At 62.9% G+C, this 56,718-nt stretch carries 53 protein-coding genes (1 of these 53 only partly in view); 18 read left to right on the top strand and 35 right to left on the bottom strand.

Annotation, left to right across the window (positions count from 1 at the left end):
• Positions 1-387, bottom strand: partial view of an MFS transporter gene (locus tag A0O30_RS25355; RefSeq protein ID WP_105948508.1) — the 5' end (the start) only. The gene continues 945 nt to the left of window position 1, outside the view; 387 of the gene's 1,332 nt are visible here — the first part of the coding sequence; its start codon is at positions 385-387; the stop codon falls past the left edge of the window.
• Between the two features lie 563 nt (positions 388-950).
• On the opposite strand from A0O30_RS25355, the gene mrdA reads away from it, so the two are divergent.
• Positions 951-2,846, top strand: coding sequence for a penicillin-binding protein 2 (gene mrdA, locus A0O30_RS25350; RefSeq protein WP_105948507.1), 1,896 nt, complete (start codon positions 951-953; stop codon positions 2,844-2,846).
• 143 nt (positions 2,847-2,989) lie between these two features.
• Here the strand turns inward: mrdA and A0O30_RS25345 are convergent, their stop codons facing one another.
• From A0O30_RS25345 to A0O30_RS25325, 5 genes are all read right to left on the bottom strand, one after another.
• Entirely contained in the window at positions 2,990-3,706 is a 717-nt protein-coding gene (locus A0O30_RS25345; protein WP_060497150.1) for an ABC transporter ATP-binding protein, read from the bottom strand.
• Positions 3,703-4,476, bottom strand: a complete 774-nt coding sequence (locus A0O30_RS25340; protein WP_105948506.1) for an ABC transporter ATP-binding protein — start codon at positions 4,474-4,476, stop codon at positions 3,703-3,705. Before A0O30_RS25340 ends, A0O30_RS25345 begins: the two co-directional genes overlap by 4 nt.
• The gene (locus tag A0O30_RS25335; protein ID WP_105948505.1) at positions 4,473-5,702 is read right to left on the bottom strand and encodes an ABC transporter ATP-binding protein; all 1,230 of its coding nucleotides are present in this window, start codon (positions 5,700-5,702) and stop codon (positions 4,473-4,475) included. The genes A0O30_RS25340 and A0O30_RS25335 overlap by 4 nt, the downstream gene beginning before the upstream one ends.
• A 10-nt stretch (positions 5,703-5,712) precedes the next feature.
• Positions 5,713-6,651 (bottom strand): branched-chain amino acid ABC transporter permease, encoded by a 939-nt coding sequence (locus tag A0O30_RS25330; protein ID WP_105948504.1) that lies wholly within the window; start codon positions 6,649-6,651, stop codon positions 5,713-5,715.
• A 130-nt stretch (positions 6,652-6,781) separates the two neighbouring features.
• Positions 6,782-7,930, bottom strand: coding sequence for a branched-chain amino acid ABC transporter substrate-binding protein (locus A0O30_RS25325; RefSeq protein ID WP_256589809.1), 1,149 nt, complete (start codon positions 7,928-7,930; stop codon positions 6,782-6,784).
• A gap of 331 nt (positions 7,931-8,261) precedes the next feature.
• Between A0O30_RS25325 and A0O30_RS25320 the strand changes: the two genes are divergently transcribed.
• Entirely contained in the window at positions 8,262-8,987 is a 726-nt protein-coding gene (locus A0O30_RS25320) for a FadR/GntR family transcriptional regulator (protein ID WP_016714594.1), read from the top strand.
• Between the two features lie 69 nt (positions 8,988-9,056).
• On the opposite strand, the gene A0O30_RS25315 is transcribed toward A0O30_RS25320, so the two are convergent.
• The 3 genes from A0O30_RS25315 to A0O30_RS25305 form a co-directional block, all read right to left on the bottom strand.
• Positions 9,057-10,550: an aldehyde dehydrogenase gene (locus A0O30_RS25315; RefSeq protein ID WP_105948502.1), complete on the bottom strand. Its 1,494-nt coding sequence runs from the start codon at positions 10,548-10,550 to the stop codon at positions 9,057-9,059.
• Positions 10,551-10,715: 165 nt separating this feature from the next.
• On the bottom strand, positions 10,716-12,098 hold the full coding sequence (locus A0O30_RS25310; protein WP_105948501.1) for an aspartate aminotransferase family protein: 1,383 nt from the start codon (positions 12,096-12,098) through the stop codon (positions 10,716-10,718).
• 42 nt (positions 12,099-12,140) lie between these two features.
• Positions 12,141-12,983 carry a helix-turn-helix transcriptional regulator gene (locus tag A0O30_RS25305; protein ID WP_105948500.1) on the bottom strand — a complete coding sequence of 281 codons (843 nt, stop codon included), beginning with the start codon at positions 12,981-12,983 and terminating at the stop codon, positions 12,141-12,143.
• Between the two features lie 281 nt (positions 12,984-13,264).
• Between A0O30_RS25305 and A0O30_RS25300 the strand changes: the two genes are divergently transcribed.
• The 3 genes from A0O30_RS25300 (at position 13,265) to A0O30_RS25285 (ending at position 17,944) form a co-directional block, all read left to right on the top strand.
• Positions 13,265-14,647 (top strand): APC family permease, encoded by a 1,383-nt coding sequence (locus tag A0O30_RS25300; protein ID WP_105948499.1) that lies wholly within the window; start codon positions 13,265-13,267, stop codon positions 14,645-14,647.
• Between the two features lie 118 nt (positions 14,648-14,765).
• Positions 14,766-16,346, top strand: coding sequence for an aldehyde dehydrogenase (NADP(+)) (locus tag A0O30_RS25295; protein WP_105948498.1), 1,581 nt, complete (start codon positions 14,766-14,768; stop codon positions 16,344-16,346).
• A gap of 224 nt (positions 16,347-16,570) precedes the next feature.
• On the top strand, positions 16,571-17,944 hold the full coding sequence (locus tag A0O30_RS25285; protein ID WP_105948497.1) for an 8-oxoguanine deaminase: 1,374 nt from the start codon (positions 16,571-16,573) through the stop codon (positions 17,942-17,944).
• Between the two features lie 18 nt (positions 17,945-17,962).
• Here the strand turns inward: A0O30_RS25285 and A0O30_RS25280 are convergent, their stop codons facing one another.
• Positions 17,963-18,694, bottom strand: coding sequence for an SDR family oxidoreductase (locus A0O30_RS25280; protein ID WP_105948496.1), 732 nt, complete (start codon positions 18,692-18,694; stop codon positions 17,963-17,965).
• Positions 18,695-18,816: 122 nt separating this feature from the next.
• On the opposite strand from A0O30_RS25280, the gene A0O30_RS25275 reads away from it, so the two are divergent.
• Positions 18,817-19,584 (top strand): LysR family transcriptional regulator, encoded by a 768-nt coding sequence (locus tag A0O30_RS25275; protein WP_105948495.1) that lies wholly within the window; start codon positions 18,817-18,819, stop codon positions 19,582-19,584.
• A gap of 16 nt (positions 19,585-19,600) precedes the next feature.
• Here A0O30_RS25275 and A0O30_RS25270 read toward each other — a convergent pair whose 3' ends face one another.
• The 7 genes from A0O30_RS25270 to A0O30_RS25240 form a co-directional block, all read right to left on the bottom strand.
• Entirely contained in the window at positions 19,601-21,013 is a 1,413-nt protein-coding gene (locus tag A0O30_RS25270) for a DHA2 family efflux MFS transporter permease subunit (RefSeq protein ID WP_105948494.1), read from the bottom strand.
• A 94-nt stretch (positions 21,014-21,107) separates the two neighbouring features.
• Positions 21,108-21,545, bottom strand: a complete 438-nt coding sequence (aroQ, locus tag A0O30_RS25265; protein ID WP_105948493.1) for a type II 3-dehydroquinate dehydratase — start codon at positions 21,543-21,545, stop codon at positions 21,108-21,110.
• Between the two features lie 3 nt (positions 21,546-21,548).
• On the bottom strand, positions 21,549-22,367 hold the full coding sequence (gene aroE, locus A0O30_RS25260; protein ID WP_105948492.1) for a shikimate dehydrogenase: 819 nt from the start codon (positions 22,365-22,367) through the stop codon (positions 21,549-21,551).
• Entirely contained in the window at positions 22,364-23,596 is a 1,233-nt protein-coding gene (locus tag A0O30_RS25255; protein ID WP_105948491.1) for a CaiB/BaiF CoA-transferase family protein, read from the bottom strand. The genes aroE and A0O30_RS25255 overlap by 4 nt, the downstream gene beginning before the upstream one ends.
• Positions 23,593-24,048 (bottom strand): MaoC family dehydratase, encoded by a 456-nt coding sequence (locus A0O30_RS25250; protein WP_060497170.1) that lies wholly within the window; start codon positions 24,046-24,048, stop codon positions 23,593-23,595. Before A0O30_RS25250 ends, A0O30_RS25255 begins: the two co-directional genes overlap by 4 nt.
• A complete protein-coding gene (locus A0O30_RS25245) occupies positions 24,045-24,443 on the bottom strand; it encodes a VOC family protein (RefSeq protein ID WP_016714609.1) in 399 nt (132 codons plus the stop codon). Before A0O30_RS25245 ends, A0O30_RS25250 begins: the two co-directional genes overlap by 4 nt.
• Entirely contained in the window at positions 24,440-25,387 is a 948-nt protein-coding gene (locus A0O30_RS25240) for a ketopantoate reductase family protein (RefSeq protein WP_105948490.1), read from the bottom strand. Before A0O30_RS25240 ends, A0O30_RS25245 begins: the two co-directional genes overlap by 4 nt.
• 93 nt (positions 25,388-25,480) lie before the next feature.
• On the opposite strand from A0O30_RS25240, the gene A0O30_RS25235 reads away from it, so the two are divergent.
• Complete coding sequence (locus A0O30_RS25235) at positions 25,481-26,389, top strand: LysR family transcriptional regulator (RefSeq protein ID WP_105948489.1); 909 nt, start codon at positions 25,481-25,483, stop codon at positions 26,387-26,389.
• Between the two features lie 13 nt (positions 26,390-26,402).
• Here A0O30_RS25235 and A0O30_RS25230 read toward each other — a convergent pair whose 3' ends face one another.
• The 3 genes from A0O30_RS25230 to A0O30_RS25220 form a co-directional block, all read right to left on the bottom strand.
• Positions 26,403-26,894, bottom strand: coding sequence for a GNAT family N-acetyltransferase (locus A0O30_RS25230; RefSeq protein WP_105948488.1), 492 nt, complete (start codon positions 26,892-26,894; stop codon positions 26,403-26,405).
• Between the two features lie 121 nt (positions 26,895-27,015).
• On the bottom strand, positions 27,016-28,251 hold the full coding sequence (locus tag A0O30_RS25225) for an SRPBCC family protein (protein WP_105948487.1): 1,236 nt from the start codon (positions 28,249-28,251) through the stop codon (positions 27,016-27,018).
• Between the two features lie 173 nt (positions 28,252-28,424).
• The gene (locus A0O30_RS25220) at positions 28,425-29,390 is read right to left on the bottom strand and encodes a LysR substrate-binding domain-containing protein (RefSeq protein WP_105948486.1); all 966 of its coding nucleotides are present in this window, start codon (positions 29,388-29,390) and stop codon (positions 28,425-28,427) included.
• A gap of 288 nt (positions 29,391-29,678) precedes the next feature.
• Between A0O30_RS25220 and A0O30_RS25215 the strand changes: the two genes are divergently transcribed.
• The 3 genes from A0O30_RS25215 to A0O30_RS25205 all read left to right on the top strand — a co-directional run bounded on the left by A0O30_RS25215 (position 29,679) and on the right by A0O30_RS25205 (position 32,797).
• Positions 29,679-30,635: a GlxA family transcriptional regulator gene (locus A0O30_RS25215; RefSeq protein ID WP_256589808.1), complete on the top strand. Its 957-nt coding sequence runs from the start codon at positions 29,679-29,681 to the stop codon at positions 30,633-30,635.
• A 164-nt stretch (positions 30,636-30,799) separates the two neighbouring features.
• Entirely contained in the window at positions 30,800-32,128 is a 1,329-nt protein-coding gene (locus A0O30_RS25210) for an MFS transporter (protein ID WP_105948484.1), read from the top strand.
• Positions 32,129-32,206: 78 nt separating this feature from the next.
• Positions 32,207-32,797 (top strand): biliverdin-producing heme oxygenase, encoded by a 591-nt coding sequence (locus tag A0O30_RS25205; RefSeq protein ID WP_105948483.1) that lies wholly within the window; start codon positions 32,207-32,209, stop codon positions 32,795-32,797.
• Positions 32,798-32,806: 9 nt separating this feature from the next.
• Here A0O30_RS25205 and cydB read toward each other — a convergent pair whose 3' ends face one another.
• Genes cydB through A0O30_RS25185 form a run of 4 tightly spaced genes read right to left on the bottom strand, consistent with a single transcriptional unit; the run spans position 32,807 to position 37,728 of the window.
• Positions 32,807-33,814 (bottom strand): cytochrome d ubiquinol oxidase subunit II, encoded by a 1,008-nt coding sequence (gene cydB, locus A0O30_RS25200; RefSeq protein ID WP_105948482.1) that lies wholly within the window; start codon positions 33,812-33,814, stop codon positions 32,807-32,809.
• A gap of 14 nt (positions 33,815-33,828) precedes the next feature.
• A complete protein-coding gene (locus tag A0O30_RS25195) occupies positions 33,829-35,250 on the bottom strand; it encodes a cytochrome ubiquinol oxidase subunit I (RefSeq protein WP_105948481.1) in 1,422 nt (473 codons plus the stop codon).
• Positions 35,251-35,252: 2 nt separating this feature from the next.
• The gene (locus A0O30_RS25190; RefSeq protein WP_105948480.1) at positions 35,253-35,729 is read right to left on the bottom strand and encodes a DUF934 domain-containing protein; all 477 of its coding nucleotides are present in this window, start codon (positions 35,727-35,729) and stop codon (positions 35,253-35,255) included.
• Positions 35,719-37,728 carry a DUF2849 domain-containing protein gene (locus A0O30_RS25185; RefSeq protein WP_105948479.1) on the bottom strand — a complete coding sequence of 670 codons (2,010 nt, stop codon included), beginning with the start codon at positions 37,726-37,728 and terminating at the stop codon, positions 35,719-35,721. Before A0O30_RS25185 ends, A0O30_RS25190 begins: the two co-directional genes overlap by 11 nt.
• A 266-nt stretch (positions 37,729-37,994) precedes the next feature.
• Here A0O30_RS25185 and A0O30_RS25180 point away from each other — a divergent pair, with 266 nt between their 5' ends.
• Together A0O30_RS25180 and A0O30_RS25175 are read left to right on the top strand one after the other, a co-directional pair.
• Entirely contained in the window at positions 37,995-39,305 is a 1,311-nt protein-coding gene (locus A0O30_RS25180) for a PLP-dependent aminotransferase family protein (RefSeq protein ID WP_256589807.1), read from the top strand.
• 226 nt (positions 39,306-39,531) lie between these two features.
• Positions 39,532-39,882 (top strand): hypothetical protein, encoded by a 351-nt coding sequence (locus A0O30_RS25175; protein ID WP_105948477.1) that lies wholly within the window; start codon positions 39,532-39,534, stop codon positions 39,880-39,882.
• A 38-nt stretch (positions 39,883-39,920) separates the two neighbouring features.
• Here the strand turns inward: A0O30_RS25175 and A0O30_RS25170 are convergent, their stop codons facing one another.
• The 4 genes from A0O30_RS25170 to A0O30_RS25155 form a co-directional block, all read right to left on the bottom strand.
• Positions 39,921-40,067, bottom strand: coding sequence for a DUF2986 domain-containing protein (locus A0O30_RS25170; protein WP_016714615.1), 147 nt, complete (start codon positions 40,065-40,067; stop codon positions 39,921-39,923).
• Positions 40,068-40,153: 86 nt separating this feature from the next.
• A complete protein-coding gene (locus A0O30_RS25165; RefSeq protein ID WP_105948476.1) occupies positions 40,154-42,562 on the bottom strand; it encodes a TonB-dependent receptor in 2,409 nt (802 codons plus the stop codon).
• A gap of 103 nt (positions 42,563-42,665) precedes the next feature.
• The gene (locus A0O30_RS25160; protein ID WP_105948475.1) at positions 42,666-43,589 is read right to left on the bottom strand and encodes a FecR domain-containing protein; all 924 of its coding nucleotides are present in this window, start codon (positions 43,587-43,589) and stop codon (positions 42,666-42,668) included.
• A complete protein-coding gene (locus A0O30_RS25155; protein WP_105948474.1) occupies positions 43,586-44,101 on the bottom strand; it encodes a sigma-70 family RNA polymerase sigma factor in 516 nt (171 codons plus the stop codon). The genes A0O30_RS25160 and A0O30_RS25155 overlap by 4 nt, the downstream gene beginning before the upstream one ends.
• 192 nt (positions 44,102-44,293) lie before the next feature.
• Here A0O30_RS25155 and A0O30_RS25150 point away from each other — a divergent pair, with 192 nt between their 5' ends.
• From A0O30_RS25150 to A0O30_RS25140, 3 genes are all read left to right on the top strand, one after another.
• Entirely contained in the window at positions 44,294-46,048 is a 1,755-nt protein-coding gene (locus A0O30_RS25150) for a phosphoethanolamine transferase CptA (protein WP_105948473.1), read from the top strand.
• Between the two features lie 141 nt (positions 46,049-46,189).
• Complete coding sequence (locus A0O30_RS25145) at positions 46,190-46,858, top strand: TetR/AcrR family transcriptional regulator (protein ID WP_105948472.1); 669 nt, start codon at positions 46,190-46,192, stop codon at positions 46,856-46,858.
• A 10-nt stretch (positions 46,859-46,868) separates the two neighbouring features.
• Positions 46,869-48,383, top strand: a complete 1,515-nt coding sequence (locus A0O30_RS25140; RefSeq protein ID WP_105948471.1) for an MDR family MFS transporter — start codon at positions 46,869-46,871, stop codon at positions 48,381-48,383.
• A 33-nt stretch (positions 48,384-48,416) separates the two neighbouring features.
• Here the strand turns inward: A0O30_RS25140 and A0O30_RS25135 are convergent, their stop codons facing one another.
• The 5 genes from A0O30_RS25135 to A0O30_RS25115 form a co-directional block, all read right to left on the bottom strand.
• Positions 48,417-48,953 carry a membrane integrity-associated transporter subunit PqiC gene (locus tag A0O30_RS25135; RefSeq protein ID WP_105948470.1) on the bottom strand — a complete coding sequence of 179 codons (537 nt, stop codon included), beginning with the start codon at positions 48,951-48,953 and terminating at the stop codon, positions 48,417-48,419.
• Between the two features lie 11 nt (positions 48,954-48,964).
• A complete protein-coding gene (locus A0O30_RS25130) occupies positions 48,965-50,605 on the bottom strand; it encodes an intermembrane transport protein PqiB (protein ID WP_105948469.1) in 1,641 nt (546 codons plus the stop codon).
• Entirely contained in the window at positions 50,605-51,234 is a 630-nt protein-coding gene (locus tag A0O30_RS25125; RefSeq protein ID WP_016714620.1) for a paraquat-inducible protein A, read from the bottom strand. The genes A0O30_RS25130 and A0O30_RS25125 overlap by 1 nt, the downstream gene beginning before the upstream one ends.
• Positions 51,231-51,827 carry a paraquat-inducible protein A gene (locus A0O30_RS25120; protein WP_105948468.1) on the bottom strand — a complete coding sequence of 199 codons (597 nt, stop codon included), beginning with the start codon at positions 51,825-51,827 and terminating at the stop codon, positions 51,231-51,233. The genes A0O30_RS25125 and A0O30_RS25120 overlap by 4 nt, the downstream gene beginning before the upstream one ends.
• 134 nt (positions 51,828-51,961) lie before the next feature.
• On the bottom strand, positions 51,962-53,311 hold the full coding sequence (locus A0O30_RS25115) for a hypothetical protein (protein WP_105948467.1): 1,350 nt from the start codon (positions 53,309-53,311) through the stop codon (positions 51,962-51,964).
• Between the two features lie 426 nt (positions 53,312-53,737).
• Between A0O30_RS25115 and A0O30_RS25110 the strand changes: the two genes are divergently transcribed.
• A complete protein-coding gene (locus A0O30_RS25110) occupies positions 53,738-54,211 on the top strand; it encodes a YMGG-like glycine zipper-containing protein (protein ID WP_105948466.1) in 474 nt (157 codons plus the stop codon).
• A gap of 49 nt (positions 54,212-54,260) precedes the next feature.
• On the opposite strand, the gene A0O30_RS25105 is transcribed toward A0O30_RS25110, so the two are convergent.
• Complete coding sequence (locus tag A0O30_RS25105; RefSeq protein ID WP_013972086.1) at positions 54,261-55,166, bottom strand: LysR family transcriptional regulator; 906 nt, start codon at positions 55,164-55,166, stop codon at positions 54,261-54,263.
• A 152-nt stretch (positions 55,167-55,318) separates the two neighbouring features.
• Positions 55,319-55,504 carry a hypothetical protein gene (locus A0O30_RS27920; RefSeq protein WP_105948465.1) on the bottom strand — a complete coding sequence of 62 codons (186 nt, stop codon included), beginning with the start codon at positions 55,502-55,504 and terminating at the stop codon, positions 55,319-55,321.
• 146 nt (positions 55,505-55,650) lie between these two features.
• Here A0O30_RS27920 and A0O30_RS25095 point away from each other — a divergent pair, with 146 nt between their 5' ends.
• The gene (locus tag A0O30_RS25095) at positions 55,651-56,037 is read left to right on the top strand and encodes a VOC family protein (protein WP_016714625.1); all 387 of its coding nucleotides are present in this window, start codon (positions 55,651-55,653) and stop codon (positions 56,035-56,037) included.
• Positions 56,038-56,071: 34 nt separating this feature from the next.
• Complete coding sequence (locus A0O30_RS25090) at positions 56,072-56,641, top strand: hypothetical protein (RefSeq protein WP_105948464.1); 570 nt, start codon at positions 56,072-56,074, stop codon at positions 56,639-56,641.
• The last annotated feature ends 77 nt before the right edge of the window (positions 56,642-56,718 follow it).

Raw genomic sequence — 56,718 nt, 5'->3', positions numbered from 1 at the left:
GCTGCTGGCCAGGATGCCGCCGATGCCCAACCCGGTCAGGCCACGCAGCAGCGCCAGTTGCAACGGGGTTTGGCTCATCGCCGAAAGCAGCATGCCGACACCAGACAGCGCCAAACACAGCAGGATCAGCGGGCGGCGACCAAAGCGGTCGGCCCACGGCGCAATGAACAACGAGCCAGCCGCCATGCCGAACAGGCCGGCGCTGAGCAGCAGCCCTACCTGCGCCCCGTTCAGGCCCCACTCGGCAGACACCGAGGCAGCCGTGAAGGCCATCACCAGTACGTCGAAGCCATCGATCATGTTGAGGATGATGCAAATACCAATGGCCAGGCACTGGAAGCGGCCCATCGGGTCGTTGTCCAGGCGTTGCTTGAGATCGGCATTCATAAGGTCACCTGCCGGTTCACAGGTGGGAGAACAGATACGCACACGCAGGCAAAGCGCAAGGAACCCTGACGGTTCCGTAGCCCTGGAAAACCACTCATGACTGGACCCTTTTTGTAATTGTTGTCGCATACGGCTGGAGGGCTCCGGCCGTTGTCAGGCGCTAATCAACCAGATAGTGGATCCACAAACAATCACTTCAAACGTGGAGGCTCGGGGTTAAACGCGGTGAACAAAGAAACGAAACCACTAAACATCAATTTTTATTATTTATTTTCAATAGCTTAGATATTTATCCTAAAAATGATTTCTTGTTCGTTTATCGCACAAATTTTATTTATGGATCCATAAATACACCAGAATCGACTCCAATCCCCTTCACCAAGGGTTAGCCATGAACAAATCTTCATGATGTGCGCCAGCGCCCTGATCACGGGGCACACAGCCCATACGCGCTTTCTGACGGGCGCCACTCACCTTGAGGCTGCGGGGCGTGTTGCGTAGCATCCCCCGCCCGTTCGCGCGCCCGCATGGCCAACGCGATACCCGTAGAAAGAAGAGCCCCGATGCCACAGCCCATTCCCCTCAAGGACCACGAAAAGGAAAAGCACCTGGTCAACCGCCGGCTTCTGGCCTGCGCCGCCCTGGTGTTCAGCCTGTGTGCCGTTCTGGTGGGCCGGCTGTACGTATTGCAGGTGCTGCAGCACGACCAGCAGACCGCCGTGTCGGAAAACAACCGCGTGCACGTACTGCCCATCGCCCCCGAACGCGGGCTGATCTACGACCGCAACGGCGTAGTACTGGCTGACAACAAACCCAGCTTCGATCTGACCATGACCCGCGAGCGGGCCGGTGGCGATTCGGCCAAGGTGCTCGATGCCCTGACCCAGGTACTGGGCCTGACCGAGGACGACCGCAAGCAGTTTGACAAGGACCTGCGCCGGGGCCGCAAACCGTTCGAGCCCGTAACCTTGATGGTGGGGCTGAGCGAAGAGCAGATCGCCCTGGTGGCCGTGAACCAGTTCCGCCTGCCAGGCCTGGAGGTTGAGCCGCAGTTCATCCGCGAGTACCCGCTGGCCGAACATTTCGCCCATTCGGTAGGCTATGTGGGGCGTATCAACGAGAAAGAGGCCAAGGTCCTCGACAGTACCGAGTACCGAGGCACCCAATCGATCGGCAAGACCGGCATTGAACACTTCTACGAAAGCCAGCTGCACGGCCACGTGGGCTACGAAGAGGTCGAGACCAACGCCCAGGGCCGGGTGATGCGCGTGCTCAACCACAAGGACCCGACCCCGGGCCAGGACATCGTCCTGACCCTGGACGCCCACCTGCAGATAGCCGCAGAAAAAGCGCTGGGCGACCGCCGCGGCTCGGTGGTGGTGCTGGACCCGGCCAATGGCGATGTACTGGCGATGGTCAGCAACCCCAGCTTCGACCCCAACCTGTTCGTCAAAGGCATCAGCTTCAAGCAGTACGCCGAACTGCGCGATTCCATCGACCGGCCGCTGTTCAACCGCGTGCTGCGCGGCCTGTATGCCCCAGGCTCGACGGTGAAGCCGGAGGTAGCCATCGCAGGCCTCGACAGCGGCGTGATCACCCCGGGCAGCCGGGTATTCGACCCGGGCTACTACGAGCTGCCCAACTACGACCACAAGTACCGCAACTGGAACCGCAGCGGCGACGGCTGGGTGGACATGTACACCGCCATCATGCGCTCCAACGACACCTACTTCTACGACCTGGCGCACAAGCTGGGCATCGACCGCCTGCACGACTACATGGCCGAATTCGGCCTGGGCCAGAAGGTGTCACTGGACATGTTCGAGGAAGCCTCCGGGCTGATGCCGTCGGCCGAGTGGAAGCGCGCCACGCGCCGCCAGGCATGGTTCCCGGGCGAAACGCTGATCCTGGGCATTGGCCAGGGCTACATGCAGGTCACCCCGCTGCAACTGGCCCAGGCCACCAGCCTGCTGGCGAGCAAAGGGGTGTGGCACCGCCCGCACCTGGCGATGACCGTGGGCGGCGATGCGCCAGTCGACCCTAACCCGATGCCCAACATCGTGCTGCACGACAAACATGCCTGGGACCAGGTCAGCCAGGGCATGCAGATGGTCATGCACGACCCGCGCGGCATCGCCCGTGCGGCGGCAGCGGGGGCGCAGTACCGGATTGCCGGCAAGAGTGGTACCGCGCAGGTGGTGGCGATCAAGCAAGGTGAGCGCTACAACCGCAACAAGACCCTGGAACGGCACCGTGACAACGCCCTGTTTGTCGGCTTTGCACCGGCCGACCACCCGAGTGTGGTGGTGGCGGTGATGATCGAGAACGGTGAGGCTGGGGGCCGGGTGGCAGGGCCGGTGGTGCGGGAGGTGATGGATGCTTATCTGCTGGATGAGCAGGGGCATCTGAAGCCTGAGTATGCGGGCGGTGCAAGTGGCCGGAACGTGCCTCACACCTGAGATTGCCGGGGCCGCTTCGCGCCCCATCGCGACACAAGGCCGCTCCCACAGCATTCCTCTGCAGGAGCGGACTTGCCCACGAAGAGGCCCGTAAGGCAAACGCTCAAGCCCCCAAGGCCGATCTGCTTGTCATTGCCAATGGATCATTCGCCCAGGTAGGCCTTCTTCACCTGGTCGTCATGCAGCAAGGTCTTGGCGCAGCCTTCCAGGCTGATGCGCCCACCATCGATCACGTAAGCGCGCTGGCAGGTCTGCAATGCCAGCCGGGCGTTCTGCTCCACCAACAGCAGCGTCACCCCACCCTTGACCACCTCGACGATGGTTTCGAAAATCTTCTGCACGATGATCGGCGCCAACCCCATGGACGGCTCGTCCAGCAACAGCAGCTTGGGCCGCCCCATCAATGCCCGGGAAATCGCCAACATCTGCTGCTCGCCACCCGACATGGTGCCGGCCAGCTGGAAGGCGCGCTCCTTCAGGCGCGGGAAGATGCCGTACATGCGCTCGATGTCGGCAGCAATGGCGTCCTTGCCGTCGCGCCGGCTGAAGGCGCCCATTTCGAGGTTTTCGTGCACCGTCAGCTTGGGAAAGATCCCCCGCCCCTCCGGCACCAGCGCCAGCCCTTCGCGGATCAGGTCGTGGCCCTTGATCGCCGCGTGCGCCTTGCCATCGAAGGTGATGCTGCCGGCACTCGGTTTCAGTAGCCCGGCCAGGGTTTTCAAGGTGGTGGTCTTGCCCGCGCCGTTGGCGCCGATCAGCGCCACCATCTCCCCCTCGCCCACCCTCAGGTCGATGCCCTTGATGGCCTGGATGGCGCCATAGCTGACCTTCAGGTCGCTCACTTGCAGAATGTTCTTCATGCCACTGCCTCTGCCCCCAGATAAGCCTCGATCACGCGTGGATCCTTGCGCACGTCGGCCGGCAAGCCGTCGGCGATCTTGCGACCGAATTCAAGTACGGTGATGTGGTCGCACAGGCCCATCACCAGTTTCACGTCGTGCTCGATCAACAACACGGTTTTGCCATCCGCCTGCATCTTGCACATCAGTTGGCGCAGGCCTTCGGTTTCCGAGGCATTCATGCCTGCAGCCGGTTCGTCGAGTGCAATCAGCTTGGGTTCGGTGGCCAGCGCCCGGGCGATTTCCAGGCGACGCTGGTCGCCGTAGGACAGGCTCTTGGCCAACTCGCCGGCCAGGTGGCCGATGCCCACGTAATTCAGCCAGTAACGGGCGGCCTGGCGGATTTCGCGTTCTTCACGCACGCAGGCCGGGGTACGCAGGATGGCGCCGAACACACCGCTGCGGGTGCGCACATGGCGGCCAATCATCACGTTTTCCAGGGCGGTCATGTTGTGGAACAGGCGGATGTTCTGGAAGGTGCGGGAAATACCCGCCTCCACCACCTTGTGCGGCTTGCTGATGCGCAGCGGCTTGCCGTCGAACATCACACGTCCCTGCTCGGCCCGGTACAGGCCGGTAAGCACGTTGAACAGGGTGGTCTTGCCAGCACCGTTAGGGCCCAACAGCCCGCGAATCTCGCCACGGCGAATGCTCAGGTCGATGCCGTGCAGGGCCTGCAGGCCACCAAAGAATTTACTGACCTGATGCAGTTCGAGAAGGATATCGCTCATGCCTTGTCCGCCTCTTTGATCGGGAGTTCGAAGGGTGCCTGTTGAGGTACTGCAACGACCGGCGCGGGCTCTGCTTGCGCTTCACCCTCGTGCAGCTCGGCACGGCGGCGGTCGGATGGCCACAGCCCTTCGGGCCGGAAACGCATGACCAGGATCAGCGCCAGGCCGAACACCAGCATGCGCAGGGTCGAGGCATCCAGCACGTTGCGCAGGATGTCGCGGCTGATGAAGGTAACGTTGTCCATCACCCATGGCTGGATCCAGTTGACCAGGTCGCGGAACAGCTCGGGCATCACTGACAGGATCAGCGCCCCCAGCACCACGCCACGGATCGAGCCCATGCCGCCGAGCACTACCATGGCCAGCACCATGATCGACTCCATCAGGGTGAACGATTCGGGGCTGACAAAGCCCTGATAGCTGGAGAACAGCACGCCAGACACCCCGCCAAAGGTCGCGCCCATGGCGAACGCCAGCAACTTGAGGTTGCGCTTGTTCAGGCCCATGGCCTCGGCGGCCACTTCGTCTTCACGCAGGGCCATCCAGGCACGGCCGATGCGCGACACCTCCAGGCGCTTGGACAGCACGATGCAGAGGATGACGATGAACAGGAAGAACAGGTAGTAGCTGATCACCGGCGAAACCTGCAGGCCGAACAAGCTCCAGCTTTGCTGCAACGACAGCACGGGTGCCGCACCTGCATCCGGTGCATGGGCCCATGGCCCGAAATCGACGTGCAGCGGGGCAATGTTGCTGATGCCCTGGGGGCCGTTGGTGAGGTTCACCGGCTGGTCCAGGTTGTTCATGAAAATGCGGATGATCTCGCCGAAACCCAGGGTGACGATGGCCAGGTAATCGCCGCGCAACTTGAGCACCGGCGCCCCGATCAACACACCGCAAATGGCTGCGGCCACGGCTGCCAGCGGGATGATCACCCACACCGGCCAGTCCAGCACTACCTCGATCAGGCCGGCCATTTGCAAGTGCGGCGAGGCCAGCAGCGCGTACAGGTAGGCACCAATGGCGTAGAAGCCGATGTAGCCCATGTCGAGCAGCCCGGCGTAACCGATGACGATGTTCAGGCCCAACGCCAGCAGCACGTAGAGCATGGCAAAGCCAAGGATGCGCACCCAGGTGGGGCCGAGCATGGGGATGGCCTCGATCAGGAACGGCAAGGCGATGAAGCCGAGGATCAACAGCAGGTACTGGGTCTTGAGGTTTTTCATGACCGCCTCCTCACGCCCGGTCGGCCTGGCGTTCGCCAAGCAGGCCGTTTGGCCGGAACAGCAACACCAGAATCAGCACCGCGAAGGCGAAAATGTCCTGGTAGTTGGCGCCCAGGAAACCGCCGGTGATCTGGCCGGTGTAGCCCGCTGCCAGCGACTCGATCAGCCCCAGCAACAGGCCGCCGGCCATGGCGCCGAACAGGTTGCCGATACCGCCCAGCACCGCCGCCGAGAACGCCTTCAGGCCCAGCAGCAAGCCCATGTAGGCATCGGCCTGGCCGTAGTTGATCGCACGCATTACCCCGGCGATGGCACCCAGGCTGGCGCCGATCAGGAAGGTGGCGCTGATCACGCGGTTGATGTTGATGCCCATCAACCCGGCCACTTCCTGGTTTTGCGCGGTAGCTCGCATGGCCTTGCCCAGGCGGGTTTTGTCCACCAGCAGCCACAGGCCAAGCATGATCACCACGGCAATCAGCATGATCGACAGCTGCACGTTGGTGATGGTGGCGCCGAATACGTCGACCGGCTGCGTCTCGACCACTTCAGGGAAGGTCTTGTAGCCGCGCCCCCAGATCATCATCGCCAGGTTCTGCAGGGCGATGGAGATGCCAATGGCGAGAATCAGCGGGGTTAACCGCGGGGCTTTGCGCAAGGGCCGATAAGCGTACTTTTCCATGCCCTGGGCCAGCAGCATGCACACCACCACGGCGGCCATGATCGCCAGGAGCAAGGTAATGAGCCCGGGGGCAAAGCCTGCGCCAGCGAGCATTGTCAGTACCGAAATGGTCACCATGGCGCCAACCATCACCACCTCGCCGTGGGCGAAGTTGATCAGGCCGATGATGCCATAGACCATGGTGTAGCCCAGGGCTACCAGGGCATAGATGCTGCCCAGCACCAGGCCGTTGAGGACCTGCTGCAACAAGATATCGAAATTACCGTCCACGCGCTGAATCCTCGAAACTGCGTTGTCGTCGGCGCGCGGCGGCTCAGCGCCACACGCCAACAGGCCTGGCAGGTGGGAAAAGTCTTCTTGTTATGTCGCAGGCCGGCGCCTGCTTGTTATGAGGTGCTGCTTAGTCGCGCTCGACCGACAGGGTTTTCCAGCCGCCGTCAGCGAACTGGAACACGGTGGCCGCCGGGTTCTTCAGGTTGCCCTGGTCGTCGAAGGCGATGGTGCCGGTGACGCCTTCGTAGCTCTGGTTCTTGAGCACAGGCAAGTACACTTTGGGGTCGTCGGAACCGGCCTTGACCATGGCGTTGATTGCCGCCCAGGTGGCGTCATAGGCGGCGGGCGACGACTGCACCACGCCGACGCCGAACTTGTCCTTGAGCTTCTGCTCGAAAGCCGCGCCCTTGGGCATGTCCTGCAGTGGCGTGCCGTAGTTCCAGGCGTAGGTGCCTTCGGCGGCGCTGCCAGCCATCTGCCTGAACGAATCGTTGGGCAGGTTGCCGATGTTCATGAAGCGCGCCTTCAGGCCCAGGTTCTTCATCTGCTTGGCCATCGGGGCGGCCTGGTAATCGAGGGCGGCAAAGAACACTGCATCGGCCTTTTGCGCCTTGGCCGTGGTGAGGATGGCATTGAAGTCGGTCGACTTGTCATTGGTGTACTCGCGCACCACCACGTTGCCACCCGCCGCCTTGACCGCCTTGGTCACCTCATCGGCCAGGCCTTGGCCATACGCGGTGCGGTCATCGAAGATGGCAATGCGCTGGGCCTTGAGCTGGCTGACCAAGTAATTGCCGGCGTAACGGCCAAGGGTGGCGTCGTCGTTGACGGTGCGAAATACCGAGGGGATACCCTGGCGGGTCAAGGTGGGGTTGGTGGCCGAAGGCGAGATTTGCGGAATGCCGGCGGCGGCGTAAATTTTCGAAGCGGGAATACTGGTGCCAGAGTTGTAGTGACCAATCACCACCGCCACTTTCGAGTCCACCAGCCGCTGCGCCACCGCAGTGCCTGTGCGCGGGTCGGCGACATCGTCTTCGGAAACCAGCTTGAACCGGGCCACCTTGTCACCGATTTTCAGCTGCTGCTGGTTGGCCTCTTCGACTGCAATCTGGATGCCATGCTCGACGTCCTGTCCCTGGTGCGCCGAAGGCCCGGTCAGGGGGCCGGCGAAGCCGATCCTGACGATTTCACTGTCTGCTGCGTGTGCCGTCCCCATGGCCATCAGCAATGTTACCGCGGTCGCGAGGGCTGTACGCCCTCCCTTGTTGTTATTCATGCTCAGCTCCCAGTAGTGATTGGACGAACCTCGACATCGCTTACCGCATGCGAATTGGCCGGAACGCCATCGCACTTGTAAGATAACAGTCAGCAGGCAACTGTCAATGGGTGTATGCTACGGGAGAAGGTAAAATAATCTTTCCGGCGACAAGCGATGCACGCAATCAAAAAGCAGGGCATGAGCCTGACTAGTAAGATGTTTGATAACATATGCCGACAACATCACCGCTGGTTGGCTACGGATCCCGCCGCAAGGGGCATCAGGGCTGCGCGCAACCTGCCGGAGAATCAACCGTGATGAGCCAATCAGTTTCAGGAGCAACCCTTCTATGAATGCGTCGTTAGGCACGCGCCGCGCCAACCTGGCGGAAACCGTGATTCAGGAGCTTTCCAGCCGGATCGACAACGGCACCTACGGCCCGGGCGACAAACTGCCGTCCGAACAGGAGCTGTGCAAAGAATTCAACGTCAGCCGCCCGGTCATCCGCGAGGCGGTGGCCTCGCTGCGCCTTGGCGGACGCCTGATCGCTCGTCAGGGTGTGGGCGTATTCGTGGTCGAGCAGGATGTAAAGCGCATCGGCTTCGCCATCGACAGCGTTGTCGATGATGTACGCGCTGCAGCGCAGATCCTTGAACTGCGCCTGGGCATCGAGACCGAATCGGTCGCCCGCGCCGCCGAGCGCCGCAGCCCTGCGAGCATGGCGGCGATCACCGAGGCGTTCGACCGCTTCAACTCGCTGGACGGCGCCACGCAAGAGGAAGAAGCCAAGGCCGACTTCGAGTTCCACCTGGCGATTGCCCGCGCCACCAGCAACCCGCACTTCACCCAACTGCTGGAGGCGCTGGGGCCGGACATCATCCTCGACCTGAACCTCAAGCACGGGCAAGTCACCGGCAAGAACCGCCAGGCGCATATCAAGAAAATCGCCCGTGAACACGGGGCAATCCTGTCGGCAATCAGCATGGGCGACGTGGCCAGTGCGCGCACGGCGCTGCGCAAACACCTGGAAGAGAGCCTGTCGCGGTATCAGCGCTTGCTCGACAGCAAGGCCTGATCGCTGCCCTGCGCTGGCCTCTTCGCGGTTGAACCCGCGAAGCAGGCGACGCAGTTCATGAACAACGCATCAGGTGCGCAGCTGGTACCAGGTGGTCTTGAGCTGCGAATACTTGTTGAACGAATGCAGCGACAAGTCGCGGCCAAACCCCGACTGCTTGCCCCCGCCGAACGGCACCGTCACATCCAGCGCATCTACCGTGTTCACCGACACAGTGCCGGCCTTCAACGCCCGCGCCACCCGGTGCACCTGATTGAAGTCATCGCTCCACACCGAGGCAGCCAGGCCATACATGCTGTCGTTGGCCAGGCGCACCGCCTCTTCTTCCGTATCGAAGGCGCTGACCGCCAGCACCGGCCCGAACACTTCCTCCCGCGCCAGGCGCATGCGCCCCTCGACACCGGCAAAAATGGTCGGCTCGATGTAGTTGTCCGAGCCTTCGACAGTCAAGCGCCGACCGCCACACACCAACCTGGCGCCCTCTTGCCCGGCGCGGGTAATGGCGGCCTCGATGCGGCCGGTCTGCTCGGCATCGACAATGGCACCGGCGCGGCTTGCCGGGTCCAGCGGGTTACCCGGCATCCACTGGCGTGCCTTGGCCTGCAGGCGCTCGACGAATTCGTCATGAATCGAGCGCTGCACATACAGCCGCGAGTTGGCCGAGCATACCTCGCCCTGGTTGAAGAAAATGCCGAAGGCGGCCTTTTCCGCCGCCAGGTCCAGGTCCTGGCAGTTATCGAACACCAGGTTGGGGCTTTTGCCACCACATTCCAGCCACACTTGCTTGAGGTTGGATTGCGCCGAGTACTGCATGAAGTACTTGCCCACCTGGGTAGAGCCGGTGAACACCAGGCAGTCTACGTCCGGGTGCAGGCCCAGCGCCTGTCCGGCCTGCTCACCCAGGCCCGGTACCACGTTCAACACACCTTCCGGCAAGCCCGCTTCCAGGGCCAGCTGGGCCAGACGCAGGGCTGAGAACGGGGATTGCTCGGCGGGCTTGAGTACCACGCTGTTGCCAGCCGCGAGCGCCGGGGCCAGCTTCCAGGCGGCCATGTCGAGCGGGAAGTTCCAGGGCACCACGGCGGCGACCACACCGAGCGCTTCCCGGGTGATGGTGGCAAGCGCGTTGGGCGCAGTGGGTGCCACCTGGTCGTAGAGTTTGTCCAGCGCCTCGCCGTACCAGGCGAACACATGGGCCGAGCCCGGCACATCGATGTTGTAGGCATCCATGACGGGCTTGCCCATGTTCAGCGAGTCCAGCAAGGCCAGTTCTTCGCGATGGGCCATGATCAGCTCGGCCAGGCGCAGCAGTACCTTCTTGCGCTCGCCGGGGGCCATGCGTGGCCACGGACCTTGCTCGAAGGCCCAGCGGGCGCTGGCCACTGCAAGGTCGACTTCAGCCTGGCCGCAGGCAGTGACCTGGGCCAGTACGGCGTTGGTGGCGGGGTTGATGGCGGCGAAGGTGGCGCCATCCTGTGCGTTGACGGCTTTGCCGCTGATAAGTGCCTGCGACGGGAGGTACAGGTCCGAGGCGCGTTGTTGCCAGAATTCGAGGGTGTACATTTGTACTCCTTAAACCTTTGGAGCGGTGTTTTGGTGAAAGGCTGCACGTTTCCTGTGGGAGCGGGCGAGCCCGCGAACACCGGCGAAGCCGGTGCCATGCACCGCGGCGCCTGATTCGCGGGCTCGCCCGCTCCCACAGAGAAATGTGTCGGGCTTGCGAGCGGGTTAGAGTTTGCCGACCAACCGTGCCGTGCGGTCCACGGCAATCCGCGTCTTCTCCACCAGCTCATCCAGCTCGCTGTGGTTGGCGATCAAGGCAGGGGCCATGATCATCCGGCCCAGGGTCGAGCGAATGATCACCCCTTCCTCGAAACCGAACGTACGGCACTGCCAGGCCAGGTCGTTCTCGTTGGCAAAACGCTTGCGCGTTGGCTTGTGCTCGGCAAACTGCAACGCCGCCACCAGTCCGGCACCCTGCACCTGGCCGATCAACGGGTGGTCGGCGAACACCTCGCGCAGGATGCGTTGCAGGTAGGGCCCGGTGTCGTCCTTCACCTGGCGCACGATGCCTTCGTCGCGCAGCGCCTTCAGGTTGGCAATGGCCACCGCCGCCGCCACCGGGTGGCCGGAATAGGTCAGGCCATGGGCAAACACCCCGCCGCGCTCTACCAACGCCTCGGCAATGCGCTTGCTCAGCACCAGGCCGCCCATGGGCACGTAGCCACTGGTCAGGCCCTTGGCGATCGACAGGGTGTCGGGCTCGAAGCCGAAGTATTCGTGGGCAAACCACTCGCCAGTGCGGCCAAAGCCCCCAATCACCTCATCGGCGCACAGCAGCACGTCGTACTGGCGGCAAATGCGCTGAATTTCCGGCCAGTAGCTTTCCGGCGGGAAGATCATGCCGCCCGCGCCCTGGAACGGCTCGGCAATAAAGCCGGCAACGTTCTCGGCGCCAAGCTCGAGGATTTTTTCCTCCAGCTGCAAGGCGCAACGGCGGCCAAACTCGGCCGGGGTCAGCTCGCCACCCTCTGCGTACCAGTACGGCTCATCGATGTGCGCAACATCCGGAATCAACCCGCCCATTTCGTGCATGAACTTCATGCCGCCCAGTGCCGTGGCCGCCAGGGTCGAACCGTGGTAGCCGTTCCAGCGGCCGATCATGATTTTCTTGCTTGGCTGACCCACCACCTGCCAGTAGCGGCGCACGGTGCGGATCAGCACCTCGTTGGCCTCGGAACCGGAGTTGGTGTAGATCGCGTGGCTGTAGTGCCCCGGCAGCAGGCTGAACAGCAACTCGGACAGCTCGATCACCGCCGGGTGGGTGGTGTGGAAGAACATGTTGTAGTAGGCCAGCTGGTCCATCTGCGTGGCAGCGGCGGCCGTCAGGTCGCGGCGGCCATAACCAAGCTGGGTGCACCACAGGCCAGACATGCCATCCAGGTAGCGCTTGCCCTCGCTGTCCCACAGGTGCAGGCGTTCGCCACCCACGATCACCCGCGGCCCTTCGGCGTTCAGCGCCTTCTGGTCGAGGAAGGCATGGATATGGTGTGCGGCGTCGGCTGCCTGGTAGTCACGGGTCTGGCGTTGCGGGGCGAAAGGCGCGTTCATTGTTGGTTTTCCTTTGCGGTGGGGTTGCAGGGCAGCCGTCGCTCAGCGCAGCTTGCCCATGTAGCTTTCAAGCGGGTCCTTGCCCAGCACGCCCTGGGCATTGGCCAGCGCGTCGATGAACAGGGAAAACAGCTCGGACTGGGTACCGATGTCGAGCTTGGCGTAGACGTTCTTGCGGTGCGATTTGATGGTGTCTTCCGAAACACCCAGGCGCTCGGCCAGAGACTTGGTCGAGTGGCCACGCAGGATCAGCTGGGCGATACGGCATTCACGCTCGGTCAGCAACGAGCTGCCGAAGTTGTTCAGCGCAGCGTGGATGCGTTGTTCGAGGATGTTTTCGAAACGCCCGGCGCGGCTGTCCAGCCCGGCGAAGTGCTTGCCGAGTACCGCCAGCACCCAGGGCGTGACGCGCCCGAACAGCTCGCGGGTCTGTGTATCGAGCTTGTCGGTAAACGCCAGCGACACCGCCAGGCTTTGCCCGGGCGCCACCTGCAGGATGTAGTTGAGCTCATCTTCCAGGTGCGAGTGGCGGTAGAACGACTGGTAGTACTCGCTGACCTCGAAGTGGTCGGGGGCCACCTCGAACAGGCCATAGCAACCGGACGCGACCTGCTCCACGCAAGCACCGTAAAACGGGTCGAGCAGGTAGAAGCCCGACAGGTAGCGGCTGACATTGCCCTCGGGCTGCCAGGGCGCCTTGTCGTCCTGCTCGAACAGCGCGCAAGGCATGCCGTCGTGCGGGTAGAGGTACACCGTGGTCGCCTGGATCGGCCGGATCACGCCAAGCGCAGCAAACAGGTTGGCGGCGAAGCCCGGGCGGCCGATGGCCTCGGTGACCTTGGCCAGGTGCTCGAACCACTGTTCTGAAAGCAATTGATTAGTCACTGTGGGCCTGCCGTTTCTATTCAGTGGCACCGCCGCCAGTGCGGTGCGTTGTTGACCAGATACTCCCACGCCGCCTCAGGTACCGAAATCACCCGTTGGGGTGAGTCGGCCAAGGGTCGCCCCCCTCACCCCAAAGGGTGATTCCGGGCACCCACAGGGTGTGGGAGCATCAAACCGCCCCAGCGCTGCGAGCCTTGCGCTCGACCTCCTTGCACACCACCCACCGGTAGCGAGCCTGCTCGCGTACTGCGGTGCCCTGCATCCCTTTCCAGGAGTTAGCAATGCATACAACAACAAGTACAGCCCATTCGCCTGCTTCGCATGCACCGTCACACCCCGGCGCCAGCACCGGCCGCTTCCGCAAATCCATGGGCATGACCGCCCTGGTGCTGTTCGGCCTGGCCTACATGGTGCCCCTGGCCGTCTTCACCACCTACGGGCTGGTCACCCAGATGACCAAAGGGCACCTGCCCACCGCCTACCTGCTCACCCTCGCCGCCATGCTGCTCACCGCCTACAGCTACGGCCGCATGGTCCAGGCCCACCCCTACTCCGGCTCGGTCTACACCTACACGCGCAAAGCCTTCGGCAGCCACATCGGTTTCATCACCGGCTGGACGCTGCTGCTCGACTACATCTTCCTGCCGCTGCTCAGCTACCTGCTGATCGGCATCTACATGTCGGAATACTTTCCGGCGATCCACGCCTGGGTGTGGGTGGCAGGCTCCATTGCCCTGGTCACCTTCCTCAACCTGATCGGCATCGAGTCGATCACCCGCGTCAACTGGATCCTGGTGGTGGCGCAGCTGGTGTTCATCATCGTCTTCGTCGCCCTGTCCGTGCTCAAGCTCAACGGACAGGCGGAGCCGGTGTCGCTGCTGGCCCCCTTCCATCACGAAGGCTTCAACGTGCCGCTGATCATGACGGGCGCCGCCGTGCTGTGTCTGTCGTTTCTCGGTTTTGACGCGGTGTCGACCATGGCTGAGGAAACCAGCAACCCGACCTACCGCATTCCCGTGGCGATCCTGGCCGTGTCGCTGATCGGCGGCTTGCTGTTCCTGGTGGTGTCGTACTGCGCACAAATGGTGTTCCCCGACTGGGGCAGCTTTGCCGACCCGGACTCGGCCTCGGTGGATGTAATGCGCCGGGTGGGCGGCGAATTGCTGGTTACCGCGTTTACCGCCACCTACGTGGCCGGCTGCTTCGCCTCGGCCATGGTGTCCCAGGCCAGCGTGTCACGCGTGCTGTTCGCCATGGGCCGCGACGGCGCATTGCCGCGCGCGTTCGGCCAGCTGGTGACGAAAAAGCGCGTACCGGCGACTGCCATCCTGGTGGTCAGCCTGCTGTCCCTCATCGCCCTGGTCATCACCCTCGACACCGTGGCCAACATGATCAGCTTTGGCGCCCTGTTCGCCTTTTCGGCGGTAAACCTGGCGGTGGTCAAGCACTACCTGGTCGATCAGAAGCTACGCGGTGGCCGCAACTACCTGCTGTATGGCGCCATTCCCGGCTTGGGCTTCCTTAGCACCCTGTGGCTGTGGAGCAGCCTGACCAGCCTGTCGTTCACCATCGGCCTGTGCTGGATGGGCATGGGGTTGGTGGTGCTGATGGGGCTGACCAAGGCGTTCCGGGTGAAGCTGCCGGAGTTGCAGATGGCCGAGTGACGCTGAGCACCGGGTGATAACCGCTCGTTATCACCCGATCCGCATTAATCATTATTCAGCCTCCCGTTCGCCGCCTACAGTCCCAGCGCAACGACTGCCATTGCCAACGGGAACCGAAATGTCCATCGAACATCGCCTGAACCACATCGCCGGCCAACTCAGCGGCAACGGGGACGTGCTGCTGAACAGCGTCGACGCCCACAGCGGCGAGCCGCTGCCGTACGCCTTCCACCAGGCAACCGGCGACGAAGTCGAGGCTGCCGTGCAGGCTGCCGAGGTTGCCTACCCGGCCTACCGCAGTACCCGCCCGGCACAGCGCGCCGCCTTCCTCGACGCCATCGCCAACGAACTGGACGCCCTGGGCGACGACTTCATCCAGCATGTCACCCGCGAAACCGCACTGCCCGAAGCCCGCATCCGTGGCGAACGCACCCGCACCAGCAACCAGTTGCGCCTGTTTGCCGAGGTGGTACGCCGTGGCGACTTCTACGCTGCACGCATCGACCGTGCCCTGCCCCAGCGTACCCCGCTGCCACGCCCGGACCTGCGCCAGTACCGCATCGGCGTGGGCCCGGTGGCCGTGTTCGGCGCCAGCAACTTCCCACTGGCCTTCTCCACGGCAGGGGGTGACACCGCCTCGGCGCTGGCAGCGGGCTGCCCCGTGGTGTTCAAGGCGCACAGCGGGCACATGCTCACTGCCGCTCATGTCGCCGCAGCCATCGACCGCGCCGTGGCCAGCAGCGGCATGCCGGCAGGGGTGTTCAACATGATCTACGGTGCCGGCGTGGGCGAAGCGCTGGTCAAGCACCCGGCCATTCAGGCAGTGGGGTTCACCGGCTCGCTGCGGGGTGGCCGCGCCCTGTGCGACATGGCTGCCGCGCGCCCGCAGCCAATCCCGGTGTTCGCCGAAATGAGCAGCATCAACCCGGTCATCGTGCTGCCGCAGGCGCTGCTGGCCCGTGGCGAGCAAGTGGCTGCAGAGCTGGCCGCCTCGGTGGTGCTGGGTTGTGGGCAGTTCTGTACCAACCCGGGCCTGGTCATTGGTATTCGGTCGCCGCAGTTCGAGCACTTCGTGCACACGCTGGTGGCGCACATGGCCGACCAGGGTCCACAGACCATGCTCAATGCCGGAACCCTGCGCAGCTACCAGAACGGTGTGCAGCACCTGCTGGCCCACCCAGGCATCCAGCATCTGGCCGGGCAGCCGCAAACCGGTAACCAGGCCCGGCCACAGCTGTTCAAGGCCGACGTAAGCCTGCTGCTGAACGGCGACCCACTGCTACAGGAAGAAGTGTTCGGCCCGACCACCGTCGTAGTGGAGGTGGCCGATGCCCAGCAACTGGCCGAGGCGTTGCGCCACCTGCAAGGCCAGCTGACGGCCACCCTGATTGCCGAGCCTGACGACCTGCACGCCTTTGCCGGGCTGGTACCACTGCTGGAACGCAAGGCCGGGCGCCTGCTGTTGAACGGCTACCCGACTGGCGTTGAAGTAAGCGACGCCATGGTGCATGGCGGGCCTTACCCGGCCACGTCTGATGCCCGAGGCACCTCGGTCGGCACCTTGGCCATCGACCGTTTCCTGCGCCCGGTGTGCTTCCAGAACTACCCGGAGGCACTGCTGCCGGATGCGCTGAAAAGCGCCAACCCGCTGGGGATTGCGCGGTTGGTGGATGGGGTCGCCAGCCGTGGCGCGGCGTGATCTGCTGTTGAGGTAACCTGCACCGGCCTCTTCGCGGGCTCGCCCGCTCCCACAGGTACTGCACAGAACTCCAGAGCTGTGCCGTACCTGTGGGAGCGGGCGAGCCCGCGAAGAGGCCGGCACAGGACTACCAGCCCTGTATACAATCCGCAAAAACCTTGCTTACAATGCCCTGCGCCTATGACATCGGCAATCGCCGATGCGTATTGCGACAGGCTTTAGCCATGTCATCTACCAATGCTGCAAAAACGCTACTCGTCAAAAACGCTGCACTCCTGGTCACCATGGACGGCGAACGCCGCGAAATCAAACACGGCGGCCTGTTCATCGAAGACAACCTGATCAAGCAGGTCGGCCCCAGCGATACCCTGCCACAACAGGCCGATGTCATCCTGGACATGGCCGGCAAAGTAGTCATCCCGGGCCTGGTCAACACCCACCACCACATGTACCAGAGCCTCACCCGCGTGGTGCCTGCTGCCCAGGACGGTGAGCTGTTCAACTGGCTGACCAACCTGTACCCGATCTGGGCACGCCTGACGCCCGAAATGATCGCGGTGTCGACCCAGACCGCGATGGCCGAACTGATCCTGTCCGGCTGCACCACCTCCAGCGACCACCTGTACATCTACCCCAACGGCTGCAAGCTCGACGACAGCATCCATGCCGCCGCCGAAATCGGCATGCGCTTCCACGCCGCGCGCGGCAGCATGAGCGTGGGCCAGAGCCAGGGCGGCCTGCCGCCTGACGCGGTGGTGGAAAAGGAGGCCGACATCCTCAAGGAGTCCCAGCGCCTGATCGAGGACTACCACGATGCCAGCCATGGCGCGATGCGCCGTATCGTGGTGGCGCCCTGCTCGCCCTTCTCGGTCAGCCGCGACCTGATGCGCGAAGCCGCCGTGCTGGCGCGCCAATACGGGGTGTCGCTACACACCCACCTGGCCGAAAACGTCAACGATATCGCCTACAGCCGCGAGAAATTCGGCATGACCCCCGCCGAATACGCCGAAGACCTCGGCTGGGTCGGTCACGATGTCTGGCACGCACACTGTGTGCAGCTCGACCAGCACGGCATCGAGCTGTTCGCCCGCACCGGTACCGGGGTCGCCCACTGCCCTTGCTCGAACATGCGCCTGGCCTCGGGCATCGCCCCGGTGCGCAAGATGCGCGACCACGGCGTGCCGGTGGGCCTGGGGGTCGATGGTTCGGCGTCCAACGATGGCGCCAGCATGATCGGTGAAGTACGCCAAGCCCTGCTGCTGCAACGGGTAGGCTTCGGCCCCGACGCGATGACCGCACGCGAAGCACTGGAAATCGCCACCCTGGGCGGTGCCAAGGTGCTCAACCGCAATGACATCGGCGCCCTGGCGCCCGGCATGGTCGCCGACTTCGTCGCCTTCGACCTGGGCCACGTGGCCTATGCCGGCGGCCATCACGACCCGCTGGCGGCACTGGTGTTCTGCACCCCGACCCAGGTGCACACCAGCGTGATCAACGGCCGTGTGGTGGTCAAGGACGGCCAGTTGACCACCGTCGACCTGCCCCGCGTGCTGGAGCGCCACAACCAGCTGGCGCACCAACTGGTCAACGGTGCGTGATGCACCACGCGCTACCCGTCACGCCTGCTGGCGGGTAGCGCACACCACGATTTCCCGAATGCACACCGATTGCGGCTGGCCGTAGGCAAAGCCGATGGTCTCGGCAATGGTCTCGGCCGTGAGCACCCCGCCCATTTCCTGCTTCCAGTCGTTGTAGCCGGCCTTGATGGCATCATCGGTCGTGTGGCTGAGCAGCTCGGTATCGACCGCGCCTGGCTCGATGGTGATCACCCGCACGTTGCTGGGCGCCAGTTCTTCACGCAGGTTTTCCGAAAGGCCAGTGACGGCGAACTTGGTACCGACGTAGGCGACATGGTTGGGGAATGCCTTGCGCCCGGCCACGGAGCTGACGTTGATGATGGTGCCGTGCTTGCGTTCGACCATACCGCTGGCCACGGCATGGATGCCGTTGAGCAGCCCACGCACGTTGACGTCGAGCATGCGGTCCCACTGCTCCGGGTCCTGGGTGGTGATGTTGCCCAACAGCATCACCCCCGCATTGTTGATGATCGCGTCTACCGGGCCAAAGCGCGCTTCGGCTTCGGCGACGGCGGCCAGCACTGCAGTGCGGTCGGTGATATCAACCGACAGTGCCAGCGTGTTTGGCAGCTGCAGTTGCTGCATCGGCGCCAGGCGACGCGAAAGCAGCAACAAGGCGTGGCCACGGCTGGACAGTAGCCTGGCGGTGGCCAGGCCGATGCCGGAGCTGGCACCGGTAATGACTACCAAGGGTTTATGGGTGTTGGTCATGGTCACCATCCTGTTATCCGATTTGCCTATGGGTAAGAAGTAGAGCGAGTATAGAAGCCAGTTTTTCTTGCGAAAAATGGGAAATTCCTTTCGCAGCCATCGGCATCACTTATGGGTACCCTATGGATTATCGCCAGCTTCGTGCCTTCATCGCCGTGTTCGAAGAGCGCAACATCACCGCCGCCGCGCGCTCGATTCACCTTAGCCAACCGGCGCTTTCCGGCAGCATCAAGGCACTGGAAGAAGCGCTGGGCACCACGCTGTTCGTTCGCCAGGCCCGTGGCGTGGCGGTAACCGAGGATGCCCGGGCGCTGTACCCCGAGGCGCAGCGCATGGTCGCCGATGCCAACCGCCTGCTTGGACGCTTCAAAGGGGATCGTGAACGCGCGCCGTTGCAGATCGGTGTCGAGCAGGATGTGAGCGCGGCGGTGCTGGGCAAGGTGGTGCTGGCAGCGGCAGCCCTCCAGCCTCCGGTGCGCCTGCAACTGGTGACCGGCTGCATGGGCGCAGTGCGGCTCGCCAGCGAGGAACTGCGTTGTGAGGATGAACTGTTTCTGCCACTGCACAGCGACCGGTTCGTCCTGGCGACCGCACCGCAGGCCCCCGCCAAGGCCCAGTGGATCACCTGCCCTGCACAGCCCAGCCATCAGCGCCTGCAACCGTTTTACAGCGGCACGCCTGTGGCAGAAGCCGATAGCTTTGCCCTGGCCCTGGAGCTGGTCGCCGCAGGTCTGGGTACCGCGATCGTGCCGGAGTCGCTGGCGGCCGAGCACCGTGGCGTACACAGCGAGCCTATGCCACAACTGGACCTGCGCCGACGCATCGGCCTGTGCTACTCGGCCCAGGCGCTGGCGCTCGAGGGTGTCATCCAGCTGCGTGATGCCTTGTAGCCGTACCCTTCAACGATCAGGTGCGCAGCACGTGCTCCCCGGCATTGCTCGGCAAGCGGATGGCATCCACCAACGCGACGCAGGCGATCAATGCAACGCCGATCAACGCCCAGTGAAAGTCGCTGACTGACATCTCATTCTCGCCGCCCCGCACCATCATCGCTACGCGTAGCAGCAGCGCCACCACCGCCACACCCAAGGCCATCGCCAGCTGGAAGCACATGCTGAACAACGTCGAAGCCTCGCCCATCTGCTGCTTGGGCACTTCGGCAAAGCCGACAGCGTTGTAGGTGGTGAATTGCATCGACCGCGAAAGCCCACCCACGAACAGCACCACCGCCATCCAGTACCACGGCATGCCTGGCTGCAAGCCCAGGCACGCCAGAATGCATCCAACGCCAATCACGCCATTGACCAGCAACACCCGGCGAAAGCCATAACGGCGCAGCAAGCGGGTGGTGAACGGCTTCATCGCCAGGTTGCCCGCGAAGATCGCCAGCACCAGCAGCCCGGCATCCACGGGCGACAGGCCAAAACCGATTTGCAACAGCAGAGGGATCAAAAACGGCAAGGCGCTGATCGACAGGCGGAACAAGGTACCGCCCACGATGCTGACCCTGAACGTGGGGATAGCCAGGGTTTCCAGTGGCAACAACGGTGCAGGATGGCGCTTGCAGTGACGGACCGCCAACCCGGTCAGCCCCCCACCCAGCAACACCAGCGCCAGCCCGGCCCCCAGGCTGCCCCCCGCCAGTGAACCAAGCATTTCCAGGCCGACCAGCCACGCCGCACAAGCCGACGCCAGAAACACGAAGCCCAGCATGTCAAAACGGCGTGTTTCATCTGAACGGGCATTCGGAACCAGTAACCAGGCCGCCACGATAGCCAGCAACCCGAGGGGGATGTTCAGGTAGAAGATCCAGGGCCACGACCAATGGGTGACGATCAGGCCACCGAGCGGTGGCCCCAGTACTGGCGCCACCAACCCGGGCCAGGTGATCACCGCAAGCATTTTCACCAGGTCTTTCTTTTCGGTGGTACGCAGCACCACCAACCGGCCTACCGGCACCATCAAGGCACCGCCAATACCCTGTAATATCCGCGCGGCGATGAAGGTTTCCAGGTTGGGGGCCATGCCACACAGCAACGACGCCACGGTAAACAGGCCGATGGCCCCGGCGAACACCTGTCGCGGGCCGAAGCGGTCGGCCACCCAGCCGCTCAGCGGAATGAACACCGCCACCGCCAGCAGGTAGGCACTGATGCCGATGTTCAGGCTGACCGCATTTTCGCCGAAATCACTGGCCATCTGCGGCAGCGCCGTGGCAATGACGGTGGCGTCGAGGTTTTCCATGAAGAAGGTGATGGCGACCAGCAAGGCGATGCAGGTGGCTTGGCGGGAGGTATAGGGAGCTGCCGGATTGGCCAAGATACAGGTCCTTCTGGTTGGCAATGAATCATGGGGCCTTGGGCACCCCTATGGGAACGGGCATGCCCGCTCCCGCACAAGTAGGTGCCAAGGCTTAGCGCATGCGCATGGCTGCACGTAACGCCAGCAGGTAAGTCTCGACACCAAACCCGCAGATCTGCCCACGCACCACCTCGGCAAACACCGAATGGTGCCGAAACGGCTCCCTAGCATGGATGTTCGACATATGCACTTCAACCACCGGCACCTCAAGAATGGCCAGTGCATCACGAATACCGTAGCTGTAATGCGTCCACGCCCCGGCATTGATCAGCACTGCATCCACCCGGTCGTCAAAGGCCCGGTGGATACGCTCGCACAGGGCACCTTCGAAGTTGCTCTGGAAGCTTTCGACCCTTGCCCCCAGCTCCGCGCCCAGCGCCTCCAAGGCCTGGTCGATGTCGGCCAGGGTTGCCGTGCCATACTGGCGCGGGTCGCGCTTGCCAAACATGTTGTGGTTGATACCGTGTAGCATCAGGACATTGGCGACCATGGCTTACTCCAGCGCAATCGTCAGGCGGTCGATCACGGCACGGGTTTCAGGCCGTACGCCTCGCCACCAGGCAAACGCCTCTGCGGCCTGCTCGACCAGCATGCCCACGCCATCCGCCAGGCGTGCCACACCGGCCTCGCGCGCCAGGCGCAGAAACGGCGTGAGGCCTTTGCCGTAGGCCAGTTCATACGCCAGTCGCGCTTCGCCCAACACCCCGCCAGGCAGCGGCGGCAGTTCACCGACAAGGCTGGCGGAAGTGGCGTTGACCACAATGTCGAAGGTTTGCCCTTCCAGCGCTTCGTAACGGCTGATACGCAGCCTTGGGTGGTCCAGTTCGTTACGCAGTGCCAAGGCCTTGGTCATGTCGCGGTTTGCAATCACCAGCTCGCTGGGCTCCGCGTGCAAGAACGGCAACAGCGCGCCGCGCACTGCACCACCGGCGCCAAGCATCAGCACGCGGCGGTTGCGCAGCGGCTCACCGAGGTTGGCTTCGATATCGCGCAGCAAGCCGATGCCGTCGAAGTTTTCAGCTGTGATATGGCCATCCTCGAACTTCAGCGCATTGGCGGCCCGGGCCAACTGCGCGCGCTCGCTGCGCCGGTCGGCCAGCTCGAAGGCACGCAGTTTGAACGGCGCGGTGATGTTCATGCCCAGCCCACCGTCAGTGCGAAACTGCAACACCTGGGCCTCAAAACCGTCCAGCGAGCCTTCAATAGCCCCGTATTCCAGGTGCTGGCCGCTGGCCTGAGCGAACAGGCCATGAATCAGCGGTGACTTGGTGTGGTTGATCGGTCGGCCGATCACTGCGTAGCGGTCGCTCATCGTGTATCTCCGTGGGTAAACAGCACACCGTCTGCCTGCATGGCGGTGATTTCTTCAGGGCTGAAGCCAAGCGCTGCGGCCACTTCGGCGTTGTGCTGGCCGAGGTCCGGGGCTACCTGATGGATCGTGGTGTCACAGCCGGAAAACCGGAACGGCAGATTGGGCAGGCGCAGGGTGCCGTAGCGAGGGTGCAGCTGTTCGATGACCATGTTGCGCGCCTGGATTTGCGGGTCGGCCAACACCTCATCGATACGCTGTACCTTGGCACTGGGAATGTCGACGGTGTCGAGCAAGGCAAGGATCTCCGCCACCGAGCGCGCACCCGCCCAGTCACGCACCACCGCCAGAATCGCCTCGCGGTGGGCATTGCGGCCATTCAGGTCGTGGTAGCGGTTATCGCTGCCAAAACCTGCCGGGCCGCCGTTGGCTTCGAGCATGGCGGCGAAGCGCCGCCAGGCATCATCGACCTGGGCTGCAATCACCAAATCGCCATCAGCGGCGCGGAACACGCCGTACAAGGTAGACGTGGGCATGTCGTGGCCGGTCTGCTCGGGCAGCACGGTGCCATCGGACAGCGAGTAGCACTGCACGGCGTACTCGTGCATCGACACCAAGGTGTCGTACAGCGCCATGTCAATGTGCTGGCCGCGCCCACTGCTCACCCGCCCCAACAGTGCCGCGTTGATCGCTGCTACGGCGTGAATACCGGTGTACATGTCGCCCAGCGAAATGCGCAGCAATGGCGGCGCCTCACCCGGCACGCCGACCATCTGCATGATCCCGCTCTTGGCCTCGGCGATCAGCCCGAAACCGGCGCGGTGGGCATCCGGCCCGGTGTGGCCATAGGCGGAGATCGAGCAGTACACCAGGCGCGGGTTACGCACCGACAGCTCGGCATAGCCCAGCCCCAGCTTGTCCAGCGCGCCGGGGCGGTAGTTTTCAATGAATACGTCGGCCGAGTCGGCCAGGCGCTGCATGAAGGCTTTTCCGCGTGGGTCCTTCATGTTCACGCTGACGCCCTGCTTGCCCATGTTCATTTGCAGGAAATAGCCGCTCTGCTGATCGTCCAGGGTAAATGCGTGCTGGCGGCCAGCATCGCCGCTGCCCGGCCGCTCGACCTTGATCACTTCAGCGCCCAGCGCCGCCAGGCAGCGCCCCACATAGGGCCCGGCAAGGAAGTGGCTGTAATCGATGACGCGGATACCCGCCAATGGCAATGCCTGGCTCATGCCTGCCCCCTCCGTGGCACCATCAGCCGGTGCTCGCCGCGCTGCACGACCTGGCCATGCTGGTTGACCAGCTCTGACGGCAGCACCACGATGCCCCAGCCTGGCCGGCTGTTGCTCGGTCGCATCGCCCCCACCCGCATGCGTACGTGCAACACATCGTTGACCTTGATCGGCAACACGAAGTCCCAGGTCCAGCCCAGCGACATGCCCGGCAAGAAGCGGTACTCGCACTGGGTCTTCAGGCCATCGGCGATCGACAGCCCGAACAGGCCGTGCGCAACCAGGCAGCCGAAGTGGCTGGCGTTGGCGTAGGCCTCGTCGACGTGCACCGGGGTGTGATCACCCGTGAGATCGGCGTAGGCCAGGATGCGCTCACGGGTTACGGTATAGGTGGGGCTGATGCACTCATCGCCTTCGCGGGCATCATCCCAGTATCGTTCCACCACGCTCATGCCTGCACCTGCGCACGCGGGTCGATGGCCAGTGCCTGGGCAACACACTTCGCCGGCAACGCCTGAATGAACTCCACCGCCAGACCATCCGGCAAGCGCAGCCAGTTACGGCCCTGGGGCATTTCGCTGACGCCATAGCGTTGGGCGGCTGCCAGTACGCTCTCCAGGTCTTCGCACATGATGCCCAGGTGTGCCATGCGCCCCTCAGGGCCGGCAAAGTCGGGCTGGTGAATGAACTGCAGGCCACCCAGCGTCCAGTACTGCGCCGGTTGCTCGACGCTGCCCTGCACCTCACGCATGGTCATGCCACACACTTCGCTGAAAAAACGGATATGCCACTGGATGTCCTGCACCCAGAACGCCACGTGTTCAAGGTAGGCTTTTGGCTGGCTCATGGGTTGTCCCTTTTCTGATGATCGGCCATCGCGCGTTCGATGCCCTTGATACAGGCCACCAACGTGGCGTTGACCGGTGTGGCGACGCCGTGGCGCTGGCCCCAGCGCACGACAGAGCCGTTGATGAAGTCGATTTCGGTGAACGAGCCTTTTTCCAGGCTTTGCAGCATCGAGGTGCGGAAGCTTGATGGCAGGCCCTCGGCGGCCAAGGCCCACGCTGCGTCGGGGCTGGTCAGGCTCAGGCTTATACCGGCACGCTCGGCCACTGCAATCGCCTCGGCCACCGCCGCTTTGGCAGTGCTGGCCAGCAGCGGCTCGCTGTACAACTGGCCGTAGCTGAGCATGGTGATACCGCTGAGTGCGCCCGTGGCGACATTGACCAGCAGCTTGTCCCACATGGTACCGAGGATGTTGTCACTGACCGTGGTGGCCAGCCCGGCAGCGTTGAAGGCCTCGGCGATGGCCTGTACACGCGCTGAAAGCTGCCCGTCGAGTTCACCGATGTAAGTGTGTTTGCCCGCCACACCAGCGCGAATCGAACCGGGGGCAAGCAGCACGCCGCCCACATAGGTCTTACCCGCCAGCACCCGTTCCCGTCCGGCCACCTCGGCCAGAATGTCCTCGTGCCCCAAGCCGTTCTGCAGCGACAGCACCAGCGTCTGCGGCCCCAGCAGCGCGGTGGCCCCGGCCATCGCTTCGGCGGTGTGGAATGACTTCACCAGCACCATGACCAAGTCGGCCACACCCACGTCGTTGGCGTCAGTGGTGGCGTTGACGCGCACTTGGCGCTCACCGCGCTCATCCTGCACCTGCAACCCTCGCAGGTTCATCGCTTCGACATGCTCGCGACCACGGTTGAGCAGCCAGGTTTCATGCCCGGCCTCGCTCAGCGCCGCACCAATGGCGCAGCCCAAGGCGCCGGCACCCAAAATGCAGACTTTCAAATCGCAGACCTCCTGTGGTTTGCGATTACCTTATGCAGCGGGCCTTATTCGCGCGATACAATGACCGCAATATGCCAATTGAGATTTACAATAATGTCTGCTGCCGACGCCCTGCCCGAGCCCAAGCTGCTGCAATTGTTCGATGTGCTCTACCACTGCCGTAGCGTTACCCGTGCCGCCGAACAGCTGGGCCAGAGCCAGCCGACCATCAGCATCTGGCTGGCCCGCCTGCGCCAGCAACTGAACGACCCTCTGTTCGTGCGCACCCCCGGCGGCATGGCCCCTACCCCGCGCGCCGACCAGTTGATCGGGCCTTGCCGCGAAGTCCTTGAGTCGCTGCGCAGGCTCACCGCCTGGGAGCCGCAGTTCATCCCCGACACGGCACAACGGCGCTTTCGCCTGTGTGTCAGCGATGCCAGCCATATCACCCTGCTGCCAAGCATCCTCAACCACCTGCGCACGCATGCGCCGGGCATCCGCCTGGAGGCTGTGCGCATCGATGGCAATAGTGAAAGCGCGCTGGAGTCGGGTGAGGCCGACCTCGCCATCGGCTTTGTGCCTTGGCTGGGTGGCGGGATGTACCAGCAGGTCCTGTTTGAACAGGACTGGGTATGCCTGAGCAACCGCCAACACCCGCGGCTGGAAGGCGGCATGAACCTGGCCCGCTACCACGCTGAGGGCCATGTGCAGATCAGCGCGGGGACGGGTCAGAAGTTGCTGGAAGCGGGGCTGGCCCGCGCCAGCATCGAACGTCGCATCGTGCTGGAGCTACCCGCGTTTCTCGGGCTGGGGATGATCGTCGGCACTACGGACCTGGTCGCAACCCTGCCTCGGCACATCGGCCAGACACTAGCCGATATGCACGACCTGCAAGTGCACGACTGCCCGTTTGCGGTTGAGGGTTTCACGGTGAAGCAACACTGGCACGCCCGCTACCACCAGGACAGTGGCAACCGCTGGCTGAGGGAGGTGATCCACAACCTGTTCGGCCGCCCGGCCTGAAGCACGCCCTCGCTTACAGGCCCATGATCATCTCGTGCCAGGCCATGCCGCCGTGATCCGACGGTGAAGGCTTCACATACCGGTAGCCCAGCTTCTGGTACAGGGCCACATGCTGCTCTTTGCACATCAGGTGAATGGTCTGCTTGCCCGACGCTTTCATGCGGGCGATGAATTCATCCATCAGCCGTTTGGCGTAGCCTTTGCCCTGATGTGCCGGGTCCACCACTACTGACATGATCACCACGTTCGGTGCTCCCGGGTCGTGGCCGACCAGTTCCTTGAAGTCTTCATCAGACATGACGACTTCGTGGGCGCAGCCGCTGTTGATGAAACCGACGATCTCACCCGCGTTTTCCAGGATGAGAAAGCCTTGTGGATACTGTGCGATGCGGGTGCGGATCTTCTCCAGGGTGGCCGCCTCATCCCCTTCATAGGCGCCGATTTCAATGGCGTAGCAGCGTTCGGCGTCTGCGGCGGTGGGGGTGCGGAACTGGGGAGTACTCATGGCTGATTCCTTGGAAACGTGAAAGCGTCTGCCATGGTAAATCATGAGCATGCACTGGCGTTATCGGGCCGGGGGCAGAATGGGTTGACGGGGCCGTTTTACGGCCCCATCGGTTTAACGATCAAACCACCGATTTCAACGGCACACGCCCACTCATCCGCTCCAGCATGGTCGCGCAGTACCAGTCATCGAACTGGCATACCCCGTTTTCGGCATTCTCCGAGAACGGCCCTGGTTCATAGGCCGGCGACGACACCCCCGCATGCGTGCCTTCCACCAGACGGCGGTCCTGGTCGTTGGTTGCCAGCCACACCTTGGTCAAGCGCTCAAGGTCGTAGTCCACTCCTTCCACTGCCGACTCCGGCACCAGCCACTTGGTGGTTACCAGCGTCTCCCCGGGGCCAATCGGCAGCACGCGGAAGCTCAACGCATGGTCGCCCAAGAAGTGGTTCCAGGTAGACGGGTAATTGAAATACAGCAGCGCACCGATATCCGCCTCGCCACTGCTGTCCAGGCGCCCGTTCACGGCAGGCTTGCCGTCCATGGTGTAGCTGACGGCGCCGGCCGAGAGCGGGATGCGAGTCATGCGGAAGCGCCCCAGCGGGTCCATGACCAGACGGCTGGGCATTCCGGCTGACTCGCAGCGGGTCCAGTGGGCCACCAGCTCAGGGTCATCATCACCGCCCACACCAGCCACCGACAGGTTCTCGACGAACGAGTTGAGCAGCTCCGGGTGAGTGCCGTCGCAGTGGTAGCACTCACGGTTGTTTTCGAACACCAGCTTCCAGTTGCCCTTCTCGATCAGGTTGGACTCGAAGGCAACCTTGCAGTTTTCCAGGCCGTGCGGGGCGATGAACGGGCTGACCGCAGCGCGGAAGCTGCCAAAGTCCGGGGCCTGTTGCGCCACACACACGTAGATGTAGGTGTGAACGACTTCGACATGCACGGGCTTGAGGTTGTAGTGCGTCTTGTCGAAGTCCGCGCCCATGTTGCCGGCGTAGATCAGGTTGCCGTCCAGCTCGAATGTCCACTTGTGGTACGGGCACACCAGCTTGGCCACTTTACCGCTGGCGTGCTCGCACACTTTGGCCCCCCGGTGGCGGCAGGCATTGTGGAACGCGCGCACTTCGCCGTCCTTGCCGCGTACGACCGCTACCGGGTAGTCGCCAATCTGCAGGGTGAAATACTGGCCGGCCTTGGGGATCTCGAACGTATGACCGGCGAACACCCAGTCCTTGTGCCAGATCTGCTCCAGGTCCTGACGATAGACTTCAGGATCCAGATACAACTCACGGGGCAACACATGTCGCGGCTTACGCTGTTTGATCAGACCCATGACGGTTTCATTGCTATTCATTATTATCCTCCAGCCAACCGCTGCGCACGACAACGACCGGCAATGACCGAACCTTGTAGTTGTTAATTCACACCCTGCAACTTTTCGGAGAGCAAACCCACACTTCCGCTCATTTCAAGCAACCATTACAACCCTTAACCCACCACCAAAATTCATGCATCAAAGATGCAACTTCAAACTTCCCACCGGGCAAACTTTGAAAGTATCCAGTCCCGCACCCGCACGCAGGCATCGTCATCGGTTTTTTCCCGGCACGCCAGGTAGTGCTGGCTGTTACGCAACGTCACGTGTTCCCGCACCGGCCTGGCCAGCCGGCCCTGCTCGACCAGCCCGGCTACCAGCTGGTTCCAGCCCAGTGCGACACCCTGGTTGGCCAGCACCATGTTGATGATCAGGTTGTAGTCATTGGCGTGGAACAGCGGCGGGCTATCGATGCCACGCGCGTCGATATCCACGTTGTGGTACGCCAGCCACACACTCCAGTCCACATGCTCGGCCACACCCGCCCGGCCGTAGGGGCTCAAGTCCAGCAGCGCGCTGTCGCGCAGGCCCTCCAGCGTGCCGATATCGGGGTGCCGCCGCAGGTATTCTGGGGAGCACACCGGGTAAATCACGTCGTGGCACAGTGGGTAGAGCGTGTAGGCCTCCCCCGGGTTGGCGAGCTTGGAGATGATCACATCCGGCTCCACACCCGGCTCACGCGTCAGGAAATTCTGCGTGGTGATCAGGTTGAGTTCGATGTCCGGGTTGTTGGCACGAAACGCATTGATGTGCTGCGACAACCAGAATGCGGAAAACGCCGGGGAGCAACAGATGGTCAGTACGTGTTTTTCCTGCGGGGTACGGCGAATGCGCTCCGCCGCCTGGGCAATGTTCACGAACGACAACTGCGACGCCTCGAAAAACACCGAACCGGCGGGCGTCAGCTCAACCGTGCGGCCCACACGCTCGAACAACCGCGCACTCAGGTAGGTTTCCAGCTCGCGAACCTGCCGGCTGATCGCTGCCTGCGACACGCACAAGGCTTCTGCGGCGCGGGTAAAACTCTGGTACTTGGCAGCGGCGACAAATGCTTTAACGGCACGCAACGAGGGCATGCGAAGTAACAAGGTATCCGGGTCAACGTGCCGCTGCGACATCCTGGTGTGTTCTCCTCGTTCCGTGTACAAGATAATTGAATCGTACACAGCCGCCGAAAAAACACATCCGCACTTAAATTACTTTACGTATAACTTTGAGTTATGCGTAACTTCGCACACCCTCGCCAATAACGCGACGTTATCGGAAAGCCCGTATTAAAAGCGTTGGACGCAATAACGCCCACACACTTACATTATTTACCGATCTGTCTGCCAGCGCCTGGGTGACCCATGACAATAACGACAAGAGCATTCAGCCACACATTCAAAGAGCGCAACCTGGGTTTCATGGCACAACCGGTTGCACGGTCGGCACCCTCGCGGGTCGGGTTTCTGCTGCTGGACAACTTCTCCCTGCCCAGTTTCACCCAGGCCCTGGATGTACTGGTAACCGCCAACCTGATCGCACCCGGGTCGATCCGCGTGCACACCTTCAGCCACAACCACAACGAAGTGATGAGCGACCTGGCCATCCCCATCCGGCCAGACACGCCGCTGACCGATGTACGCCTGTGCGACCTCGACATCATGGTGGTCTGCGGAGGGCTGCGTGCCGCACGCACGGTCCCCGGCTGGCTGACCGCGCTGCTGAAACGGCTTGCCAGGTTCCCCGTGGTGCTCGGCGGCCTGTGGAACGGCGCCTGGTATCTGGGCAGTGCCGGCTTGCTGGATGGCTACCGCTGTGCCATCCACCCCGAGCAGCGCATTGCCTTGGCCGAACGCGTGCCGCACGCCGTGGTCACCCACGATGCCCTGGTGCTCGATCGGGACCGGCTGACTGCCGCCTCGCCAGCGGGCGCCTTCGACATGATGCTGCAGTGGCTGAACATCGGCTGCAGTCAATCGCTGGCCGATGCAGTACTCGACACGCTGGACCATGACCAAAGCAGGTTCCGCAGTGTTCAAAGGCCGCTGCAACCCAAGGTCAGCCGGCCCCTGCGCGAAATCATCAAGCTGATGGAGGCAAACCTGGAAGAGCCACTGTCGCCCGGGCAACTGTGCCAGGCGGTCGGTTTGTCCGTACGCCAGGTGCAGCGGCTGTTCAAGGACCAGCTGGACACCACCCCGCAAAAATACTACTTCCAGCTGCGCATCACCGAAGCGCGGCGCCTGATCCAGAACTCCAGTGCATCGATCTTCGATGTGTCCATTGCCTGCGGCTTTGTGTCATGCACCCATTTCAGCAGGTCCTACAGTGCGTTCTTCGGCCACCCACCTTCCAAAGAAGTGCGTCATGAAATCTGAAAGACAAGGAGCGCAAGCGGAAGGTTTCTGAACACGCCGTCACCGGCACACACAATAAAAATAATCGCATAGCCATCGATCACTGAATTTTCGAGATGGCTTCACGGCGCCGTTTTGGTCGCCGCGCTGCCCCTTCACTCGAAAACCCATATCGGGAGACAAGCATGACAAGTCCTACTATTTCAGTCGAAGATGTACCGCTAAACAGGTTCCACAAACTGCTCACATTGCGCTCCGGTGGCGGCTCGTTCGTCGATGGCTATGTGCTGAGCATCATCGGCGTCGCCCTGGCGCACATCACCACTGCGTTGTCATTGAACAGTTTCTGGGAGGGCCTGATCGCCGCCTCGGCCCTGATCGGCATTTTCTTCGGCGGGTTCCTTGGCGGCTGGCTGACCGACCGCCTCGGCCGCAAGCGCTTGTTCTTCGTTGGCCCCACGCTGTTCATCGTCGCATCGCTCGGGCAGTTCTGGGCCGATTCGGCGTTGGCCATCTTCCTGCTGCGGCTGGTCATCGGCATTGCGGTAGGCATCGAGTACCCGGTCGCGACTTCGCTGCTGGTCGAGTTCATGCCCAGGAAGTACCGCGGCCCTCGCCTGGCCATGCTGACCATTCTGTGGTTTGCCGGTGCCGCAGCGGCCTACATCGTTGGCGAATTGCTGCTGCGCAGCGGGGCCGAGGACGCCTGGCGGCTGGTGTTGGCCAGCTCTGCCAGCATCGGCCTGGCCCTGTTCGTGGTCCGTATCGGCACACCCGAATCGCCCCGCTGGCTGCTCAGCAAAGGCCGTAACGCAGAAGCGGAACAGGTGATCAAAACGGTGTACGGCCATGACTTTTCCCTGCGCAACCTGCCCGAGGAAAACGCCAGCTACAAGGTGAACATCTGGAGCCTGCTGTATGCCGGGTACGGCAAGCGCATGCTGTTCGTCATCGTGTTCTGGACCTGCTGCATCATCCCGCTGTTCTCGGTGTACGCGTTTGCGCCCAAGGTGCTGGCGGCGCTTGATGTGAAAGGCGACAGCGCCTCGATCGGCTCGGTACTGATCACGCTGTTCTTCGTGGTCGGTTGCATCGCCGCCACTCGGCTGATCAACGTCGTCGGCCGGCGCAACCTGCTGCTCTACAGCTTCCTGGTGTCGGGGTTGGCCCTGCTGTGCCTGGGTACGTTCCACAGCAGCGCGGGCATCTGGATCCTGGTGTTCTTCGCGCTGTATGCATTGTTTATCGGCGGTGCGCAGGTGCTTACGCTGGTGTACCCGAACGAAATCTTCCCCACCGAAATCCGTGCGTTCGCCGTCGGCATGGGCACCTCCATTTCGCGTATCGGCGCGGCGGTGGGCACCTACCTGGTGCCCATGTCCCTCGACGTGCTGGGCATCGCCCAGACCATGTACGTGGCAGCGGCCATCACCTTCTTCGGCCTGTTGATGTCCTGGGCCCTGGCCCCGGAAACCCGCGCACTGAACCTGCAACAGGCCGCCGCCCTCGGCTAGGCCAGCCGCGTGGTGCTTGATGCTGGCCAAGGATGGCAAGCATGATGGGCGTATACCCCTCACACCATGGATACGCCTATGACCGCTGCACCCTCCCCCCTCGTGGAGCCCGGCCGCTGCAAACGCTTGAAAGCGGCCAGCAGCCGGGACCATGACAGCGTCGATCAACTGGTGATGGCGGCACGCCCTTTCGAAAACCGCGAGCGCTATGGCCGCTTCCTGCAGGTACAGCACCTCTTTCACGGCAGCCTGTTGACGTTGTACAACGATGCACAGCTCAACCAGCACCTGCCGGGGCTGGTTGGGCTGTCGCGCTTCGCTGCGGTCGAAACCGACCTGCGTGATCTCGGCCTGCCTCTGCCAACGCGCCCTCAACCAGTCTGCGTCGGCCCGGCCGAGGCCTTGGGCTGGCTTTATTGCAGCGAAGGCTCGAATCTGGGTGCGGCGTTTCTGTTCAAGCAAACCCAGCGCCTCGGGCTCGATGGCGACCAAGGCGCCCGCCACCTGGCGCCACACCCGGATGGCCGTGCGCTGCATTGGCGCGAGTTCGTTGCCCGGCTCGACGGCCTGGTGCTGGACGACCAGGACGAGGCCGCAGTGGTCGCTGGCGCGATTGCCGCGTTCGACAGTTACCGGGCGCACTTGCGTGTGATATTTGCGGGTTTATGAGCTTGTAGCTCAGTGATACCCCTCGCCGTCCTTCACCTTGCCGCGGAACACGTAGTACGACCAGGCCGAATACCCCAGGATGAACGGAATGATCAGCAACGCCCCAACCAGGGCGAAGCCCAGGCTCTGCGGTGGCGCCGCCGCTTCCCAGATGGTCAGACTGGGCGGCAGCACGTACGGCCAGATACTGATGACCAAACCGCTATAACCGAGGAACACCAACACCAGCGACCAGACGAAAGGCCCGGCATGGGGCGTACCGCGCAACGACCTGAGGATCGCCCAGGTGGCCACCAGCACCAGTACCGGTACCGGCAGGAAGAACCAGAAGTTCGGCAGGCTGAACCAGCGGTCGAAGATCGCCGGGTGCGTCAGTGGCGTCCAGATGCTCACAATCAGCATCGCCGCCACCGTCGCCAGGGTGATCGGTGAGCAGGCACGGATGATACTGGCCTGCAGCCGGCCCTCGGTCTTCAACACCAGCCAGGTGGCGCCCAATAGCGCATACGCCACCACCACGCCGATCCCGCAGAACACGTTGAACGGTGTCAGCCAGCTCATCAGCCCGTTGGTGGCCACACCATCGACAATCGAATGCCCGTCGATGAACGCGCCCAGCATCACGCCTTGGAAAAACGCCGCCGCATACGACCCGCCAATGAACGCCCGGTCCCAGAACGGCTTGTGCGCATCATCGGCCTTGAAACGGAACTCGAATGACACGCCACGCCAGATCAGCCCGGCCAGCAGGCCGAGCGCGGGGATGTACAGTGCGCTGAGCAAAATGGCGTACACCTTGGGGAATGCCGCCATCAACCCTGCCCCGCCCAGCACCAGCCAGGTTTCGTTGCCATCCCACACCGGCGCCACGGTGTTGACCATGGTATCGCGGTGGTCGCGGTCGGTGATGAACGGGAACAGGATGCCGATACCCAGGTCGAAGCCATCCATGATGACGTACATCATCACGCCAAAGCCGATGATCAAGAACCAGATCAGCGGAAGATCAATACCCATGACAGCGTCTCCGGTCAGTCTGTGTAATTAGGCGAATGCGGATACAACGGGTCGTCCACCGCCGACAACGGGCGGGCCGGCCGCTGGTTGGCGGTGACCGGGTGTTCGTGGTCGTCGTGCGCCTGCGGCCCCTTGCCCACCATGCGCAGCATGTAGATGATGCCGGTGCCGAACACCGCGATGTACATCACCACCAGCACCACCAGGCCCACCGACAACGTCAGCGCCGAGTGATCGGAAACTGCGTCCTTGGTGCGCATCAAGCCGTACACCACCCAAGGCTGGCGGCCGATCTCGGTCACGTACCAGCCGGCCAGCAGCGCCACCAGCCCCGAAGGCCCCATCCACAGGGCAAACCGTGCCAGCCCCCGCGACTCGTACAATCGCCCCCGCCAGCGTTGCCAGGTGCCAAACAGGCCGAGCACGACCATCAGCAACCCCAGGCCAACCATGACCCGGAAGCACCAGAACAGGATGGTCGCGTTGGGCCGGTCTTCTTTCGGGAAGTCTTTCAACGCCGGGATCTGCCCGTGCAGGCTGTGGGTCAGGATCAGGCTCGCCAGGTTGGGGATCTCGACCTTGTAGCGGGTGGTTTCGGCCTCCATGTCGGGGATACCGAACAGGATCAGCGGCACACCCTGCCCTGGCGTATTGCTCCAATGGCCCTCTACGGCGGCAATTTTCGCCGGTTGGTACTTGAGCGTGTTCAAGCCATGCATGTCACCAATCAGCACCTGCAGCGGCGCGGTGAACAGCAGCATCCAAAACGCCATCGAAAACATCTTCTGCACTGCCGGGGTGCGATTGCCACACAACAGGTGCCACGCCGCCGAGGCGCCGACGAACAACGCGGTCGACAGCATGGCGGCGGTCACCATGTGCGCCAGGCGGTACGGGAACGACGGGTTGAAGATGATGGCGAACCAGTCCACGGGCACTACCACGCCATTGATCACTTCGTGGCCTTGCGGCGTCTGCATCCAGCTGTTGGACGCCAGAATCCAGGTGGCGGAAATCATCGTCCCCACGGCCACCATCAGGGTGGCGAAGAAGTGCAGACCACGGCCGACCTTGTGCCAGCCGAACAGCATCACCCCGAGAAAGCCCGCTTCAAGGAAGAAGGCCGTCAGCACCTCATAGGTCAGCAACGGGCCGGTGATGCTGCCGGCGAACTGCGAGTAGAAGCTCCAGTTGGTGCCGAACTGGTAGGCCATGACCAGCCCCGAGACCACGCCCATGGCGAAGTTGACGGCGAAGATCTTCGACCAGAAGTGGTAAAGGTCGAGGTAGGCGTTTTCCTTTTTCCACAACCACAGGCCTTCCAGCACAGCCAGAAACGCCGCCAGACCAATGGTGATGGCCGGAAAAATGATGTGAAAGGTAATGGTGAAACCAAACTGTATACGGGCCAGCTCCAGGGCTGTAAGGCTGAACATGGCTATGCCTCGCTCCGTTGTGAAAGACGTTGCAGCAGCGTGCGTGGCCGGGCCTGCCGATGGGTGGCCGCGGCCTCCTGCCAGCGCTGGGCCGGTACGCTGGGCGAAACCAGGGCGCTGGTGAAGCCGCACTGCAGTAACATGGCGAACTGGTCAGGCAGCAATGGCCCGGCGGCGCGCAGGTCGCCGGTGAACCCATGGCGCTCGCGCAGCAGCCTGGCCAAGGTGAAGCCACGGCCATCGCGTGACCTGGCGAACTCGATCACGATCAACGTCAGGTGGCCAAGCAACGCCAGCACCTGTGCCGGGTCGTGGTCGGCGGTCAGCCACAGGCCCTCGGCCGGCTGACCGAAACGCATGTGGTAGTCGTCCCACTGCTGCGGTTGCAGCACGGTGTGCGGGGCGTAGGTCGGCAGCGCTTCGCTGCCCAGGTAGCGCCAGCTGTCGGGCTGCGCCTGGCCTTCACGATCAACGAGCATCACGCAGCACCTCCTTGAATGGCTCGATACCGACGCGGCGGTAGGTGTCGAGGAAGCGTTCACCGCCCTCGCGCAATTGCAGGTAAATGCCAACGATGGCCTCGACGATGTCGGGCACCTCCTCAAAGGGCACCGAACGGCCAAGGATGGTCCCCACCGCAGCGTCCTCTTCGGCACTGCCGCCCAGCGTGATCTGGTAATTTTCGTGGCCAGCCTTGTCCAGGCCGAGGATGCCGATATGCGCCACATGGTGGTGCGCACAGGCATTGATGCAGCCGGACACATTGAGCTTGAGCTCGCCGATTTCCTGTTGCCGGGCTGCGTCGAAACGTTGGGCGATGCGCTGGGCGACCGGCACCGAGCGGGCGGTGGCCAGGCTGCAGTAGTCCATCCCCGGGCAGGCGATGGAGTCAGACAGCAAGCCGATGTTGCTGGTCGCCAGCCGCGCCTGGCGCAGGGCCTGCCAGACGCTGTACAAGTCAGCCTGACGGATGTGCGGCAACACCAGGTTCTGCTCGTGGGAAACGCGGATTTCGTTCAGCGAGTAAGCCTCGGACAGGTCAGCCAGGGTGAGCATTTCCTCGGCGCTGATGTCTCCGGGGATGCCGCCCGGTGGCTTCAACGAGATCACCGCGCTGATATAGCCACGCTGCTTGTGCGGGTGGGTGTTGGTGCGTACCCAGCTGGCGAACGCGTTGTCGTCTGCCCGTGCGCGCAGAAAGCTGTCACACAACCTGGGCAATGCCTCGAAGGCGGGTTGCACGAAGCGGGCATGAATGCCCTGGACGATAGCGGGCTCCAGGTATTGATGGTCAGCCGGCAGGCTGGCGAACTCCTGCTCGATCATCTCGATGAAACGGCCAGGCTTGAGCTCGCGCACCAGGATCTTGATGCGTGCCTTGTACAGGTTGTCGCGCCGCCCCAGGGCGTTGTACACCCGCAAGATGGCTTCGACGTAGAGCAACAGTTCACGCTCCGGCAACCACTCGCGCACCCGGGTGCCGACGATCGGGGTACGCCCCAGACCACCACCGGCATACACCTGGAAGCCCACCTCGCCCTGTTCGTTGCGCTGCGCCAGTATGCCGATATCATGAAAGCGCACCGCCGCACGGTCTTTGGGGCTGCCGGTGATGGCGATCTTGAACTTGCGTGGCAGGTAAGTGAATTCCGGGTGGTCGGTAGACCACTGACGGAGGATTTCGGCATGCACCCTCGGGTCGAGCACTTCATCTTCGGCGGCACCGGCAAAGTGGTCGGTGGTCACGTTGCGGATGCAGTTGCCGCTGGTCTGGATGCAATGCAGGTCGGCATCGGCCAGTACCGACAGAATTTCCGGCGTATCGGCCAGGTGCGGCCAGTTGAACTGGATGTTCTGCCGGGTGGTGAGGTGGCCGTAGCCTTTGTCATAGGTGCGTGCCACGTAGGCCAGCTGACGCAGTTGCACCGCGCTCAAGGTGCCATACGGAATGGCCACGCGCAGCATGTAGCCGTGCAACTGCAGGTACAGCCCGTTCATCAGCCGGTAGACCTTGAACGCCTCTTCATCCAGCTCGCCACTCAGGCGGCGGGCAACCTGCTGCTCGAACTGGCGGGCGCGGTCCTTGAGGAACTCACGCTCGAACGGGTCGTAACGGTATACCCCAGCCTGCCCCGCCGCAACCGGCAGCAGCGGCCGTAACCCCTTGCTGACTTGTACTGGCACCCCGGGAGCCTGCTTGCCAAGGTCGCTGCGTACCGACGGGCCGCGCGCACGCAACCGCTCACGCAGGCTTTTGGGCTCAGGCTGGCCATCGACCAGCCAGGCTTCACAAGGCGTCGGCGCAACCACCTGGTTGGCCCGCACGGCAGCTTCGGCCGCAGAGGTTGCCGCTTCCAGGGCCTGCGCATCGAAGGTGCCGGCCTGTTGCAATGTCTCTACCCACTCATGCCCGGCATCAAGCCAGACCACAACCCCATCGCCCAGGCGGTTGGCGCAGATCAGATGACAGTCATCCATCGAACATCTCCATGACTAGCAGCCCGGAAGCGCTTATCGTTGCAGCCCTGCAGCGCCGTTCCGGTGCACATCAAAATAACCATACGCTTTCCATTTTGTATGGATTTATTAACAACCGTATGTCATGATATTCCTATGCGTATGGACTGACAACCGGGGGGGATATACTCATGCCTCTTGCCGACACGCCAAGAGAAAACGCTCAAATAGGCTGGACAAGGCCATTCAAACCAAAGAGCGGCCCAAGATACATACAGATTGCCGACATGATCGCAGAATCCATACAGTCTGGAGTTTTGCAGGACGGCGAACAAATCCCGCCGCAGCGTGCGCTGGCGGCGCACCTGGGTGTCGACCTGACCACGGTGACCCGTGCCTACGCCGAAGCGCGCGACCGAGGCCTGATTGCCTCCTACAGTGGCCGCGGGTCGTTCATTCTGGGTGCCCGCGAAACACCCACGCCGGCAGGCATTGACCTGACCATGAACATCCCGCCGCAGCCGGCCAATGGCTCCATGGCCCAATGGGTAAGCGCCGGGCTTGAACAGGTACTGCAACGCAACCGCATCGAAGCACTGTCGCCCTACCAGGATGAGCCGACCTCCCGCTCGCTGCTGCAGGCCGCGCAGGGCTGGTTGAAACCGGCACTGGGTGATCTGGACAGCCGCAGCCTGGCCCTGTGCCCGGGTTCGCAAGCGGCCGTATTCGCCATCCTCAGCGCCCATGCCCGCGCGGGTGACGCCGTGCTGTGCGACCCACTGACCTACCCCGGCCTGTTACTGGCCGCCCAACAACTGGGGCTGCGCATTGTCGCGGTGGCCGGTGACGCCGACGGCATGCGCCCCGACCATCTGGAGCAAGCCTGCCAGCAAAGCGGTGCGCGCCTGCTGTACCTCAACCCCACGTTCCAGAACCCCACAGCGCACACCATGCCCGTGGCCCGGCGCCAGGCGATTGCCGAAGTGCTGCTCAAGTGCGGCATCACGCTGATCGAGGACGACCCCTACCGCTATCTGCTTGACGACGCGCCAATGCCCATCACCTGCCTGACCGGGGGTGCCAATACGTATTACCTGGCGTCGCTGTCCAAGTGCCTGTGGCCAAGCCTGCGCACCGCTTTTGTGCTGCCCCCGCGTGGCGATGACGGCCATGCCCTGCTCAACGGCCTGCGCGCCTCGAGCATGGGCTGCTCAGCCCTGCTGCTGGCCTTGGTCGAGCAGTGGATCCGCAGTGGTACCGCCAGGGAGCTGGTACAGGAAATCCAGCGCGAAGCCCGCGCCCGCCAGCACTTGGCACGCACACTGCTGAGCCATGAGTTCCAGGCGCACCCGACCGGGCTGCACCTGTGGTTACCGTTGCCGGCGCACTGGCGCCAGGAACGGTTTACCCAAGCCCTGGATGATGTGGGGGTGAGTGTGGCCGGGGCGGACTCGTTCAGCGTTGCGCCGCAAGGGCCGGAGGCCGTGCGTATCTCGCTGGGCGGGGCGCCGGACCAGGCCGCACTGGGGCAAGCGTTGCGCAAAGTAGAGGGGCTGTTGAAGGAAGACCGCCGCCGTGGGGGGCGGGCTTTTGTGTGATTGGCCAGTCAGATGAGGTTTCTGGCAAGCAGCGCAAGCGGCATCAGGTGTGAGCAAATGTTCTACAAGTTGTTGCCGTAGCGAACTTTTTCTCGATAGCGGGTCTATTTCGCAGGTACAGAAAGGTAGCGGCTCACGAGACAAGGTTCGCCCCCACCTGCTGGCCAGATGGCTCAATTGTTATCAGAGGTTGGCTTCGCTCATGAAAATACATGTCGCAAGGTTGATGCTGCTCGGCCTGTTCTCGTTCGCGGCAATGGGTTCGGCATCGGCAACACAAATGAAAGCACCGGTGGTGGCGACCCCGGCTGTTCAGTCACCGTTGCAGCCTGCCGGCAACCCCTGGTCGAGCGTGACCTCCGTGGCCGTCGAACAGCCGGCCACGCTGTTGGCGCATGATGACGACCGCTGGCATGACCACAGAAGCGACTGGCGCCGTGAGCAATGGCGACGTGAGCAAGCCCGGCGGGACTGGGAGCGGCGGCGGGACTGGGAACGCCGCCGTGACTGGGAGCGCCGCCATGAGCGGGCGATGCACCAGCGTCACTATGACGACCACCGTTACTACCGCCGTTGAGGGCACTGCGGCAGCACTTGCACTGCCTGATCAGTGAGTCAGGTGGGGGTATCCCCCACCGCCTCTGCCTCCATCTTCAAACGGTCAGCCTTGCAAATGTATTTGGGCTTGCGCGGTGCCAGCTTGGCACTGGCCTTTTTGGCATGCGCCTGCAACAGCTGCTTGATCTTCTTACGACGGTTCATAATCCACAGGGCCTGTCAGTACGTTTTAGCGGCCGCCATCATACCCGTGCAACCGCCGTATTGCGCACCCCACGCCACCCCTGGGTTCAGAAACTGTATTTGGTGCTGAACATCACATTACGTGGCTCGCCGTAGAATCCGGTGTAGAACGTTGGGTCCAGCGCGCTGAGGTATTTCTTGTCGAACAGGTTGTTGACGTTCACGGTCGCGGTCAGGTTGTTGCTCAGGTCATAGCGCGCCATCACGTTGAACACTGCGTAATCGTCCTGGGTCGCCTTGACCGTATGGCCAATCTGCCACGGGGCATCGGTCAGGCTCAGGCCGCTTTGCCAGTTCATGCCGCCACCCACCGTCAGGCGATTGAGCTCGCCCGGCAGACGGTAGGTGGTCCAAAGTTTGACCATGTTCGCCGGGGCGATGGTGTTGATGCGCTCATGGTCCGCATCCTTGGTCAGGCTGTGGCTGTAACTGGCAGTGACGTTCCAGCCGGGCGTGATCTCGCCGAAGAGTTCCAGGTCGATACCCCGCGTGGTGGCACCGGACACCGCCTTGTAGGCACGCTCGCGATCGGTTCCCTCGACGAAGCCGCCACTGAGCACACCCAGGTTGTCCTGCTTGATCTGGTAAAGGGCAATGGCTGTGTTGACACGCCCGTCCAGCAGTTCGCTTTTAAGGCCGATTTCATAGTTGTCACCTTCGCGCGGTTCCAGCGTGGCGCCACTGCTATCGCGCAACGACTGTGGCTTGTAGATCTTGGTGTAGCTGGCATACACCGAATGCTGCGCATTCAGGTCGTAAACCACGCCAGCGTAGGGCGTGACAAAACCGGACTCGCGGGTTGCCTGATGGTTGGTCGAACGGGTGTAGGGCGCGTTGTAGATTGCCTTCTTCTTATAGCTGTAATCGCCGACGCGGGCGCCGAAGATCAGTGACAGGTCGTCGGTCGGTTTGAAACGCGCCACCATGTACGCAGCATCCTGGCGGATGGTGGTGTCATCGTTCATCAGCTTACCCACCGAGACCGGGCGGTCAGTGGTGTTGTCCCAGTCGTAGATATTGACCGGCCTCATTTCCAGGTCATCGTCGTCCGGGTTGCTGTAGTCGTGAAACTCCGAGGCGCTCACCCCCACTACGAGCTCATGCTGGCGGCCAAACAGCTGGAATGGCCCTTGGGCCATGGCATCGATACCCAACTGGCGCTGCGAGCCGTAGCCATCACCGCCATACAGGTAGGCCCCATCGCCAGTTTCCTTGTTGGGGAAACCGCCACTGGCCGACGCCAGCGAATAGTCACGGGTGCTGTACATGTTGTTTACCGACACCTTCAGTTTCCAATCGTTAACCAGGCCCTGTTCCAGGGTGGCAAAGGTATTGAGGGTGTTCTGCTGACGATAACTCCAGCGCGAGGCGGCGTTGGTCGAGCGGGAAAAGTCGGTTTGCTCGCCGTCATCGTAGAACAATGGGAAGCTGGCAAACGAAACCCCGCGTGGGTCGTTTTTCTGGTAGTCGAAGCCGACCGTCAGCAGGGTGCTGTCAGTGAGGTCCGCTTCGAGGATGCCGTAGTAGGTCTGTTTTTCCTGCTGGTAATGGTCGATGTAGCTGTTGCCTTGCTGATAGGCCACTACTGCACGTCCACGCAGGCGCGCATCGGGGGTCAATGGGCCGGCTACATCGACTTCTGTCCGATAGGTGTCCCAAGAGCCCGCGCCCGCACTGACCGAACCGTGAAATTCCGCCGTGGGCCGCTTGCGGATCAGGTTGACGCTGCCCGAAGGGTCGCCCGCTCCTGTCATCAGCCCGGTGGCACCCCGGACAATCTCGACCCGGTCATAGATTGAGGTGTCGATCATGCTTTGCGGGCTGGCACTGGTTTGCACGATCAAGGTGGTGGGAATGCCATCGAACTGGTAGCTGTCGATCGAATAGCCACGCGAGTAGATGTTCACCCGCTCGCTGTCGATGTTCTGGACGTTCAGGCCAGGCGTCTGCTTGAGCACGTCACTGAGCGTGTTCAATTGCTGGTCTTCGATGCGCTGGCGTGTCATCACGCTGACAGTCTGCGGGGTCTCGCGCAGCGACAGCGCCAGTTTGGTCGAGCTGTTGCTGGAACCTGTTGTGTAGGAGCCTGTCCCTTCAGTGGTGGTGCCCAGGCCAGCCGCATTGATAGTGGTCGCACCAAGCTCCATGGCCCCACTGTTGTCTGCCTTGGCCAATACGTAGCGCTTCTCCCCTGCCTGCACCACGCGAAGGCCGCTACCTTGCAACAGGCGAGCAAAGCCTTGTGCCAGTTCATAGTCACCTTGCAGGCCGGGCGAATTCAGGCCTGCGGTGTCTTCCGAGCTGAAGGTGATCATTACCCCGCTCGCGGCCGCAAACCGGCTGAGCGATGCAGCCAGACTGCCGGCCGGGATGTCGTAGACAATGGCCCAGGCGGGCGTTACCGCCAGCAACGAGCCGGTGAGGCCCAGGGCTAGAAGAGAGGGGCGTACGAACATGAAGAGAATCCTGTCGAGGTTGGCAATAACTGCGTCTGATGCGCATGTGCAGGTAGAGCCGAAACAGGAAAGAAAAACTGTTACCCCTCCATGCAAAATATTTTCAGGCTGCCTTGCCCTCGACCCGCACCCAATAACGGGTCAGGCGACGCACCCGCACCGGCAGGGAATCTTCAAGGTTGGCCAGCACACCTTCGCTGTCATCCAGCAGGAACGTGCCCGACAGTCGCAACCCGGCAATTTCCGGCGAGCACCCCAGATAACCCGGTCGATATCGGGACAGCTCGGCCAGTACATCCGCCAGCCGCCAGTCGACCACCACCAGCATGCCTTGCGTCCACGCCGAGCCTTGCGCCACGGCCGGCAACAACTGCCCGAGCGTGTCAGCGGTAAAACTTGACGCCTGCCCTGCTTCAATACGCAAGACTTGCCCAGTGGCCTGCCGCGGCTGCACCTCGACCGCATGGGCTTCGACCGTGACCCGCGAAATACCTGCGCCCTGGCGCACCGTAAAGCGCGTGCCCAAGGCCAGCACACGGCCTTCGGCGGTTTGAACACTGAGCGGGCGCGCATCCTTGGCCGTCTCGACCAGTATCTCGCCCTGTCGTAACAGGATCAGACGCTGCAGGCCGTCGAACTGCACATCCACCCGCGAATCGGTACCCAGCACCAGCCGGCTACCATCGACCAGGGTGAAGTGGCCGCGCTGCCCCACACCCGTGCTGTAGTCTGCGCTCCAGGGTGAGACTTGATAGCCCCGCCAACCGGCTACCCCCACCCCCAACAGCAAGGCCAGCATTTTCATTGCTGCACGACGCTGTTGCCGCGCCTGTTCCAAGGTTGCACCCGCAAGGCCTGCCGGGGCCTGGCCCAAGCGCTGTTGCAATTGCTCGATGCGCTGCCAGGCGCGAGCATGCTGCGGGTCCGCCGCCAGCCAGGCACGCCACTCACTGCGTGTGCTATCGCTGGCAGCGCTGTCATGCAACTTCACATACCAGTCCACCGCCTGAGCCAGGACGCGCTTCATGCTTCATCCAGCAGCAGGCAGTGCATCAGGCCCCTGGCCAGGTGCTTTCGAACCGTGCTGACCGAAACCCCGCAGCGTTCGGCGGCTTTTTCGTAACTGAGCCCGTCGAGTTGCACCGCGAGGAAGATCTGCCGGGTACGCGCGCCCAGGCCATCAAGCAGGCGGTCGATGGCCAGCAGGCTGTCGAGGATCAGTGCACGGGTTTCCGCAGAAGGCGCATGCTGTTCCGGACGCGACATGAGCGCATCGAGGTAAGCCTGCTCCAGGCTTCGGCGCCGATACAGGTCAATGACCAAGCCGCGGGCAATGGTCGCCAGGTACCGGCGGGGCTCCTGCAAAGTGCTGGATGACCGGGCCAGGAGCAAACGGACAAACGTATCCTGAGCAAGGTCCGCCGCATCGGCGGAGTTATTCAGCCGATGGCGCAACCAGCCACGGAGCCAGCTGTTGTGGTCACGATAAAGTGCGTGCAGATGCTCATGGGGTGCTGCGTCGGAGGCCATTATGGACATTCCCTCTCCCTGCCGGCGGGCGATGCAAATAAGAATTTATCTCGATTGTATTGGCAAGCCTGCGCCTTGGGAAGCCAGCATTGACGCCATGTTCATCGCCTTGTTGACGCTATTTTCACAGTCAACCGATTAGCGTCACACCCTTTCTGGCCGCAGCAAACCTGCTGGCTACCAAGGTACGACGAGGCATACGTGTCACACACTACATCCCCCGCCGCGCACAAGCGCGTGGACTGGGCCGGCCTGGGCTGGCTTTTGCTGTTCTTCTGGTACTTTTCCGGCGTAACCCAGGCGTTGCTGCTGTTCAGCGGAAAGACCGGGTTTGCCGGTTTTCGTGATGCGTTCTTCCTCAGTAGCCTGTGGCTGGCCCCGGTGCTGCTGGTGCCGCGCTTCACCCGCGCCACTGCAGCGGTCATCGGCCTGGTGCTGTGGGGGGCATCGCTGGTGGGTTTGAGCTACTTCGGCATCTATCGCCAGGAGTTCTCGCAAAGCGTCATCTTCGTGATGTTCGAGTCCAACACCGCCGAAGCCGGTGAGTACTTCAGCCAGTACTTCAGCATCTGGCTGGGCCTGGCATTGCTGCTGTACACGCTGGTGGCGGTGCTGCTGTGGAAACGCGTACGCCCGGTCAGCCTGCCCCTGCGCAGCCGTCTGCCGGTGGTCGCCTTGTTGCTGGTGGCCAACCTTGTGTACCCGTTCTACAAGCAGATGGTCACCCAGGAGCGCAATTTCGCCGATGCCGCCGAGAAGGTGCAGCAGCGCATGGAACCCGCCGTGCCCTGGCAGTTGCTGGTCGGCTACCGGCAGTACCGCCAGCAACTGGACAACATGCAGGAGCTGCTGGCCCAGAACGCCGCATTGCCGCCGCTGCAAAACCTGCGTGACAGCAGCGGAACGGCGCCCCGCACCCTGGTGCTGGTACTGGGCGAGTCCACCACCCGCGAGCACATGCACCTGTACGGCTATAACCGCGACACCACGCCCAACCTCGACGCGCTGGCCGCCAGCGACAAAGGCCTGACGGTGTTCCGCGATGTGGTATCGCCACGCCCGTACACCATCGAAGTGATGCAGCAGATCCTCACCTTCGGCGATGAGCAGAACCCGGACCGCTTCCTCACCGACCCGTCGCTGATCAACCTGATGAAACAGGCAGGCTACAAGACCTTCTGGATCACCAACCAGCAGACCATGACCAAGCGCAACACCATGCTCACCACCTTCTCGCAGCAGACGGACGCGCCGGTGTACCTGAACAACCAGCGCAACCAGAATGCCAGCCAGTACGATGACGTGGTGCTGGCGCCGTTCGAGAAGGCCCTGCAGGACCCTGCACCGAACAAGTTCATCATCGTGCACCTGCTGGGCACGCACATGGACTACCGCTACCGCTACCCGGACGACTACACGCACTTCACCGACAACCAGGGCGTGCCGGGCAAACTGACGCCGGACCAGGTCAAAACCTACAACTTCTACGACAATGCGGTGCGTTACAACGACTACGTGGTCTCGAGCCTGATCAAGCGCTACTCGGCCGGTAACCCCAATGGCTTCCTGGTGTACCTGTCCGACCATGGTGAAGACGTGTACAGCTCCGGCGACCACGACCGCCTCGGGCGCAACGAGGGCGCGCCGACCCGGCCGATGTACACCATTCCGTTCCTGCTGTGGACCTCGCCCAGCTGGCAGGCCGAGCACCCTCGTGACTTGCAGGCGATGGCTAACCGCCCGTACAGCAGCTCGCACCTGATTCATACCCTGTCCGACCTGGCCGGGCTGAGCTATGACCGCTTCGAGCCGGCCAAGAGCCTGGTAAGCCCGCAGTTCGTGGCAACACAGCGCTGGATCGGCGACCCCTACCGCAAGGATGGCTTGCGCGAATTCGACCACCTACCGCTGGACAAGCCTGAGCGGGCACAGGAAACAGCCAGCACCCGGCAGTAAGCCGGCACCTGCAGGAGCAGCCTTGTGCTGCTCCTGCATGGTTTGCGAGATACCGTCCGCCTCATAAATTAAATTTAAATTGATTTTAAACTAAGCCTGCATCACGCTCTGCCCATACCCTTGGCCCGCAGAGCAGCCCCCATGTCCGCAGCCCCCCGAGAACCCCGCAAGGACGGCGCCGTCACCCGTACGCGCATCCTCGAAGCCGCTGGCGAACTGTTCGCCGCGCTCGGCTACGCCGAAACCAGCAACAAGGCTGTCGCCGCCAAGGCGGAGGTAGACCTGGCCTCGATCAATTACCACTTCGGTAGCCGCAACGGCCTGTACCTGGCCGTCCTCGACGAAGCACGCCAGCGCTTCCTCGACCTCAGCGACCTGCAACGCATCACCCAAGGCAGCCAACCGGCAGCCGAAAAGCTGCGCGTGCTCGTAGAACTGGTAGTGCTCAAGGCCACTTCGGCCCGGGACAACTGGCACCTGCGGGTGCTGGCTGCAGAAATCCTCGCGCCCAGCCCCCATGGCCAGGCACATCTGCAGGCCGCCGCACCCTTGCGGCTGTCCCTGCTCAAGGGGCTGTTCAGCGAGATCAGCGGCATTCCTGTCGACGAACCGGCCCTGACCCGCTGCATCCTCTGCGTCACTGCCCCTTGGGCGATGTTGCTGATCGGCCCACGCGGTGGCGCCGGCGCGCTGCACGAAATCCTGCAAATGCGCGTCGAGGCAGTTGCCGACCAGTTGTACCGCTTCGCCCTGGCAGGCCTGCTAGACGCCGGCCAACAACATGCCCAGGCCCACGCCACATACCGTTGAGGTCAGCCTCATGCAACCGATATCCACGGACACCTCCCCCGCCGCAACGGATGCGCAAACCTCTATCCCACTGCTGCTGGCAGCCCTGATGCTGGTGATGTTCCTGGCTGCCCTCGACCAGACCATCGTCTCGACCGCGCTGCCGACCATCGTCAGCGACCTTGGCGGGCTGCGCTGGTTGTCCTGGGTGGTCACCGCTTACCTGCTGGCCTCCACGGTGGTGGTGCCGCTGTATGGCAAGTTCGGCGACCAGTTCGGCCGCAAGCGTGTGCTGCAGGTCGCCATCGTCCTGTTCCTGCTGGGCTCGGCACTGTGTGGCGCGGCGCAGACCATGGCCCAGCTCATCACCTTTCGTACCCTGCAAGGGTTGGGCGGTGGCGGCCTGATGGTCGTGGCAATGGCCGCCATCGGCGATGTGATTCCACCCGCCGAACGGGGCCGCTACCAGGGCCTGTTCGGCGGCGTGTTCGGGCTGGCCACCGTGGTCGGGCCGTTGATTGGCGGTTTTCTGGTGGAGCACTTGTCCTGGCACTGGATCTTCTACATCAACCTGCCGCTGGGCCTGCTGGCGCTGCTGGTGATCGGCAGCGTATTCCGCCCGCATGTGGCCCTGGTCCGGCATACGGTGGACTACATTGGCGCGTTCTTCCTCACCGTCGCCCTGGGCTCGGTAGTGCTCATCACCAGCCTGGGCGGCAGCCTGCTGGCGTGGCAGTCGCTGGACATGCTGTGCCTGTCGCTGTTTGCCCTGATCGGCCTGGCGGGTTTCGTCCTGGAACAGCGCCGCGCCGCCGAGCCGATCATGCCACTGCACCTGTTCCGCCACCGTACCTTCGTGCTCGCCGGGCTGATCGGTTTCATCGTTGGTGTGTCGCTGTTCGGCGCGGTCACCTTCCTGCCGCTGTACATGCAGGTTGTGAAGAACGCCACGCCTACCAGTGCCGGGCTGCAGATGTTGCCCCTGATGGGGGGCTTGTTGGTGGTGTCGGCCATTACCGGTCGGCTGATCAGCCGATGGGGGCGTTACCGGGTGTTTCCGATCGTCGGCACCCTGCTGCAAGTGCTGGCCCTGGGCCTGCTCAGCCAGCTTGAACTGGACACCCCTGTGCTGCAGTTGAACCTGTACATGGGCCTGCTGGGTGCCGGGCTTGGCATGGTCATGCAGGTGCTGATCCTGGCCGTGCAGAACAGTGTCGAGCCACGCCACATGGGCGTTGCCACTTCCGGGGCAACCTTGTTCCGCTCCATTGGCGGCGCCATCGGCGTGTCGGTGTTTGGTGCATTGTTCTCGCACACCCTGTTGGGTGGCCTTGCCAGCGATTTCGCCGCAAGCGGCGGTGGCCCGGCGAGCCTTTCACCGGCGGCTGTACACGCGCTGCCCGCTGCCCTGCAGCACAGCTACCTGCAAGCGTTTTCCGGTGCGATGCACGGTGTATTCCTGCTGGCCGGGCTGATCACCAGCGTGGCCTTCGCACTGTCCTGGCTGCTGCGCGAAGTACCGCTGCGCCGCGCCACACAAGCCTGAAGGCAGGATGCCAGCGCGCCGCCCGCGTGGGACTTATACCGGTGCAGCGCAACTGCCGTTCCGGGCACTCCCCCGCACCGCCTCGGCCAGTTTGCGCAGGTTGGCCTGGTGCGCATTCACCAGGCTGGTGATGCTGTTGTCCGCGGCCGTCTGCACCGACGTGCGGCAGGTCAGTTCAGCCTGCCCTGCCTGCTTCAGGCGCCACACGGCCTCCAGCGAGGCATAGCGCCCCGGCACCGTATCGAAGCGCTGCACATCCACCCGCAGTGCCGCCTTGCTGCCAGCCGCCGGCCCGCCCAACTGGTCCTGCAAGGCGCTGCGAAATTCATCCACCAGGTTGGCGCCCCACCATTCCGTTTCCAGAATGGCCAGGCCGCTCTGGCCCTGCCGCACTACCAGTTGCGGGCGGTCCACCTGCGGCGGCACCACCACCCGGGTCACCTGGATGTGCTGCCCGCTGTCGCGCACCGGCTCGCTCGCCACCAGCGTGTGGTAGTTGTTGGGCGTACTGCTGCAGCCCCCGAGCCACACCAGCAGGCTGGCCACACACGCATTGCGCAGTCGTTGCATCGGCTGTCTCCTCAGGGTTCAAGCGCTTCGGCGCCGGCCGCCTTTGGCCGCCCGCGAATCAGCGACTCGGGGTGCCGGCCCAGGTAATCGGCGAGGTCACGCAGCGAACGCGACATGCGCTCCAGTTCATCCAGTGTTTCGCCCATCCGCTCGCGCTGTGGCGAATCTTCGGAAATGGCCGAGTTGGCCGTGCGCAGGGTCTTGTGCACTTCATCGAGCGCCACCTTCACGTCCGGCAGCGTCTGGCCATTGAACTGTTTGAGGCTGGCGCGCAATTCTCGAAGGCTGCCGTCCAGGTTGCCGGCGATGCTTTCCAGCGGCAGCTTGGCAATGCGCTCGACCACCCGCTGCAACTGCTCCTGCAACTGCTCCAGGCTACCCGGCAGCGTGGGGATGGTGATGGGATTGGCGGCCATGTCGAAGGCCACCTTGGGGGCATCCGGGTAGAAATCCAGGGAAATGAACATCTGCCCGGTGATCAGGTTACCGCTGCGCGCCTGGGCCCGCAGGCCATGTTCGACGAAGGTGCCGATCAACCGCCTGGCCCCATCCATATCGCCCTCGGTGTGCTTGAACACCGACAGCATCTTGCGGTGCACCGGCCCCAGCCGTTGCGGATAGATCACCGCATCGACCACCACCGGAAAGGTTTGGCGGGCGGCATCGTAATCAAGCTGGACCGAAGTAACCCGGCCAAACTCCACCCCCTTGAACTCCACCGGCGCGCCCACCGAAAGGCCGCGCATGGCCTGGTCGAAGCGCAAACGCAAATACTGCGCCTGGCCATTAGGGGGTGCCAACGCGGTGTCGCGGTCGGCAAACAGCTGGAAGCGGGCCTGGTCGGCAGCAGCCTCGGCCTGGGGGGAAAAATCAGGCGAGCCGAAAGCCAGCCCACCCACCAGGATCGATGACAGCGATTCGGTATCCACCTTCAGGCCATTGGCACCCACCTGCATGTCGATGCCGCTGGCGTTCCAGAAGCGGCTATCCGTGGTGACGAAGCTGTCATAGGGTGCCTGCACGAACACGCCAATCTCTACCCCCTTGCCATCGTCCTGCAGGGCAAACGACACCACCTCACCCACCGGAATCTTGCGGTAGTAGATCGATGAGCCGACGTCCAGCGAGCCAAGGTCGCTGGCAGTCAGGGTAAACCGCTTGCCCTTTTCGTCGAACGTGATCGGTGGCGGCAGTTCAAGGCCGACAAAGGCCTTTTCCGGCACGTTCGACTCGCCGGAGTCAGCCCCGATGAAACTGCCCGAAAGCAGCGTGTCCACCCCGGACACCCCACCCACGCCGATGCGCGGGCGCACCACCCAGAAGCGCGCGCCCTGTGTGGCGAACGAACGGGCATCGTCCGACAACTGCACCTTGGCCACCACGCTCTTCCTGTCGTCGGCCAGTTCCACCGTGGTCACTTCACCAATCACCACGCTGCGGTACTTCACCTGGGTCTTGTGCGCCACCAGCCCTTCCCCGGTGTGGAAGGAAATGGCAATGACCGGCCCTTGCTGCATCCAGTTGCGCACCACCAGCGAAGCACCGATCAGGATGGCCAGTATCGGCACGATCCACACCAGCGATACGCTCCAGCGTCGGGTGCGCACTTCAACCTGCCCCGCCCCCTCACGTTCGTCAGTCTGTTGCCCCATCAGTGCGGCCTCCCCTCGTTGGCATGGCTATCCCAGATCAGGCGTGGATCGAAGCTCATCGCAGAAAACATGGTCAGTACCACCACCATGCCGAAAAACAGGATGCCCACCCGTGGCTCGATGGTGCCCAGCCCGCGCAACTGCACCAGTGCCGCCACCAGCGCCACCACCATGACATCGAGCATCGACCAGTAGCCGATCAGCTCGACGAAGCGGTACAGCTGCGAACGTTGCCGGCAGGCCCAGGTAGAACCACGCTGGGCGGTATACAGCAGCAGGCCGAGGGAAAAGAACTTGATGGCAGGCACACCCACGCTGGCAATGAAGATGATCAGTGCGATGTCCCAGGCCCCCGCCTCCCAGAACTCCAGCACCCCACCGCCAATGGTGCTTTCACTGCCACTGCCGAGCATTTCGGTGTGCATGACAGGCAGCAGGTTCGCCGGGATGTAAAACACCAGCGCGGCCAGCAGAAACGCCCAGCCGCGGCTGATGGCATTGGCCTTGCGCCGATGGATGGCAGCACCACAGCGGTTGCACGTATGCGCGCCGCTGCTCAGGTCACACGCCTGGCCGCAGCCATGGCACAGACACAGGCCGAGGTCGTCAGCGCTGGCCGGGGCAGTCATACCTGCTCCCACAAATCGCGGATGTCCTTGCCGGCGATATGAATGATCAGCATGCTCAGCGCGGCCAGGGCCAGCAAACCGATGCCCGGGATCACATCGAGCAACCCGGCCAGCTTGATCACCGCCACCATCGCCCCCAGCAGGCACACCTCCAGCATGCTCCAGGGCCGCAGGCTCTCCAGCCCGCGCATGCACAGGGCAAAGCCGGGGGCACGCTGACCGGCCAGGGCAAAGCTCAGCACCCAGCACAACACGGCAATCTGCAGCACCGGCGCAAAGATGATCGACAGCGCCATGACCAGTGCGATGAAGGTAATACTGCCGTGGCTGAGGATCTGCACCGAGTCCCACAACGTCGCCGAATGGGTAAGCCCCTGCATGCCGATGGTCATCACCGGGTAGGCATTGGCGAACACCAGCAGGATGCCACCGGTCACACTCAGTGCCAGCCGCTGCTGAAGGGTCAAGGACGTATGCCGGTACAGCACGCCGCCACAGCGCTGGCAAAGGGCGCGCTGATGCTTGTGCAGCGTCGCACGGTGATACACCGTGTCGCAGTACTCGCAAATGATCAGACCTTGGGGCTGGGTCATGTTGGCTCCCACGGGTAGGCCTGCAGGGCACAGCTACGTCACCAAGCCTAGACGGGAAAACCGCAATGCGTTCGGTGCATGCGCACCTTGTCGTGAAACCTCCGGGCAAGTGCTACCCGGAGGTTTGCACAGGGTTACTCCAGCAACTGTTCCAGGCTCGGGTCACGTATCACACGCTGCACCGGCTGCTGCTGCGCGGCGCTACCCGGGGTGGCCATCTTCAACTTCATGCTGGCAACTTTGGCGCAGGCATTCCTGCCGTCCGCATAGATACCACTCATGTCGCACTTCCACTGGTAGAAGTTAACCATGCCACCGGACATCTGCAGGCTGTAGTCGGTACTTTGCGTACCCGGGGTGAAGGCATGCCCTGCCGGTATGTTCTGGAACCACTTCATCCACTCGGCTGACCCCGGAGATGGCGGGTTGGCCTGGAACAGCGGGTTCATGATCGCCACTTGCGGCGCCTCGGCGGTGGCATGGCAGCTCAGGCAGGAGCTGTTGGGGTTGTCCACCGGCCCGTTGAGGCGGCCGTTCCAACCCAGGTGTGTGGGCGGCAGCTCTCGGGTATTGGCATTGATGGCCGTCTGTTGCAGCGCCTTGTTGATCCGGGTCTGGGTGGGCTGAGGGTTGGTGTGGTCATTACCGGTGACCTGCGGGTCGTTGCCCCACATGACACCCACCGGTACCAGGTTGTCCCAGCTGGCTTTGCCGCTCATGGCCCCGTTGTACTGGAACGTACCGAAAATCCACCCGGTTTCGGCAATGCGCGTATCGCGCACGGCAACGTCCATCTGGATCAGCGCCACGTCCTTGAGCTTGCGGTTGGCCGAGGTGAACGTGTCCGTGATGTAGCCCTGCCACAGCACCGGGTTGGCCAGGAACGGCACCGTGCTGCGGTCGATGTCGGCGAACAGCGCCTTGCACACCACCGTACCGTTGGCAAAGCTGTTGGGTTGGGCGGTATGGCTGGGGTCTGGGTTGTTCGGGTCTTTCCAGACTTGCCCAAGGGTGTAGGCGCCAATGTCGTTGTAGATACCCACGGCATAGGTCTGGCCGGTCGCCGTCTGCGTGCTGGCCAGTTGCTTGACCTGGATCTGCGCCTCCTTGGTCAGCCCGTGTATGCCCTCACGCCCCAGCGGCCCGTAATGCTGCCAGGGCATGTGGTACCACTGCCGAATCCTGTTGTGCTGCACATACCAGTCAGCCTCGACGTTACCTTCCAGGCAATAGCGCTTCGCCGCCTCCATGTACGGGCGCCATGTCTCGAAGTTGTTGTCGCGCTTGTCAGGCAGCTTTCCGAAGAACGCCGGCACGCCATTGGGTGGTGACGTCGGGTAGCTTTGGCTGAGGGTAAATGTCGGCCCTTTGTAGCTGTCGGGTGGTGCATAGCCATAGTCCGGATAGGTACCGGCCTGGGCGGCGAGGCTGAACAGCGTGGCCGTCATGGCCAGTGTGGCAAGTGTTCCTTGGGGCTGGTTCATCGATGATCTCCTTGATCGGCTGCACACCTGGTATCGGCCGGGCATGTATCCACGGCGGATACAGGGACTCCTTTATTGTTTTCAGCGCGCGTTCGCCTGAACGCGGCCAGCGGTCACGCTGGGGTGACTGACGAGTGGTGCACCTCCTTGCCGGCTTTTGCCGAGCAAACACTTACATCCCCGGCCTGATGGCCGGAGCTGATCGAAAGCGTGTGTAAACGGAGTGTGCGCAGGGGGGGATGCGGACATTGCCGCGTGTCGACTCCTGTCGAGCGCTTGCCGTTCTTCCTTGCTAACAGGTGTAGGCGATTCGCCAGAAACTGCCAGCCGTTTGGCTTGCGGTACGATTTACGGTCGAATGGCACGCTACCAATGTGCAGCCCGACTATCCTGTGAAACGGGCTTCCCGCCCCGTGGAGGTGTGCCATGCGTACGTTCACATGGAGCTGCCTGCTGGTGCTGCTGAGTGCGGCACCGGCTGCCCAGGCGCAGTCGGTAGTGCCGCTCAAAGGCCAGAGCAGCCAGCAGATGCAACTGGATATCAACGATTGCAATACCGTCGCCACCAATGCTGCGAACAGCACCGCGACGTCCGGCGAAACACATGTCGGTGGCCGGGTACGCGGCGCGGCTGCCGGTGCCGCCGCCGGTGCAGTGGGCGCGCAAGTGCGCGGCAACCAGCATGAAGCGTTGTATGACCGGGCCAGTGACGATGCCAAGCAGCAATACCGGCAAAACCGCGCTGGCGAAGTGGCTGCCGCCGGTGCCGCAGTCGGTGGCATGCGTCAGCGTCAGGATCGGCGCCAGGACAGGCGCGGCCAGGACGAAGCAAAAACCCAGGCCCATGCCAGTGCCTACAGCGGCTGCCTGCAAGGCCGCGGCTATCAGGTCAATCCTTGACCACACTGGCACGCCATGCCGTTGAATCAGACGGCATGGCGTGCCAGCCTCAGAACTTCGCCAGCTCTTCCCTACAGAACTCCACGAACAACTGTGCAGGCTTGGTCAGCTGCACCCGCTTCAACCACGCCGCCGCCAGCCCCGACAGCGCCACCGGCTCGGCAATGTCCAGCATGGCCAGGCGCTGGCCGTCGTAGGTGTATTCCGAATGCGGCCGTGTCACCAACAGCGAAAAGCCAAAGCCCTGCCCGACCATGCCACGCACCATCTCGATAGACGGCGAGCTGAAAACGATGTTCGGCGTCAGCCCCATCTCGTTGAACAGGCTGACGAAGTAGGTGCGGCTGGGCGCTACGTCCAGCAGAATCATCGGCTCCGGGCACAGGTCGCGCAGCGAGACCTGGGCCTGGCCGGCAAAACGGTGGTTTTCCGGCAGCAGCACATAGGGCTTTTGCGGCGGCATCAGCGGCTCGGCTTCGATGGTGCCGTCCAGGTCGTGATCGTAGAGAAATGCCAGGTCGAAGGTGCCGGCCGTCAGGCCCTGGATCAGGTCCTGCTGCTCGCCGTCGCGCAGCCGGATATCCACGCCCGGGTAACGCTGACGAAAGCCGGCAATCAGCCGCGGCAGGTACAACGGTGCCACGGTTTCGAAGCAGCCGATGTCGATCTGCCCAGCCACGGTATCGTTGTCGGCCAGGGCGTTCTGCTCGAACTCATGGGCCATCTGCAGCAGCGACTTGGTCTTGGCGTAGAAGCGCTTGCCACTGGGCGTCAGTGACACACCCTGGGCGTGGTGACGGATGAACAGCTGCACGCCGAAACTTTCTTCCAGGCTTTTGATGGCCGTGGAGATGGACGGCTGGGCGATGTACAGCTGGCGCGAAGCCTCGGCAACGCTGCCGGCCTCCACGGTGGTGACGAAGTACTTGAGTTGTCGCAAGGTATAAGCAGCCACGGGTACCTCTTTGGCGCCGGTCTGGGCGCACTGGGAACATGCGAGACACTTTAACCTTGCCCGCTCATGGATGGGGGACCGGGTGACGAAGGATTTACCTATGGCTTGAGCAGTTTTTTTGTAGGGGGGGCCACTTGAAGCCCCCTCGCAGATCATTCGAAGTCGACATTCGCCATCGCACATTCATCCCCGACGTGTTTGTACCCTGATGCACATGGCATCCCCACAAGAGGGGCCACGCTACGCTTGCGCCTGGAGGGTTTATCCTGAGCGTCCACAGGCTCCTGCGTCTGTTGCTCATCGTTACCTGGCAGTTCGGCCTTCAGCTCGTCTTGCATGTACGTTACTCCTGGGTTGAGTGAGCTTGCCCGGTCGACTCTATCGCCCACCTGCACGGTACTCCATCTGGAAACCCGGCCACTGGCCAATAATCGCTGAGCGTCTTTACTGATACCCAACGGCCCCAGACATACGGTGTGCGCCTATGAAGATCGTGGTCACCAGCATTCTCGTCGACGACCAGGCCAAGGCCCTGGCTTTCTACCACTACGTACTCGGTTTCGAGCCCAAGCATGATATCCCCATGGGCCGGCACCGCTGGCTGACCCTCACTTCGCCCAACGACCCCAACGGTGTCGAGCTGCTGCTGGAACCCGACGCGCACCCGGCGTCCAAGGTGTACAAGGCCGCGCTGAAGCAAGACGGCATTCCTGCGACTTCGTTCGGCGTGCGCGATATCCAGGCCGAATACACCCGGCTGTGCGCGGCGGGCGTGCAATTTACTCAGCCCCCCACCGCCATGGGCCCCGTCACGGTGGCGGTGTTCGATGACACCTGTGGCAACCTGATCCAGATTGCCCAGAAGCACTGACAATTCCCTTCACGCGCAACAACAAGGAAAACAGATGCGCCACGAATTCAGCGAAGTGCTCAACGACCTGGTCGATTACTTTCTGCTTGGCGATATCCAGCTGCTCGAACGCTTCAAACAGGAACATGAGCTGCCCGACGACCTTGCCTATGCATTCACCCATGACGACAGTGGCGACCAGGCCGTACGCGAAGGCATCGTGCTGCCGCTGGCCGGGGTCGACAACCTGCCTTATCGCATCCTCTTCACCCTGGATGGCTACACCCCGGCCCTGCGCGAACCCGGCAGCCGCCTGAAGCACCGGCGCAATGGCTACGTACTGCGGGTGGAGCACGGTGCGCTGATGCTGTACACCTGGCGCATCCTGCAGCATTTCACGCCCAAGACCTTGGGCGACCTGATGGCTCGCTACCAGGTACCGGGGCGGCCGATCATCGAGCTGGACAATGGCTGGTATGACGTGGAGGTGCTGGCGGGGGCACTGGTGCGGGACGGGCTGTACGAGCCAGCGTTTGAATTCGTGTTGAAGAAACGCTGGAGCCGGGGTGAGGCTGCTGATGTGGATACTGGATATGCCTTTGGCTTGCGTGGCTATTTCGATTGATTGATAGCCTGTGCGGGCCTCTTCGCGGGCAAGCCCGCTCCCACAGGTACAGCACAGGACTTGAGAGCTGTGCTGTA

It is taken from the genome of Pseudomonas sp. LLC-1 (genome assembly GCF_002992185.1).
GTDB classification, from domain to species: domain Bacteria; phylum Pseudomonadota; class Gammaproteobacteria; order Pseudomonadales; family Pseudomonadaceae; genus Aquipseudomonas; species Aquipseudomonas monteilii.
Note: the sequence above shows the minus strand (reverse complement) of the source record. Positions and strands in the feature narration are given on the sequence as shown.

Excerpts from the sequence above, each read along its gene's own strand:
- mrdA (WP_105948507.1), top strand. The coding sequence starts at position 951 with ATGCCACAGCCCATTCCCCTCAAGGACCACGAAAAGGAAAAGCACCTG.
- A0O30_RS25345 (WP_060497150.1), bottom strand. The coding sequence starts at position 3,706 with ATGAAGAACATTCTGCAAGTGAGCGACCTGAAGGTCAGCTATGGCGCC.
- A0O30_RS25340 (WP_105948506.1), bottom strand. The coding sequence starts at position 4,476 with ATGAGCGATATCCTTCTCGAACTGCATCAGGTCAGTAAATTCTTTGGT.
- A0O30_RS25335 (WP_105948505.1), bottom strand. The coding sequence starts at position 5,702 with ATGAAAAACCTCAAGACCCAGTACCTGCTGTTGATCCTCGGCTTCATC.
- A0O30_RS25325 (WP_256589809.1), bottom strand. The coding sequence starts at position 7,930 with ATGAATAACAACAAGGGAGGGCGTACAGCCCTCGCGACCGCGGTAACA.
- A0O30_RS25320 (WP_016714594.1), top strand. The coding sequence starts at position 8,262 with ATGAATGCGTCGTTAGGCACGCGCCGCGCCAACCTGGCGGAAACCGTG.
- A0O30_RS25315 (WP_105948502.1), bottom strand. The coding sequence starts at position 10,550 with ATGTACACCCTCGAATTCTGGCAACAACGCGCCTCGGACCTGTACCTC.
- A0O30_RS25310 (WP_105948501.1), bottom strand. The coding sequence starts at position 12,098 with ATGAACGCGCCTTTCGCCCCGCAACGCCAGACCCGTGACTACCAGGCA.
- A0O30_RS25300 (WP_105948499.1), top strand. The coding sequence starts at position 13,265 with ATGCATACAACAACAAGTACAGCCCATTCGCCTGCTTCGCATGCACCG.
- A0O30_RS25295 (WP_105948498.1), top strand. The coding sequence starts at position 14,766 with ATGTCCATCGAACATCGCCTGAACCACATCGCCGGCCAACTCAGCGGC.
- A0O30_RS25285 (WP_105948497.1), top strand. The coding sequence starts at position 16,571 with ATGTCATCTACCAATGCTGCAAAAACGCTACTCGTCAAAAACGCTGCA.
- A0O30_RS25280 (WP_105948496.1), bottom strand. The coding sequence starts at position 18,694 with ATGACCAACACCCATAAACCCTTGGTAGTCATTACCGGTGCCAGCTCC.
- A0O30_RS25275 (WP_105948495.1), top strand. The coding sequence starts at position 18,817 with ATGGATTATCGCCAGCTTCGTGCCTTCATCGCCGTGTTCGAAGAGCGC.
- aroQ (WP_105948493.1), bottom strand. The coding sequence starts at position 21,545 with ATGGTCGCCAATGTCCTGATGCTACACGGTATCAACCACAACATGTTT.
- aroE (WP_105948492.1), bottom strand. The coding sequence starts at position 22,367 with ATGAGCGACCGCTACGCAGTGATCGGCCGACCGATCAACCACACCAAG.
- A0O30_RS25255 (WP_105948491.1), bottom strand. The coding sequence starts at position 23,596 with ATGAGCCAGGCATTGCCATTGGCGGGTATCCGCGTCATCGATTACAGC.
- A0O30_RS25250 (WP_060497170.1), bottom strand. The coding sequence starts at position 24,048 with ATGAGCGTGGTGGAACGATACTGGGATGATGCCCGCGAAGGCGATGAG.
- A0O30_RS25245 (WP_016714609.1), bottom strand. The coding sequence starts at position 24,443 with ATGAGCCAGCCAAAAGCCTACCTTGAACACGTGGCGTTCTGGGTGCAG.
- A0O30_RS25235 (WP_105948489.1), top strand. The coding sequence starts at position 25,481 with ATGTCTGCTGCCGACGCCCTGCCCGAGCCCAAGCTGCTGCAATTGTTC.
- A0O30_RS25230 (WP_105948488.1), bottom strand. The coding sequence starts at position 26,894 with ATGAGTACTCCCCAGTTCCGCACCCCCACCGCCGCAGACGCCGAACGC.
- A0O30_RS25225 (WP_105948487.1), bottom strand. The coding sequence starts at position 28,251 with ATGAATAGCAATGAAACCGTCATGGGTCTGATCAAACAGCGTAAGCCG.
- A0O30_RS25220 (WP_105948486.1), bottom strand. The coding sequence starts at position 29,390 with ATGTCGCAGCGGCACGTTGACCCGGATACCTTGTTACTTCGCATGCCC.
- A0O30_RS25215 (WP_256589808.1), top strand. The coding sequence starts at position 29,679 with ATGGCACAACCGGTTGCACGGTCGGCACCCTCGCGGGTCGGGTTTCTG.
- A0O30_RS25210 (WP_105948484.1), top strand. The coding sequence starts at position 30,800 with ATGACAAGTCCTACTATTTCAGTCGAAGATGTACCGCTAAACAGGTTC.
- A0O30_RS25205 (WP_105948483.1), top strand. The coding sequence starts at position 32,207 with ATGACCGCTGCACCCTCCCCCCTCGTGGAGCCCGGCCGCTGCAAACGC.
- cydB (WP_105948482.1), bottom strand. The coding sequence starts at position 33,814 with ATGGGTATTGATCTTCCGCTGATCTGGTTCTTGATCATCGGCTTTGGC.
- A0O30_RS25195 (WP_105948481.1), bottom strand. The coding sequence starts at position 35,250 with ATGTTCAGCCTTACAGCCCTGGAGCTGGCCCGTATACAGTTTGGTTTC.
- A0O30_RS25190 (WP_105948480.1), bottom strand. The coding sequence starts at position 35,729 with ATGCTCGTTGATCGTGAAGGCCAGGCGCAGCCCGACAGCTGGCGCTAC.
- A0O30_RS25185 (WP_105948479.1), bottom strand. The coding sequence starts at position 37,728 with ATGGATGACTGTCATCTGATCTGCGCCAACCGCCTGGGCGATGGGGTT.
- A0O30_RS25180 (WP_256589807.1), top strand. The coding sequence starts at position 37,995 with ATGATCGCAGAATCCATACAGTCTGGAGTTTTGCAGGACGGCGAACAA.
- A0O30_RS25175 (WP_105948477.1), top strand. The coding sequence starts at position 39,532 with ATGCTGCTCGGCCTGTTCTCGTTCGCGGCAATGGGTTCGGCATCGGCA.
- A0O30_RS25170 (WP_016714615.1), bottom strand. The coding sequence starts at position 40,067 with ATGAACCGTCGTAAGAAGATCAAGCAGCTGTTGCAGGCGCATGCCAAA.
- A0O30_RS25165 (WP_105948476.1), bottom strand. The coding sequence starts at position 42,562 with ATGTTCGTACGCCCCTCTCTTCTAGCCCTGGGCCTCACCGGCTCGTTG.
- A0O30_RS25160 (WP_105948475.1), bottom strand. The coding sequence starts at position 43,589 with ATGAAGCGCGTCCTGGCTCAGGCGGTGGACTGGTATGTGAAGTTGCAT.
- A0O30_RS25155 (WP_105948474.1), bottom strand. The coding sequence starts at position 44,101 with ATGTCCATAATGGCCTCCGACGCAGCACCCCATGAGCATCTGCACGCA.
- A0O30_RS25145 (WP_105948472.1), top strand. The coding sequence starts at position 46,190 with ATGTCCGCAGCCCCCCGAGAACCCCGCAAGGACGGCGCCGTCACCCGT.
- A0O30_RS25140 (WP_105948471.1), top strand. The coding sequence starts at position 46,869 with ATGCAACCGATATCCACGGACACCTCCCCCGCCGCAACGGATGCGCAA.
- A0O30_RS25135 (WP_105948470.1), bottom strand. The coding sequence starts at position 48,953 with ATGCAACGACTGCGCAATGCGTGTGTGGCCAGCCTGCTGGTGTGGCTC.
- A0O30_RS25130 (WP_105948469.1), bottom strand. The coding sequence starts at position 50,605 with ATGGGGCAACAGACTGACGAACGTGAGGGGGCGGGGCAGGTTGAAGTG.
- A0O30_RS25125 (WP_016714620.1), bottom strand. The coding sequence starts at position 51,234 with ATGACTGCCCCGGCCAGCGCTGACGACCTCGGCCTGTGTCTGTGCCAT.
- A0O30_RS25120 (WP_105948468.1), bottom strand. The coding sequence starts at position 51,827 with ATGACCCAGCCCCAAGGTCTGATCATTTGCGAGTACTGCGACACGGTG.
- A0O30_RS25115 (WP_105948467.1), bottom strand. The coding sequence starts at position 53,311 with ATGAACCAGCCCCAAGGAACACTTGCCACACTGGCCATGACGGCCACG.
- A0O30_RS25110 (WP_105948466.1), top strand. The coding sequence starts at position 53,738 with ATGCGTACGTTCACATGGAGCTGCCTGCTGGTGCTGCTGAGTGCGGCA.
- A0O30_RS27920 (WP_105948465.1), bottom strand. The coding sequence starts at position 55,504 with ATGCAAGACGAGCTGAAGGCCGAACTGCCAGGTAACGATGAGCAACAG.
- A0O30_RS25095 (WP_016714625.1), top strand. The coding sequence starts at position 55,651 with ATGAAGATCGTGGTCACCAGCATTCTCGTCGACGACCAGGCCAAGGCC.
- A0O30_RS25090 (WP_105948464.1), top strand. The coding sequence starts at position 56,072 with ATGCGCCACGAATTCAGCGAAGTGCTCAACGACCTGGTCGATTACTTT.